The 55,098-nt window shown below is 73.0% G+C and carries 54 protein-coding genes and 1 pseudogene; 31 read left to right on the forward strand and 24 right to left on the reverse strand.

Annotated features, from left to right (window positions below; translation table 11 throughout):
• Nucleotides 1-303: 303 nt before the first annotated feature.
• The 12 genes from AB0G15_RS35335 (at nt 304) to AB0G15_RS35390 (ending at nt 11,313) form a co-directional block, all read left to right on the forward strand.
• On the forward strand, nt 304-666 hold the full coding sequence (locus AB0G15_RS35335) for a spore germination protein GerW family protein (RefSeq protein WP_362848536.1): 363 nt from the start codon (nt 304-306) through the stop codon (nt 664-666).
• A 319-nt stretch (nt 667-985) separates the two neighbouring features.
• A complete protein-coding gene (locus AB0G15_RS35340) occupies nt 986-1,870 on the forward strand; it encodes a helix-turn-helix transcriptional regulator (protein WP_362848538.1) in 885 nt (294 codons plus the stop codon).
• On the forward strand, nt 1,867-2,652 hold the full coding sequence (locus tag AB0G15_RS35345; RefSeq protein ID WP_362848541.1) for an SAM-dependent methyltransferase: 786 nt from the start codon (nt 1,867-1,869) through the stop codon (nt 2,650-2,652). The genes AB0G15_RS35340 and AB0G15_RS35345 overlap by 4 nt, the downstream gene beginning before the upstream one ends.
• Nucleotides 2,653-2,766: 114 nt before the next feature.
• Nucleotides 2,767-2,910, forward strand: a complete 144-nt coding sequence (locus AB0G15_RS35350; RefSeq protein WP_362848544.1) for a hypothetical protein — start codon at nt 2,767-2,769, stop codon at nt 2,908-2,910.
• Entirely contained in the window at nt 2,907-3,689 is a 783-nt protein-coding gene (locus tag AB0G15_RS35355; protein WP_362848546.1) for an SGNH/GDSL hydrolase family protein, read from the forward strand. Before AB0G15_RS35350 ends, AB0G15_RS35355 begins: the two co-directional genes overlap by 4 nt.
• Nucleotides 3,690-4,028: 339 nt before the next feature.
• Nucleotides 4,029-5,708 carry a malonate decarboxylase subunit alpha gene (gene mdcA / locus AB0G15_RS35360; RefSeq protein ID WP_362848549.1) on the forward strand — a complete coding sequence of 560 codons (1,680 nt, stop codon included), beginning with the start codon at nt 4,029-4,031 and terminating at the stop codon, nt 5,706-5,708.
• Between the two features lie 7 nt (nt 5,709-5,715).
• The gene (locus tag AB0G15_RS35365; RefSeq protein WP_362848552.1) at nt 5,716-6,618 is read left to right on the forward strand and encodes a triphosphoribosyl-dephospho-CoA synthase; all 903 of its coding nucleotides are present in this window, start codon (nt 5,716-5,718) and stop codon (nt 6,616-6,618) included.
• Nucleotides 6,606-6,899, forward strand: a complete 294-nt coding sequence (locus AB0G15_RS35370) for a malonate decarboxylase subunit delta (RefSeq protein WP_362691890.1) — start codon at nt 6,606-6,608, stop codon at nt 6,897-6,899. The genes AB0G15_RS35365 and AB0G15_RS35370 overlap by 13 nt, the downstream gene beginning before the upstream one ends.
• Complete coding sequence (locus AB0G15_RS35375) at nt 6,896-8,653, forward strand: biotin-independent malonate decarboxylase subunit beta (RefSeq protein ID WP_362848554.1); 1,758 nt, start codon at nt 6,896-6,898, stop codon at nt 8,651-8,653. Before AB0G15_RS35370 ends, AB0G15_RS35375 begins: the two co-directional genes overlap by 4 nt.
• The gene (locus AB0G15_RS35380; RefSeq protein WP_362848557.1) at nt 8,644-9,258 is read left to right on the forward strand and encodes a malonate decarboxylase holo-ACP synthase; all 615 of its coding nucleotides are present in this window, start codon (nt 8,644-8,646) and stop codon (nt 9,256-9,258) included. The genes AB0G15_RS35375 and AB0G15_RS35380 overlap by 10 nt, the downstream gene beginning before the upstream one ends.
• The gene (locus AB0G15_RS35385) at nt 9,255-10,241 is read left to right on the forward strand and encodes an acyltransferase domain-containing protein (protein WP_362848559.1); all 987 of its coding nucleotides are present in this window, start codon (nt 9,255-9,257) and stop codon (nt 10,239-10,241) included. The genes AB0G15_RS35380 and AB0G15_RS35385 overlap by 4 nt, the downstream gene beginning before the upstream one ends.
• Nucleotides 10,242-10,404: 163 nt before the next feature.
• Entirely contained in the window at nt 10,405-11,313 is a 909-nt protein-coding gene (locus AB0G15_RS35390) for an alpha/beta hydrolase (RefSeq protein ID WP_362848562.1), read from the forward strand.
• Between the two features lie 27 nt (nt 11,314-11,340).
• Here AB0G15_RS35390 and AB0G15_RS35395 read toward each other — a convergent pair whose 3' ends face one another.
• Complete coding sequence (locus tag AB0G15_RS35395) at nt 11,341-12,303, reverse strand: class I SAM-dependent methyltransferase (RefSeq protein ID WP_362848564.1); 963 nt, start codon at nt 12,301-12,303, stop codon at nt 11,341-11,343.
• A gap of 255 nt (nt 12,304-12,558) precedes the next feature.
• Here AB0G15_RS35395 and AB0G15_RS35400 point away from each other — a divergent pair, with 255 nt between their 5' ends.
• Entirely contained in the window at nt 12,559-13,407 is an 849-nt protein-coding gene (locus tag AB0G15_RS35400; protein ID WP_362848567.1) for an alpha/beta fold hydrolase, read from the forward strand.
• A gap of 155 nt (nt 13,408-13,562) precedes the next feature.
• On the opposite strand, the gene AB0G15_RS35405 is transcribed toward AB0G15_RS35400, so the two are convergent.
• Both AB0G15_RS35405 and AB0G15_RS35410 read right to left on the reverse strand, forming a co-directional pair.
• Nucleotides 13,563-14,099: a dihydrofolate reductase family protein gene (locus tag AB0G15_RS35405; RefSeq protein WP_362848570.1), complete on the reverse strand. Its 537-nt coding sequence runs from the start codon at nt 14,097-14,099 to the stop codon at nt 13,563-13,565.
• A gap of 192 nt (nt 14,100-14,291) precedes the next feature.
• Nucleotides 14,292-15,104, reverse strand: coding sequence for an aminoglycoside 3'-phosphotransferase (locus AB0G15_RS35410; RefSeq protein ID WP_362848573.1), 813 nt, complete (start codon nt 15,102-15,104; stop codon nt 14,292-14,294).
• Between the two features lie 281 nt (nt 15,105-15,385).
• On the opposite strand from AB0G15_RS35410, the gene AB0G15_RS35415 reads away from it, so the two are divergent.
• From AB0G15_RS35415 to AB0G15_RS35430, 4 genes are all read left to right on the forward strand, one after another.
• On the forward strand, nt 15,386-15,961 hold the full coding sequence (locus tag AB0G15_RS35415) for a thioredoxin domain-containing protein (RefSeq protein ID WP_362848575.1): 576 nt from the start codon (nt 15,386-15,388) through the stop codon (nt 15,959-15,961).
• Nucleotides 15,962-15,980: 19 nt separating this feature from the next.
• Complete coding sequence (locus AB0G15_RS35420) at nt 15,981-16,172, forward strand: hypothetical protein (RefSeq protein ID WP_362848577.1); 192 nt, start codon at nt 15,981-15,983, stop codon at nt 16,170-16,172.
• A 135-nt stretch (nt 16,173-16,307) separates the two neighbouring features.
• Nucleotides 16,308-17,216 carry a LysR family transcriptional regulator gene (locus AB0G15_RS35425; RefSeq protein ID WP_362848580.1) on the forward strand — a complete coding sequence of 303 codons (909 nt, stop codon included), beginning with the start codon at nt 16,308-16,310 and terminating at the stop codon, nt 17,214-17,216.
• A complete protein-coding gene (locus AB0G15_RS35430) occupies nt 17,198-18,100 on the forward strand; it encodes a serine hydrolase (RefSeq protein ID WP_362848667.1) in 903 nt (300 codons plus the stop codon). Before AB0G15_RS35425 ends, AB0G15_RS35430 begins: the two co-directional genes overlap by 19 nt.
• Before the next feature lie 153 nt (nt 18,101-18,253).
• Here the strand turns inward: AB0G15_RS35430 and AB0G15_RS35435 are convergent, their stop codons facing one another.
• The 3 genes from AB0G15_RS35435 to AB0G15_RS35445 all read right to left on the reverse strand — a co-directional run bounded on the left by AB0G15_RS35435 (nt 18,254) and on the right by AB0G15_RS35445 (nt 21,082).
• Complete coding sequence (locus AB0G15_RS35435) at nt 18,254-18,901, reverse strand: SRPBCC family protein (RefSeq protein WP_362848582.1); 648 nt, start codon at nt 18,899-18,901, stop codon at nt 18,254-18,256.
• A complete protein-coding gene (locus AB0G15_RS35440) occupies nt 18,898-19,287 on the reverse strand; it encodes a metalloregulator ArsR/SmtB family transcription factor (protein WP_362848584.1) in 390 nt (129 codons plus the stop codon). The genes AB0G15_RS35435 and AB0G15_RS35440 overlap by 4 nt, the downstream gene beginning before the upstream one ends.
• A gap of 214 nt (nt 19,288-19,501) precedes the next feature.
• Nucleotides 19,502-21,082, reverse strand: a complete 1,581-nt coding sequence (locus AB0G15_RS35445; protein ID WP_362848587.1) for a condensation domain-containing protein — start codon at nt 21,080-21,082, stop codon at nt 19,502-19,504.
• Between the two features lie 268 nt (nt 21,083-21,350).
• Here AB0G15_RS35445 and cseB point away from each other — a divergent pair, with 268 nt between their 5' ends.
• The 4 genes and pseudogenes from cseB to AB0G15_RS35465 form a co-directional block, all read left to right on the forward strand.
• Nucleotides 21,351-22,073, forward strand: coding sequence for a two-component system response regulator CseB (gene cseB / locus AB0G15_RS35450; RefSeq protein WP_362691843.1), 723 nt, complete (start codon nt 21,351-21,353; stop codon nt 22,071-22,073).
• Between the two features lies 1 nt (nt 22,074).
• The gene (locus AB0G15_RS35455) at nt 22,075-23,343 is read left to right on the forward strand and encodes a HAMP domain-containing sensor histidine kinase (protein ID WP_362848590.1); all 1,269 of its coding nucleotides are present in this window, start codon (nt 22,075-22,077) and stop codon (nt 23,341-23,343) included.
• Between the two features lie 193 nt (nt 23,344-23,536).
• Entirely contained in the window at nt 23,537-24,823 is a 1,287-nt protein-coding gene (locus AB0G15_RS35460; protein ID WP_362848592.1) for an acyltransferase, read from the forward strand.
• A gap of 432 nt (nt 24,824-25,255) precedes the next feature.
• Nucleotides 25,256-25,360: pseudogene (locus AB0G15_RS35465) on the forward strand (zinc-binding dehydrogenase); the annotation flags it as partial.
• A 71-nt stretch (nt 25,361-25,431) separates the two neighbouring features.
• Here the strand turns inward: AB0G15_RS35465 and AB0G15_RS35470 are convergent.
• The 5 genes from AB0G15_RS35470 to AB0G15_RS35490 all read right to left on the reverse strand — a co-directional run bounded on the left by AB0G15_RS35470 (nt 25,432) and on the right by AB0G15_RS35490 (nt 29,787).
• Entirely contained in the window at nt 25,432-25,827 is a 396-nt protein-coding gene (locus tag AB0G15_RS35470) for a hypothetical protein (RefSeq protein ID WP_362848595.1), read from the reverse strand.
• Nucleotides 25,828-25,941: 114 nt separating this feature from the next.
• A complete protein-coding gene (locus AB0G15_RS35475) occupies nt 25,942-27,264 on the reverse strand; it encodes a hypothetical protein (protein WP_362848597.1) in 1,323 nt (440 codons plus the stop codon).
• Nucleotides 27,265-27,461: 197 nt separating this feature from the next.
• Nucleotides 27,462-28,433, reverse strand: coding sequence for an alpha/beta hydrolase (locus AB0G15_RS35480; protein ID WP_362848600.1), 972 nt, complete (start codon nt 28,431-28,433; stop codon nt 27,462-27,464).
• A 110-nt stretch (nt 28,434-28,543) separates the two neighbouring features.
• Nucleotides 28,544-28,978: a helix-turn-helix domain-containing protein gene (locus tag AB0G15_RS35485; protein WP_362848603.1), complete on the reverse strand. Its 435-nt coding sequence runs from the start codon at nt 28,976-28,978 to the stop codon at nt 28,544-28,546.
• 98 nt (nt 28,979-29,076) lie between these two features.
• Nucleotides 29,077-29,787, reverse strand: coding sequence for a TetR/AcrR family transcriptional regulator (locus tag AB0G15_RS35490; RefSeq protein WP_362848605.1), 711 nt, complete (start codon nt 29,785-29,787; stop codon nt 29,077-29,079).
• Between the two features lie 145 nt (nt 29,788-29,932).
• Between AB0G15_RS35490 and AB0G15_RS35495 the strand changes: the two genes are divergently transcribed.
• Both AB0G15_RS35495 and AB0G15_RS35500 read left to right on the forward strand, forming a co-directional pair.
• Nucleotides 29,933-31,591: an ATP-binding cassette domain-containing protein gene (locus AB0G15_RS35495; protein WP_362848607.1), complete on the forward strand. Its 1,659-nt coding sequence runs from the start codon at nt 29,933-29,935 to the stop codon at nt 31,589-31,591.
• A gap of 63 nt (nt 31,592-31,654) precedes the next feature.
• The gene (locus AB0G15_RS35500; protein WP_362848609.1) at nt 31,655-32,530 is read left to right on the forward strand and encodes a hypothetical protein; all 876 of its coding nucleotides are present in this window, start codon (nt 31,655-31,657) and stop codon (nt 32,528-32,530) included.
• Between the two features lie 101 nt (nt 32,531-32,631).
• Here the strand turns inward: AB0G15_RS35500 and AB0G15_RS35505 are convergent, their stop codons facing one another.
• Both AB0G15_RS35505 and AB0G15_RS35510 read right to left on the reverse strand, forming a co-directional pair.
• Nucleotides 32,632-33,159 (reverse strand): hypothetical protein, encoded by a 528-nt coding sequence (locus tag AB0G15_RS35505; protein ID WP_362848612.1) that lies wholly within the window; start codon nt 33,157-33,159, stop codon nt 32,632-32,634.
• A 141-nt stretch (nt 33,160-33,300) separates the two neighbouring features.
• Nucleotides 33,301-33,747, reverse strand: a complete 447-nt coding sequence (locus AB0G15_RS35510; protein ID WP_362848615.1) for a MarR family winged helix-turn-helix transcriptional regulator — start codon at nt 33,745-33,747, stop codon at nt 33,301-33,303.
• A 155-nt stretch (nt 33,748-33,902) separates the two neighbouring features.
• On the opposite strand from AB0G15_RS35510, the gene AB0G15_RS35515 reads away from it, so the two are divergent.
• Complete coding sequence (locus tag AB0G15_RS35515) at nt 33,903-34,454, forward strand: DinB family protein (protein WP_362848618.1); 552 nt, start codon at nt 33,903-33,905, stop codon at nt 34,452-34,454.
• 191 nt (nt 34,455-34,645) lie between these two features.
• Nucleotides 34,646-35,323, forward strand: a complete 678-nt coding sequence (locus AB0G15_RS35520; protein ID WP_362848621.1) for a DUF4328 domain-containing protein — start codon at nt 34,646-34,648, stop codon at nt 35,321-35,323.
• A 98-nt stretch (nt 35,324-35,421) separates the two neighbouring features.
• Here the strand turns inward: AB0G15_RS35520 and AB0G15_RS35525 are convergent, their stop codons facing one another.
• The 4 genes from AB0G15_RS35525 to AB0G15_RS35540 form a co-directional block, all read right to left on the reverse strand.
• Nucleotides 35,422-36,186, reverse strand: coding sequence for an SDR family oxidoreductase (locus AB0G15_RS35525; RefSeq protein WP_362848623.1), 765 nt, complete (start codon nt 36,184-36,186; stop codon nt 35,422-35,424).
• 78 nt (nt 36,187-36,264) lie between these two features.
• Nucleotides 36,265-39,375 carry a BTAD domain-containing putative transcriptional regulator gene (locus AB0G15_RS35530; RefSeq protein WP_362848626.1) on the reverse strand — a complete coding sequence of 1,037 codons (3,111 nt, stop codon included), beginning with the start codon at nt 39,373-39,375 and terminating at the stop codon, nt 36,265-36,267.
• Between the two features lie 293 nt (nt 39,376-39,668).
• Nucleotides 39,669-40,244 carry an Ig-like domain-containing protein gene (locus AB0G15_RS35535; RefSeq protein ID WP_362848628.1) on the reverse strand — a complete coding sequence of 192 codons (576 nt, stop codon included), beginning with the start codon at nt 40,242-40,244 and terminating at the stop codon, nt 39,669-39,671.
• 341 nt (nt 40,245-40,585) lie between these two features.
• Nucleotides 40,586-41,302, reverse strand: coding sequence for a polyprenol monophosphomannose synthase (locus tag AB0G15_RS35540; RefSeq protein WP_362848631.1), 717 nt, complete (start codon nt 41,300-41,302; stop codon nt 40,586-40,588).
• A gap of 320 nt (nt 41,303-41,622) precedes the next feature.
• Between AB0G15_RS35540 and AB0G15_RS35545 the strand changes: the two genes are divergently transcribed.
• A complete protein-coding gene (locus AB0G15_RS35545) occupies nt 41,623-42,648 on the forward strand; it encodes a DUF3800 domain-containing protein (protein WP_362848634.1) in 1,026 nt (341 codons plus the stop codon).
• A 92-nt stretch (nt 42,649-42,740) separates the two neighbouring features.
• Here AB0G15_RS35545 and AB0G15_RS35550 read toward each other — a convergent pair whose 3' ends face one another.
• Nucleotides 42,741-44,237 (reverse strand): aldehyde dehydrogenase family protein, encoded by a 1,497-nt coding sequence (locus tag AB0G15_RS35550; RefSeq protein ID WP_362848637.1) that lies wholly within the window; start codon nt 44,235-44,237, stop codon nt 42,741-42,743.
• A gap of 465 nt (nt 44,238-44,702) precedes the next feature.
• Here AB0G15_RS35550 and AB0G15_RS35555 point away from each other — a divergent pair, with 465 nt between their 5' ends.
• Nucleotides 44,703-45,248 (forward strand): hypothetical protein, encoded by a 546-nt coding sequence (locus tag AB0G15_RS35555; RefSeq protein ID WP_362848640.1) that lies wholly within the window; start codon nt 44,703-44,705, stop codon nt 45,246-45,248.
• 120 nt (nt 45,249-45,368) lie between these two features.
• Here AB0G15_RS35555 and AB0G15_RS35560 read toward each other — a convergent pair whose 3' ends face one another.
• From AB0G15_RS35560 to AB0G15_RS35575, 4 genes are all read right to left on the reverse strand, one after another.
• Complete coding sequence (locus AB0G15_RS35560) at nt 45,369-46,172, reverse strand: (2Fe-2S)-binding protein (RefSeq protein ID WP_362848643.1); 804 nt, start codon at nt 46,170-46,172, stop codon at nt 45,369-45,371.
• 203 nt (nt 46,173-46,375) lie between these two features.
• Nucleotides 46,376-47,740 (reverse strand): FtsX-like permease family protein, encoded by a 1,365-nt coding sequence (locus AB0G15_RS35565; protein WP_362848645.1) that lies wholly within the window; start codon nt 47,738-47,740, stop codon nt 46,376-46,378.
• Entirely contained in the window at nt 47,737-48,399 is a 663-nt protein-coding gene (locus AB0G15_RS35570; protein WP_362848648.1) for an ABC transporter ATP-binding protein, read from the reverse strand. Before AB0G15_RS35570 ends, AB0G15_RS35565 begins: the two co-directional genes overlap by 4 nt.
• Entirely contained in the window at nt 48,392-48,916 is a 525-nt protein-coding gene (locus tag AB0G15_RS35575) for a PadR family transcriptional regulator (RefSeq protein ID WP_362691776.1), read from the reverse strand. The genes AB0G15_RS35570 and AB0G15_RS35575 overlap by 8 nt, the downstream gene beginning before the upstream one ends.
• Nucleotides 48,917-49,514: 598 nt before the next feature.
• On the opposite strand from AB0G15_RS35575, the gene AB0G15_RS35580 reads away from it, so the two are divergent.
• Nucleotides 49,515-50,342: a nitroreductase/quinone reductase family protein gene (locus AB0G15_RS35580; protein ID WP_362848650.1), complete on the forward strand. Its 828-nt coding sequence runs from the start codon at nt 49,515-49,517 to the stop codon at nt 50,340-50,342.
• A 48-nt stretch (nt 50,343-50,390) separates the two neighbouring features.
• Here AB0G15_RS35580 and AB0G15_RS35585 read toward each other — a convergent pair whose 3' ends face one another.
• A complete protein-coding gene (locus tag AB0G15_RS35585; RefSeq protein ID WP_362848653.1) occupies nt 50,391-50,981 on the reverse strand; it encodes a helix-turn-helix transcriptional regulator in 591 nt (196 codons plus the stop codon).
• Nucleotides 50,982-51,064: 83 nt separating this feature from the next.
• On the opposite strand from AB0G15_RS35585, the gene AB0G15_RS35590 reads away from it, so the two are divergent.
• Nucleotides 51,065-52,753, forward strand: coding sequence for an FAD-dependent oxidoreductase (locus tag AB0G15_RS35590; RefSeq protein ID WP_362848656.1), 1,689 nt, complete (start codon nt 51,065-51,067; stop codon nt 52,751-52,753).
• 88 nt (nt 52,754-52,841) lie between these two features.
• Here AB0G15_RS35590 and AB0G15_RS35595 read toward each other — a convergent pair whose 3' ends face one another.
• The gene (locus AB0G15_RS35595; protein ID WP_362848659.1) at nt 52,842-53,594 is read right to left on the reverse strand and encodes a siderophore-interacting protein; all 753 of its coding nucleotides are present in this window, start codon (nt 53,592-53,594) and stop codon (nt 52,842-52,844) included.
• Nucleotides 53,595-53,814: 220 nt separating this feature from the next.
• Between AB0G15_RS35595 and AB0G15_RS35600 the strand changes: the two genes are divergently transcribed.
• Nucleotides 53,815-54,546 (forward strand): TetR/AcrR family transcriptional regulator, encoded by a 732-nt coding sequence (locus AB0G15_RS35600; RefSeq protein ID WP_362848662.1) that lies wholly within the window; start codon nt 53,815-53,817, stop codon nt 54,544-54,546.
• A gap of 229 nt (nt 54,547-54,775) precedes the next feature.
• Nucleotides 54,776-55,098: alpha/beta fold hydrolase (locus AB0G15_RS35605; RefSeq protein ID WP_362848665.1), on the forward strand; the 323-nt coding region annotated here is incomplete at its 3' end.

Genomic DNA, 55,098 nt, shown 5'->3' on the forward strand with positions numbered 1-55,098 from the left:
CCCTGCACACCTGGGCACCGGGCGACCGCGACCACTACATCGTGGTACGCACCGAGCAGATCACCGGCCGCCGCCTCTCCCCCGGACACGACGAGCAGGAGGGCTGACCGCCCGGACCCCGGAGCCGGAGCCGCCCCGGAGCCGCACCGGCCGTCGCGCACGGGCCCTTCCGTCCCGTCCCGGCGGAGCCGGTCGCCCACCGCCGTGGGACCTTCGGCCTCGGGGAACCCTCCTTCGGCCCTTTCCCGCCGCCGTGTCCCGCACGATCATGGGGGGACACCGGCCACCGGAAGGGAAGACGCGATGAGCATCACGGAAATGATCGAGCAGGCGAAGGACACCGTTTCGATCAGGCGGGTCTTCGGCGAGCCCATCGTCCAGGACGGCCTGACGATCATCCCCGTGGCCAGGGTCGTCGGCGGCGGTGGCGGCGGGAGCGGCAGCGGGGAGCGGGAGGGCGACCGCCCGTCGGAGGGGTCGGGAGGCGGGCTCGGCTTCGGCGTCACCCCCACCGGGGTGTTCGTCGTCAAGGACGCCGAGGTGCGCTGGCAGCCCGCGGTGGACGTCAACCGCATCGTCCTCGGCGGCCAGATCGTCGCCATCGCCGCCCTGCTGACGGTGCGTGCCATCGTGCGTGCGCGCGCCAGGACGGCGAGGAGGCGATAGCGGCGAGAGTCCCCGACCGGGAGGGCGAGGCCGGGGAGAGCGCCCGGCCACGGCCGTGCCGGTCGCGGGAGGGCACCTCGGAGGGCGCGCCGGGAGGCGTCCACTCCCGGCGGGCCGGGGGCGGGCAGGACTTGACCGGACGCGCCTTCCGCAAGTTTTGTGATCTTGAAATTCCGCGGAACGGTATCCGGAATTCCTGGACAGCAGGAGAAAACAAGCAATAGCCTCATTTCCACTTTCCAGGTGATCTTGCCATGGCAAGTCGACGGGACGGGGGTTCCCACTGATCGTCCGGCGGACGGAGACACTCGGAGGGGATGTGGGCGCTCAGGCGGAGGCCGGCGACATGGCGCGCCAGATCGTCGGCGCCCGGCTCCGGCAGCTCCGGCTCCAGCGCAACCTGACCGCCGCCGAAGCGGGAAAGGCCATCCGTGCCAGCGAGTCGAAGATCAGCCGTATGGAGACCGGGCAGCGGGGCTTCCGCCGGGACGATCTGCGTGACCTCTTCACCCTGTACGGGGTCACCGACCCGTACCAGCGGGAGATGCTGCTGTCGGTGGCGTTCGGCGAGCGCAGGCCGGGCTGGTGGGACAGCAAGGAGCTTCCGCTGGACGCGGCGGTGGTGATGCGCCTGGAGCAGACCGCGGACCTCATCCGCACCTACCAGCCGTTCGTCGTCCCGCCGCTCCTGCAGACCCCGGAGTACGCGGCGGCCGCCTACCGGATGAGCCGGTACCCGGCCCCGCCCCGCCACGTCGAGAGAAGCGTGGAGCAGCTGCTGCGCCGCCAGAAGGTGCTCGCCGGCGCCGACCGGCCCGTGCTGTGGGCCGTGATCGAGGAGCCCGTGCTCTGGCGGCCGATCGCGGGAGTGGACGCGCACATCCGCCAGCTCATCGCGCTGACCGCCTCGGCCCAGATGAAGGGCATCAGCATCCAGGTGAATCCGATGGGCTCACGGTTCGTCCCCGGGTACGGGCCTTTCACGATCTTTCGCCGCGGTTACGGCCGGCCCCAGGTGATCGCCGTCCACGGCGAGAGGGACGAGGTCGCCGAACGGTCCTTCCGGGAGGAGCACGCCATCACGTTCGACCGGCTCTCGGTCGCGGCCTGCGAGAGCGGCGACACGACAGCGCTCCTGATGAGGATCTGTGACCGCATTCACGTAATGGACGATCACCCACCTCCACCGAAAGGCGCCCAGTGACCCATCCCAGTGACGCATCGCAGGCGAGTGCGGCCCGCATGTACGACGTCATGCTCGGCGGCCAGGAGAACTTCGCGGCGGACCGGGAAGCCGTCAAGATGCTGGTGGCCCATTTCCCGACGGTCCCCGACGCGTGCCGGGCCAACCGCGGGTTCCTGCTGCGAGCCGCCAGGGCCATGGCCGACGCCGGCGTCGACCAGTTCCTGGACATCGGCTGCGGCCTGCCCACTCCCCCGAACCTCCACCAGGTCGTGCGGAGCGTCCACCCGGACGCCCGCGTGGTGTACGTCGACAACGACCAGACGGTCGTCACGCACAACCAGTCGACGGTCGACCACTCCGGCGTGCTGACGATCCACGGGGACCTGCGCCGGCCGCAGGAGATCCTGGACCACCCCCGGGTGCGGGCCACGCTCGACTTCACCCGGCCGATCGGCGTGTTCACCGTCGCGGTATGGCATTTCGTCACCGACGACACCGCGCACGACCTCATGGCCCGGTTGCGTGACGCCCTCGCGCCGGGCAGCTACCTGGGGCTGACCCATGCCTGTTCCGACACGATGCCGGAGGACGAGGCGTCCGCCGGGCTGGCGGTGTACGGGCAGACCCGCAACCCGGTCCGGCTCCGCACCATGCGCGAGGTCGGCGAGCTGTTCGAGGGGTTCGAGCTCCTCGAACCGGGACTGGTCCTGGCGGCGGACTGGCGTCCCGTCGACGGCGACCCGTTCCCCGAGCACGCGTTCGAGGTCGTCGCCGGTCTCGGCAGGATCCCGCCGCGCTGAACCACCCGTGGGCGGGCGCCGGGTCCCGCCACGGCGGGGCCCTGCCGATCGGGCGATCGGTCCGGCCGTTCCCCGCCCCGAGACGAGATCGCCGCCACTCCTAGGATGAGCCGCATGCACATTCTCGAACTCGACCGGCGGGCCGGCGACGCCTCGGGGAAGACCACCGCCGCCACTGACGCCACCGCCACCGGCGGCGCGCCGGTCCTCCGGCCGCCGGCCGCCCACCTCGGACGTGACCCGCGGCGGACCGCATGACGGACTTCGGCTTCGTCGCGCTCGGCGACAGCTTCACCGAGGGGGTCGGCGACCCTCTTCCCGACGGCACGTTGCGCGGGTGGGCGGATCTCGTGGCGGCGGATCTCGACGCGCCCGGCTTCGGCTACGCGAACCTGGCCATCCGGGGGCGCAGGTTCGACGACGTCATCGCGCAGCAGGTCGACGTGGCGATCGCGATGAGCCCGTCGCTCGTCAGCATCGCCGCGGGCGGCAACGACGCGCTGTGGCGCGGCTTCGACCTGACCACGATGCGCGACCGCTTCGACCGGGTGGTCGCCCGCCTGCGCGCGTCGGGCGCGGACGTGCTGCTCTTCACCTTCCCCGACCTGAGCGTCCGGCTCCCGCTGCCCGGCGTGCTGCGGCCCCGCATCGTCGCGATGAACGACCTGGTCACAGAGGTGGCCGAGCGGCACGGGGCCCACCTGGTCGACCTGTTCGGCGACCGGGCGTTCGACGACCACGGACTGTGGAGCGACGATCGCCTGCACCTCAACCCGCTGGGCCACCGCCGGGTCGCCGACCAGGTCCTGGCCGCGCTCGGCCGCGCCGCCGCCCCTCCCCCGCCCCCTCCCGGCCCGCCCGCAGCCAGACCGGCGCTGCTCGCCGACCTCCGCTGGGCCTCGGCGCACCTCACCCCCTGGCTGCGCCGCCGCCTGACGGGCCGCTCCTCGGGCGACGGGATCCTGCCCAAGCGTCCCGTCCTGACGGGCGGATTCGAGTCGCCGTCCGGCCCGTCCCCGGACCTGCGGTCCGGCTGAGCGGCCCGCCGGGGGCCGCGCGTGATCAGGCGGGGGCCGCGTGACCCGGTGGGATCCGGAGTCCCGGGCCCGCTTTCCGCATGGGGCGCCGGCGGGCGCCCCATGCGGATCCCCGGCCGGGGATCCCTGGCTGCGGATTCCCGGCGGATTCCCGGCGGATTCCCGGCGGATTCCCGGCGGATTCCCGGCGGGCTCCCTCACGTCGGCTCCCCCGCGGCGACGAAGACTGCCGGCCCGATACCTAAACCCAATCACTGACTGTACCGTTTTAACATTATTTGAGTTAATTCTTAGCTTTCGTGAGGTATTAGCCCCAGAGACCTTAATTGGGGGCAGGCGATGGCACTCACGAAGGTGGCAACCCGGGACTGGACGCGACGGCGGACCGCGAAACGCGAGCGGCTGGAGGCGGTGAGGCCCTTCATCTCGGGCAGCTCGGGCAGCTCGGGCACCTCGGGCCGGATCCTGGACACCGGGCGGACGCGTGACGCCCTGCAGGCGTTGCTGCGGCCGGGCGACCGGGTGGCTCTGGAGGGCGACAACCAGAAGCAGGCGGACTTCCTCGCCGAGGCGCTGGCCGGGTGCGACCCGAAGGTGGTGCACGACCTCCATCTGCTGATCTCCTCGATCAGCCTGCGTGAGCATCTGGACGTCTTCGAGCGCGGGGTGGCCCGCCGTCTCGACTTCTCCTACGCCGGCCCGCAGAGCGTGCGCATGGCGCAGCTGCTCGCCGACGGCACGGTCGAGGTCGGGGCGATCCACACCTATGTCGAGCTGTACGCGCGGATGTTCGTCGACCTCACCCCGGACGTCGCGCTGCTCTGCGCCGAGCAGGCCGACCGCGAGGGAAACCTCTACACCGGACCCGGCACCGAGGACACCCCGACCATCGCCGAGGCGACGGCGTTCCACGACGGCGTGGTCCTGGTCCAGGTCAACGAGCTGGTGGACAGGGTCACCCGGGTGGACATCCCCGGCGACTGGGTGGACCTGGTCGTGGAGAGCCCCCGGCCGTTCGCGCTGGAGCCGCTGTTCACCCGGGACCCCCGCCAGATCGGCCAGGTGGAGATCCTGATGGCCATGCTGGCGCTGCGCGGGATCTACGAGCGGCACGGCGTGACCACGCTGAACCACGGGATCGGCTTCGACACCGCGGCGATCGAGCTCATCCTGCCCACGTACGGCGAGGAGCTGGGACTGCGCGGGAAGATCTGCAAGCACTGGACGCTCAATCCGCACCCGACGCTCATCCCCGCCATCGAGAGCGGCTGGGTCGAGTCGGTGCACTGCTTCGGCGGGGAGCCCGGCACGGAGCGCTACGTCGCCGCCCGCCCGGACGTGTTCTTCACCGGCAGGGACGGATCACTCCGGTCGAACCGGGTGCTGTGCCAGCTCGCGGGCCAGTACGCCGTGGACATGTTCATCGGGTCGTCGCTGCAGATCGACGCCCGCGCCAACTCCTCGACGGTCACCGAGAGCCGGCTCACCGGTTTCGGCGGAGCGCCCAACATGGGACACGACCCGCACGGCCGCAGGCACGCCTCCCCCGCCTGGCTGAGCCTGCTGACCGGCCAGGCGTCCTCGCCCCGGGGGCGCAAGCTCGTCGTGCAGATCACGCAGACCTTCCGTTCCGGCGGCGTCCCGGCGTTCGTGGAGTCGCTGGACGCCGTCCAGGTGGGCAGGGACGCCGGAATGCCCATCCCGCCGGTCATGATCTACGGCGACGACGTCAGCCACGTGGTGACCGAGGAGGGGGTGGCCTACCTCTACCGGGCCGTCTGCCTGGCCGAGCGGCGCGAGGCGGTGGCCGCGGTCGCGGGGGCCACCCCGGTCGGCCGCGACATCGCCGAGCGGCGCGTGGACGAGCTGCGCCGCGACGGCCTGGTCGCGCTGCCGGAGGACCTCAAGGTCGACGTCCGCAAGGCGGACCGGTCCCTGCTGGCGGCCCGCAGCATCGAGGATCTCGTCGCCTGGTCCGGGGGCCTGTACGATCCGCCCGCGCGGTTCCGGACCTGGTGACCGGCCGATGACCGTCACCGGCGGCGCGCTCGCGGCGGGGGAACGGACGGCGAGGCCCTCCGCGGACCTGCTCGCCGACCTGGCCGTCCGGGCGCTGTGCCAGGAGGCGTGCCTGAGCCCCAAGCCGGGCCTGGCCGACCGCCGCGGGCGCGGCGCGCACGACGACATGGACCTGCCGCTCCTGCTGGCCTCCGCCCGGTCGCTGCGCCCCGTGTTCCGCTCCCTCGCCGAGGCGGCGGAGCGGACGTCCACCGGGATCGAACGCCGGGAGGAGCTGGGCCGGCTCGGCCGCGCGGGCGAGGCGGTCATGCTGCGGGCCACCCGGGGAGTGAACACGCACCGCGGGGCGGTGTGGGCGCTCGGGCTGCTCGTCGCCGCCGCCGCGGGCGCCGCCGGCGAGCGGGAGGCCGCCGGCCGGGCGGCCAGGCTCGCCGCCCTCCCCGACCGGCACCTCCCCGCGAGGGCGCCCTCCCACGGCGAGCGGGCCCGGCGGCGGTACGGGGTGCGCGGCGCCCGCGGCGAGGCAGAGGCCGCCTTCCCCCACGTCGTCGAGATCGCCCTGCCGCGGCTGCGCCGGGCCAGGGCGGCCGGGCTTTCCGAGGAGACGGCCCGGCTGGACGCGTTGCTGGCGGTGATGAGCCGCCTGGACGACACCTGCGTCCTGCACCGCGGCGGCCCCGAGGGCCTGCGCGTCGTACGGTCCGGTGCCGGGCGCGTCCTGGCCGAGGGGGGCGCGGGCACGGCCCGCGGCCAGGCCGCCCTCGCCGAGCTGGACGAGCGGTGCGTCGCCCGGCGGCTGTCGCCGGGCGGGAGCGCCGACCTGCTGGCCGCCGCGCTCTTCCTCGACATGGTGCCGTGGCCGGAGCCCGTCACCCGAGCCGAACGGAAGGTGCTCACGTGCAGACGCTGAACTACGAGTTCCCCGCCGACCGGCCGCCCGCCCGGCGGGCGCACGTCGGGGTGGTCGGTTCGGGGGATCTGGAGGTCCTGATGACCCCGGAGCGGGCCGCCGTCGCCCGGGTGCGCGTACGCACCAGCGTCGACGGGTTCGACACGGTGTGGCGGACCGTGCTGGAGCGCTTCTTCGCCCGCCACGGGGTCGCCGGGAGCTTCGAGCTCAACGACTTCGGGGCGACGCCCGGCGTGGTCACCCTGCGCCTGCGGCAGGCCATCGAGGAGGGCCGGGCATGACGTCACAGGACACACGAACGGACCGGACGGACTGGAACGCGCTGCTCGCCCGTACCGGCTTCATAGAGCTGGGTGCCCGGGCGCGCGCCGTCGCGCTGCTCGACACCGGCACCGCCCGCGAGCTGTGCGGCCCCTTCGACCGGATCGAGTCACCCTGGCTGGAACCCCAGGGCGTCGTCCCGGAGGCCGACGACGGCGTCGTCGTGGTCAAGGGGAGGCTCGGCGGGCGGCCCGCGGTCGTGATCGGCGTCGAGCAGGCCTTCCAGGGCGGCGGCATCGGCGAGGTCTCCGGCGCGAAGATCGCCGCCACGCTGTCCCTGGCCGCCGCCGACAACCGCGACGGCACCCCGACGGCCGCGATCCTGCTGCTGGAGACCGGGGGCGTACGCCTGCAGGAGGCCAATCTGGGCCTGGCCACGACCGCGGAGGTGTGCTCCGCGCTGCTGGAGCTGCGCGCCCTCCAGCCCGTCGTCGGCGTCATCGCCGGAGCGCTGGGCTGCTTCGGCGGCATGAGCATCGCCGCCGGGCTGTGCACCTCCCTGATCATGACCAGGGAGGGCCGTCTCGGGCTCGACGGTCCCGAGGTGATCGAGTCCGAGGCCGGCGTCGCCGAGTTCGACGCCTCCGACCACACGCTGATCTGGTCGATCGACGGCGGCACGCAGCGCACCGGGACCGCGCTGGCCGACATGCTCGTCCTCGACGACGTCACCGCCGTGCGAACCGCCGTGATCGACGCGGTGGGGCGCGGCGTGCCCGGCGAGCACCGCTCCCGGCGAATCGGCGAGCTGCGGGCCCGTCTCCAGGCCGTCGACCCGGCCGATCCGCCGGAGCCGGCCGAGCTCGCGGCCGTCTGGGCGGAGGTCGTACCGCGGGAGGCCCTACCGCCGGAAGGCCGCGCCACAGCCGCCCGTACCGCGACAGCCCGCGCCGAGGGGAGACAGGTGACGAGCCGGGGCCGGAACTGGACGCGGGCGCTCGCCGACGGCGACGTGAGCGACGTGGTCCCGTCGGTGATCACGGCGGACGCCACCCTAGGTGGTGACGTCGCCCGCCTGATCGCCGTCGTGCCGGACCCGCGGAGCCCGTACCACCGGGCCCGCCGGGGCGAGGTCGGCCTCCGCGAGGGGCTCGCCCTCGCCGAGGCGGTGACCGAGGTCGTCACCGGGGACGCGCACCTGCCCGACGACCGCCGCCGCCCGATCGTCGCCGTCGTCGACGTGCCCAGCCAGGCCTACGGGCGCGTCGAGGAGGTGCTCGGCATCCACCACGCCCTGGCCGTCGCGGTGGACGCCTACGCCCGCGCCCGCACCGCGGGCCACCCGCTGATCACCCTCGTCGTCGGAACGGCGCTGTCCGGCGGATTCCTGGCGCACGGCGCGCAGGCCGGCCAGATCCTGGCGCTCGACGACCCCGGCGTGGTGGTGCACGCCATGCACAAGAAGGCCGCCGCGAGAGTGACCCGCCGGACCGTCGACGAGCTCGACGAGCTGGCCCGGCGCATCCCTCCGCTGTCCTACGACGTCACCGACTGGGCGAAGCTCGGCCTGTGCGACGAGCTCCTGGACGTCGAGAACGCCGGCGACCCGACCGGCGGGGACGCCGGGAAGGTGAGGGACGCGCTCACCGCCGCCGTCGAACGGGCCCGCCGCGGCCCCCGCGACCTGAGCAACCGGCTCACCTCGCCCGCCGCCCGGCGAACCCGGGCCGCCTCCCGGCGCGTCCACGAGGCGCTCGCCGCCCAATGGCGGTGACCGCGCGCCCGCACGACCTGCTGCGGCTCTCCGGAGCCGCGGCGCTCGGCGACACGCCCCCGGGGTGGGTGCCCGCGTCGATCGCCGCCTGCCCCTGGTGTGTCGTACGGCGGGCACCGCACCCGCCCGGCCTCGTCCCGGTCGGCATCCGCGGGCCCGAGCGATGGCAGCGCCACGCCGCCCTGGTTCCCCGCGACGCGGTCATCCGCTCCGTACCGCCCGAGGAGCTGAGGGAGCGGCGGCCCTGGCTCCCCCTGCTCGCCGTCACCCTCTCCGCCGTCACCCTCCTGCTCGCCGGCGAGCTGGAGGGCGACACCACCTGGGGCCCGATCGGCGGGGTCGGCTTCGAACTGGCCACCGGGCAGCCGGTCACCCACCCCGGAAGTGACCTGGACCTGCTGATCCGGGCGCCGCGCAGGCTGGACCGCGCCCTGACCACCCGGCTGGCGGCCGTTTTCACCGCCCTCCCCGGTAAGGTCGACTGCCAGCTGGAGACACCCGGCGGCGGGATCGCCCTCGCCGAGTGGGCCCGCGCCGACGGCCCCGTCATGGCCCGTACCGACCACGGCCCGCGCCTGGTGGACGACCCGTGGGCCCCCGCATGAGCGTCGCGTTCCTCTACCCCGGCCAGGGCACCCAGCGGCCCGGGATGCTCCACGACCTGCCCGACCATCCGGCCGTCACCGCGACCCGCGCCGAGGCCGAGCGGATCCTGCCCGGCTCGTCCCTGCGGGACACCGCCGAGGCGCTGGAGTCCACCGTCACCGCGCAGGTCGCGCTCTGCGTCGCCGGAGTCGCCGCGACCCGCGCCCTCGCCGGCGAGGGCGCCGTTCCCGACGCCGTGGCCGGGCACTCCGCCGGAGCGTTCCCGGCCGCCGTCGCGGCCGGCGCCCTGACCTTCGCCGAGGCCCTCGTGGCCGTACGCCACCGCGGCGAGCTGATGCGCGACGCCTATCCTCGCGGGTACGGCATGGCCGCCGTTCTCGGGCTGAGCGTGTCCCAGGTCCGGCGGGCGGTCGAGTCGACCGGCACCGGCGACGACCCGGTCTACCTGGCCGTCGTCGACACCGACCATCAGGTCGTGGTCGCCGGCAGCGACCGCGCCCTGGAACGCCTCGCCGCGACGGCCGCCCGGGCCGGCGCCCGGCGCGTGCGGCGCCTGGACGTCGCCGTCCCCTCGCACTGCCCGCTGCTCGGCCATGTCGCCGACGCCATGGCCGACCACCTCGCCGCGATCCCCCGGCGTCCCCTCGGCGTTCCCTGTCTCGGCGACGCCACGGGCCGCCTCCTGCGCGACTCCGCCGCCGTCCTCGACGACCTCGCCCGCGGCATCGCCACCACGGTGAGATGGCGCGACGGCATCGCCCTGCTCGGTGAGCTCGGCACGACCCTGTTCGTCCAGACACCCCCCGGGGACGTCCTGGCCAGGATCGCCCGGGCCGCGCACCCCCGCACCCGGGTCATCACCCTCGCCGGCACCGGCGTCGCCGACGCGGCGCTGCTCACCCGCCGCGCCCGGGGGGACGGGGCCGATCGGCACGCGACCGCCCGGGGAACGGACGCCTCGGCGAGACCGGCTCCCCGATGAGACCGGCTTTCCCTCGAGACCGGCTCCCCGGCAGGGCCAGCTCCTCGACGAGACCGGCTCCTCGACGAGACCGGCTCCCCGGCGAGACCGGCGACCGCCGCGGAGACGCCGGACACCGCTCGCCGGAACCCGAAGATCACCCATCGCGCCAAGGAGGAGAAAGATGAGATCCGCACGCACCTGCCGGCGGCTCCGGGGGGTCGCACCCGCGGTGGCACTCGCCGCGGCCGCCGCCTTCGCGGTGGCGTCGCCGGCGACCGGCGCCCAGACGGCCACCGCGGCCGGGGCGGCCTCGAAGGCACACTGGTCGCCGGCGCTCACGGCCGAGCCGTTGCCCTGCCGGTCGCCGGGCCGCGTCAAGCCCACGGTCGTCCTGGTGCACGGCGCCTGGGCCGACACCTCCAGCTGGAACGGCGAGGTGAGCTCCCTGCGACGAGCGGGTTACGTCGCACGGGCCATCGCCAACCCGCTCCGGAACCTCACCGACGACGCCGCGTCCGTCGCCGACTTCCTGAGAACCGTCTCCGGCCCGATCGTTCTCGTCGGGCACTCGTACGGAGGCTCGGTGATCACGAACGCCGCCGCGGGCGTCCCGAACGTCAAGGCCCTGGTGTACGTCGACGCGGCGGCGCCCGACGTCGGGGAGACCACCGGCGGGCTCAGCGGCCGCCGCTCCGCCCTCTCCGCCGATCCCGCCTCCCTCTACGACATGGTGTCCTACCCGGGCGCGCCCCGGGGAGCGACGGACCTGTACCTCAAGCAGGACGTCTTCGTCCGCTCGTTCGCCTCGGACCTGCCCCGGGACACCGCCCTGCGCCTGTGGGCCACCCAGCGCCCCGCCTCCACCAGCGCGTTCACGACGCCGTCGAAGGCCGCGGCGTGGAAGACGATCCCCTCCTGGTACTTCATCAGCACCGGCGACCGGATCATCACCCCGTCCTCGGAGCGGTTCATGGCCCACCGGGCGCGTTCGAAGGTCACCGAGTTCCCCGGCGGCTCGCACCTGACCCTGGTGTCGCACCCGGACGCGGTGACGACGGTGATCGGATCCGCGATCTGCTCCGTCCGCTGAGCGGCCGGAGGCCCGGGCGGGACGCCGTCAGCCGCGCGGACGGCGGGCGGCCACGAGCACCGGTCCTCCCGTGACCGTGGGGAAGCGCTGGACCTCCTGGAGTCCCGACGACGTCAGGGCCTCGGCCATGCGGTCCGTGTCGTAGGCGTTGCCGCCGTTACGGACGGCGGTCCACCGGCCGACCGCCTGCCGCAGGGGGTCCCGGGAGGCCGGGTTGGTTCCCACGACGATCCATCCCCCCGGGCGGAGGGCGTCGGCCATTCGGGGCAGAGCGGCGTTCAGCACCGCTTCCGGCAGGAAGGGCGCGGGCAGCCAGATGAGGTCGTAGGCGGAGTGCTCGGTCACCTCGGCGACGTCCAGCCGGCGTAGCGACACGCGCTCGCCCGCCTCTCCGGCCTTGGCCGTCTCGATGCGGGCGAGATCCAGGACACGGTCCAGGATGTCGATGCCGAGGACGTGGGCGCGGGGGAACTCCCTGGCCAGGGCCACGGCGATCGCCGCCACCCCGGTCCCGACGTCGAGGATGCGGCTTCCCGCGGCGTCCAGGCGGTCGGCCAGCCCGGCGAGGCGGGGAACGACCCTCGTGGCGAGCGCGTGGCCGGTCGCGGCGGAAGCCCTTCCCTGGTTCAGCAGGACCTCGTCGTCCTGGTCGGCCCAGCCGCCGCCCGCGACGTCGTTCCCCTCGTGCGCCGCGGCGGCGACGGCCTGGCGCAGCGAGCTCAGCTTCGCCTCCCCGGCGCTTCGAGCCGTCGGGCCCTCGACGGGGCGGAGCGACGGATGCGGGATGAGCTCGTCCCCGTTCCGCTCCACCAGCCCGGCCGCCTCCAGCACGGCGGTCCGTTGCGGGGCGGCGGCCAGCACGTCGGCCAGCGGGGCCGTCAACGCGTCGCGCATCGTCCCGATCACGGCGGCCAGAGCCCAGGAGGCGGCCTCCAGAGCGGCCACCGGATCGTCATCGAAGACCGGGTCGGCCTTACCGTCGACGGACATAAAACCCCCAATAGAGTGCACACCTGCACTAACAGGGAGGAATAGTACAAGCATTTCTTGGCGCGTCCGGGCGGGCGCTCCATCTGCCGGCGGAACACGGGTGGGCGGCTGGAACGGATCGCCCGTGTGTGACAGGCTCACCTGGCCCGCACCGGTCGAGCGAGTCGCCGACCCGTGAATCTCGCCGGCGGCGGCGGTGGTGCCGCCGCTCCTTCGAGGCCGGACCGGGGCGCGCGGCGCGGGAAGGGGCTCACCATGACCGAACGCATGATCACGGTGCGAGGAGTGCGGCTGTGCGCCGAATCCTTCGGCGACCCGGGCCGGCCACCGGTACTGCTGATCATGGGGACCGGCGCGTCGATGCTGTGGTGGGAGGACGACTTCTGCCTCGAGCTCTCCGAGGGTGGAAGGTTCGTCATCCGTTACGACCATCGCGACACCGGCCGGTCCGTCACCTACCGGCCCGGGCATCCGGGCTACGACTCAGGAGACCTCGTGGAGGACGCGGTCGGTGTGCTCGACGCCTTCGAGATCCAGGCGGCGCACCTCGTGGGGGCTTCCGCGGGAGGTGCCCTGGCGCAACTGGTGGCACTCGATCATCCCGGCCGGACCAGCACCCTTACCCTGATCAGCACCACGTTCGCCCTGCCCACCCCTCGCGGCCGCGATCTGCCCGGGCCGGCCCGCGAGTTCATCGGGTTCCTGCGGGCGGCGCACCCCGGCTGGACCGACCGCGAGTCAGTGGTCGACTATCTGGTGAACTACGCGAGGATGCTCACCGGTGGCCGCCGGCCGTTCCCGGAACGGGAGGTCCGGGAGCTGGTGCGAGCCGACATCGACCGTGCGCACGACCCCGCCTCGGCGCGGAACCACGACCTCCTCCAAAACGCGCCGCGGGACCGTCCGCCACTCGCGAGCATCCGGGTGCCGACGCTGGTGGTGCACGGCGCCGCGGATCCGATGTTCCCGCTTCCGCACGGGCACGCACTGGCCGAGGAAATACCGGGCGGACGGTTGCTGGTCCTGCCGGACTCCGGGCATGGCGTGGAACGCGCCGACCGGGCCGTGCTCGCTTCGGCGATCCGCGAGCACACCGCCGGTTAGTTCGTGTGTTTCCGCGGGGTTCTCGCATGCGCGCCGACCGGCTGGTCTCGCCGGTGCTGCTGCTGCGGCGGCACGGCCACGGTCCCGTCGGTCCGGTGTCGCGTGGAGGAGCGGAGAGGTGGGAGACGGCCCGGTCCCGCGCCCGGAAGCGGCGGTCACTCGGCCGGGCGGTAGTCCAGGACGATGGCGCCGGAGCTGAAGGCCGCGGTGCCGGCCAGCTTCCAGGAGGAGGTGGCGACGCCGTCGGGGAACAGCCGCTTGCCGGAGCCGACCACGACCGGGTGCAGGAAGAGCTTCAGCTCGTCGATGAGGTTGTGCTCGATCAGGTAGGCGACCAGCTCGCCGCTGCCGTAGATCAGCAGGTCCTGGCCCTGCTCGGCCTTGAGCTTGGCGACCTCCTCGGCGACGTCCCCCTCGATCACGGTGGCGTTCCACTCGGGGTCGCGCAGGGTGGTCGAGGCGACGTACTTGGGCAGGTTGTTCATCTGCTCGGCCCCCGGCGTGCCCTCCATCTTCGGCCAGGCCTGCGACATGCCGTCGTAGGTCTTGCGTCCCAGCAGCAGCGCCCGGCTGGCGTGCAGCTGGCCGCTCTGGAACCTGGCGTGCTCGTCGTTCCAGTACGGGCCGGTCCAGGCGGGCTGCTCCACGACGCCGTCCATCGAGATGTAGATGACTGCGACGACCTTGCTCATGTTCTGCTCCTCGGGGGTGGCGGCCCGTCCGGCCCGCTGTTTCGATGTGCCCTCAGCGTGGCGGAACCCGTTTACGGATTGTTTACGGCTTCCGCTCCATCGGTTGCGCGGAGCCTGCGGTCGCGGTCCGCCCCGGGCGGCGGGGCCCGCACGGGCGTGGCCGCCGTGCCGGACGCCTGCCGGGGCGACCGGTCAGGCCATGTCCCAGAGCAGGCGGTAGTAGGCGAGGCGCTCCGGATCCGGGGCGATCCCGTACGCGTCGTACACGACGCCGTCGTATCCCGGGCCGAAGTTCCACTCCATGCTCCACGCCGCGACCGCGAGGTCCGCCCACCGGTCGGCCACCCCGAGCGAGCCCAGGTCGACGTGCGCGGCGAACGTGCCGTCGTCGTGCAGCAGGGTGTTGGGGACGCACGCGTCCCCGTGACAGACGACGAGGCGGTCGACGGCGGGCGGCTCGCCGATGCGGGCCCGGGCCTCCGCGAGGTCCAGGTGCCGGTGCTCGGGGAACCGGTCGGCCGGCCCCTCGCCGTCGGCGATGCGCTCGTCGGCGCGGGCGAGCCGTCGGTCGACGCTCCAGTCGTACGGGCACAGGTCGACGGGCAGCGCGTCGTGGAGCAGGCGCAGCCCTCGGCCGATCGCGGCCGCCGCGGTCACCGGGTCGGTGCTCCACCGGGGATCCACCGCCGAGAGGCCGGGAACCGCCTCCGTGACCAGCCACGCGCCGTCGGCGTCCGTACCGTGCTCGACGACCCGCGGGACCGTCACCCACCGCCGCGCCCAGGTCAGCCGCTCCGCCTCGCCGGGGAGGTCGATCTCCGGGGTGCCGGCGGGGACCCACTTGGCGTATCTGGTGGCACCGCGCCCGTCTTCGAGACGGAACGTCAGGCCGCCGAGCTCGTTGCGCCACACCGGGGTGACGGTGTCGCCGCCGGCGAGCGCCGCGACGACGCCGGGGACGGCCACGGGGCCGGTCGGGATCTCTGAGATGACAGGACGGCTCATGAGAACCCGATCCTCCCGGCAGAACGCTGCCGGTGACAAATGGGTTTCCGGGCCGGAGAGGACCCGCCGGAGAGGGCCGGCCCCGTACGGGACGTCGAAGCCGACGGAGAAGCCGGTGGAGAAGCCCGCGTGGAAGCCGGTTCCGGGAGCGGCGCGAAGCCCGATCCATGATTCCGGCTTTGACCGTTCTTAAGCTGCGGCGCCCCGGGGGTGGGTAGGAACAGGGAAGTTCTCGGGCGCTCGGGTCCGGGTCTCTCCCCGAACATCGCGAGGAGGACCTCATGAGCACGCGACCACAGCGGGCGACGGCGCCCGTCCGGGTGCCGTCCGGTGCCTCCGCCGACGGGGACGGCATCGTCGTGGGCGCGGGCCCGGTCACCGTTGACGTCTACATCGACTTCCTGTGCCCGTTCTGCAAGACGTTCGAGCAGACGTCCGGGCCGGCGCTGAACGGGATGGTGAGGGATCGGGCGATCAGCCTGGTGTGTCACCCGATGGGCTTTCTGGACAGGCTGTCGACCACCCGGTACTCCTCCCGCGCGTCGGCGGCCTCCGGTTGCGCCTCGGACGGCGGGAGATTCGTCGAGTACACTCGCGCGCTCTTCGCCGGCCAGCCCCCCGAGGAAGGACCGGGACTCACCGACGACGAGCTGATCGAACTCGGCGGTCCGGCCGGGCTCACCGGCCCGGCGTTCGGCGAGTGCGTGCGCGAGGGCGCCTACCTCGACTGGACCGCCTACGTGACGCGGAAGGCCATCGAGCGGGGGGTGGGCGCCACGCCGACCGTCCTCGTCGAGGGCACACCCGTGCCGGCGACCCCCGAGGCGATCGTGGCCGCGGTGGCCGCCGCCCGCTGACCCCCAGCCCGCCTGGAACGTGTTCGCGGGTGACGGCCGCCTGCGCTTCCGGGCCGAGCTCCGCGTCGACGACGCGTCATGGGTGCGTGGCCGCGGCCGGGCGCTCTACCAGGCCGTGACAGGGCCGGCGTACTACTGGGACACCAACCCCGGGATGGTCCGCCAGACCGCGCACGCGCTGGAGCAGGTTCTCGCCGATGGTTCCCCGTGAGGTGCCCGGGGCCCGCTGACGACTCCGTCCGCACCGCCACGGGCGGCGGGGCCGCCGCGTCCCCGGATCACCGAGATGTGATGCCACGAAGGATGGAAAAGGCGATTTCATGCTGAAATAGCATAAACTTGCCTGGTGGACGTCCTTGGAGCCTGGAGAGCGTTCGTCAACGTGAGCGATCGAGGAAGCTTCACGGAGGGTGCGGCGGCCACGCGCGTGCCGCAGTCGGTCGCGAGCCGCCGGATCGCCGCCCTGGAGAAGCACCTCGGGGAGCGGTTGTTCGATCGGTCGTCGCGCGGGGCGATACTCACGCAGTTCGGCCGCGACATGCTTCCGTCGGCGAAGCGCCTCCTCCGCCTGGCCGACGACATGGAGCACGAGGCGGAGCGGGCCAGGCTCAATCCCCTGCGTCTCGCCGTTCCCGACACCTGCGCCGTCCGCGACCTCGCGCACCTCGGGGCGGAGGCCCGCAGCAACGACATCCACCTCGACCTCCATGCCGCCGCCCCGGCCGAACGGGCGGAACTCGTCCGATCTCGCGAGGTTCGCGCCGCCCTCACGGTGACACCGCCCGGCGACGCGACCTGGTCCGTACGGCTCGGCCTCGCCGGCACCACGGACCTTCCGGTGGCGGCCGTCTACGTCGAGACCCTCCGGGCCGGCCGCGCCGCGCGGTCGTCGCGAAGGAGCCGGATCTGGATCCAGCCCGAGGACGACGTCCCCCACATCCGCGACCGGATGTTCCGGATCCGGGACTCCGTCGGTCTCCAGCCCGCGCAGGTCGTCGTCGCGGCCACGCTCACCGCCGCCGCGGCGGAGGTCTTCGGCTCGGCGGATCTCCTCCTGTGCTCGGTCCGGCAGGCCGAGGAGCTCGGGCTACACTGGCGCCCGATCGGCGAGGTCCGCCTCGCCCGCGGCTTCGAGGTGTCGGCCGCCGTCGGGGACGACGCGGAGCGCATCAGGACCCGGCTGTGGCACGCGATCGCCCGCTGTCTCGGCGCGCGCGAACAGGACGGAGGGACACCATCAGGGTCGAGAGCCTGATGCGCGAACTCCGGCGAACGCTCGACGACGCCGGGTTGCGCGGATCGTTCCTGGTCCGGGACCTGCACTCCGGTGAAGAGGTCGGCATCGAGCCGGACCTCGAGTTCCCGATCGCCTCGCTCGTCAAGGTTCCGCTCGCCATCGCGACGCTCGAACGCGTCCGGAAGGGCGAGCTCGACGGCTCCACGCAGATCCTCGTGCGGCCGGGCGGGATCACCACTCCGGGTCCGACCGGGCTGAGCAGGTTCCGGCATCCGGCCAGGATCGCCGTCGACGACCTGCTCTACCTCAGTACCTCCCTGAGCGACAACACCGCGGCGGACGCGCTGTTCGCCCTCACCCCGCCCGCCGAGGTCTCGGCGGTGATGCACGGGCTGGGGCTGCGCGGCATCACGGTCCGCCACACCATCCAGGAACTCGTCGAGAACCCGGTGGAACGCCTCGACCCGGCCGACGCCCACCTCGCCCACTTCCTCGCCATCGAGGCGGGGACGGCCGGGCGGGGACATCGGATCCCGCAGCTCGACGTGACGCGCGCGAACTCGGGGTCCGCGCGAGCGTTCATCGACCTCCTGCGGGCACTGTGGACGCCGTCCGCGATCGACCAGGCCGTCGCCGAGCGCGTGCGGGGCCTCATGGCCGACAACATCCTGCGGCACCGGCTGGCACCCGATTTCACCTCCGACGCGTCGAAGTGGTCCTCCAAGACCGGGACGCTTCTCAACCTCCGCCACGAGGTCGGCGTCGTCGAGCACGCCGACGGCCAGGTCTTCGGCGTCGCCGTGCTCACCGAGTCCCGCGTGCCGGCCGCCAGCCAGCCCGGGGCCGAGGCGCTCATGGCGGAGGTCGCACGCGCACTCCGCGATCGGCTACGCCACATGTGAACCGCCCCGTCAACCGCGCCACAGGGTCGAGGACGTCCCGGACGCCGATCTCCGGCGATCCCGGCTCGGGCCGGTTCCCGCGGGATCCCCCGGCTCCCGGCCCACAGGACGGTGCGCGCCCCCGTCACGGTGCGCGCGGTGGCCGCTGTCCGATCAGGCGTTCCCCTTCCCATCGGGCGCGGAGTCGACGTCCGGGGCGAACTGCGCCATCGAGACCTCCGCCGCCGCCGCGATCTCGGCCGCGCCGGCGGTGCCCGAGGCCTCGACCGCCGCGATCCACGCGTGGACCGACTGCCGGGAGAACTCCTGGCCCTCCGGAGAGTTCGCCGCCGCGACCGGGTCGCCACCGGCCTCGCCGACGACGAACAGGCCCAGCGACATGAGGGCCCCGTCCCATCCGGGCCCGACGTAGAGCGCGCCCGCGCCGCTGCCGGCCATCTCCAGGGGGACGGTGTGCTCGAGTTCGAAGGTGGTCGCGTCCTCCCCGTCGGGGGACAGCCGCAGCTCGACCAGGCTGGTCTCGGCTCCGAACGTCACCTTCAGCAGGCGGGGCGGCTCGCAGCGCAGGATCCGGCCGCCCGCGTTGCCCTCCAGCTGGAAGTCGCCGCCGACGCGCAGATCGCCGCTGACCGGCAGGAACCAGCGCTTCATGCGGTCGGGGTCCGTCAGGGCCTCCCACACGTCCTCGATCGGCGCGTCGTAGCGGCGTCGCAGCAGCACGCCGATGCCCTCGCCGTCGCCGGCCGATCGGCTGCCGACCTCACGGTTGACGGCGTTGATCTGGTCGATGATGTCGATCATGGCTCTTTCCTCTCCTTGGTATCGGGGCCGCTGCCGGTTGCCGCGCCCGAGTCGTCGGCCGGGCGGCGGTCGTGCCCGCCTCGGGTGAGTTCGGTGGCCAGCCCGTCCAGATGCCGGCTCCAGAACCGGCGGAAGCGTTCCAGCCACGTGTCGATCTCCCGCAGGGGCGCGGGGTCCATGGCGTACAGGCGATGGACGCCTTCGGCCCGGACCGTCGCGAACCCGTTGTCCCGCAGCACCCTCAGGTGCTGCGAAACCGCCGAGGGGGAGATCCCGAACTCCTCCCGGATGATCGCGGTGATCGCACCGGAAGGCCGCTCGCCGCCGACGAGCAGTTCCAGGATCCGGCGCCGGACCGGGTCACCGAGAACATCGAAGGCGTGCACGGATGAGACTATTTCAGTATGAGCTTATATAAGTCAATGCTGCTATATAGAACGGCCGGGCCCGCGCTCCCCCGTCCACCGCACCGGCCGGCGCCCATGGCCGATCCGCCGGCGGCCGAAGGCCGCACGGGCACCCCGGCAACGCGAGACCGCCCCGGCGGACCCCGCCGGGGCGGTTCCGTCCCGGCCCTTCAGGCTCGGAAGGATCCTCGGTTCATCCACCGGTCCCGACGGCACCGGACGCTTCCGGCGTCTCCTCGGCGACGTCGGATCGGGAACGTTCCCGGCCGGGAAGACGCTCGACCGGGACGATGCCGCACAGCTCGGCGACGGTGTCGAGGGGGACCTCGGCGGCGACCGCGCGGACCAGCAGGGTCTCCATCCCGCGCAGCAGCGCGTGCACGGTGGCGCGGGGCAGGTAGGCGGTGTCGGCCAGCAGGTGGAGCTCGCAGGCGTCCCTGGCCTGACCGGTGATGAACTGGACCGTGGTGGCGTCCACGTGCTCCCAGGAGCCGGCCTGGGCGAAGGTGGTCCGCGCGGTGAGGGCGGCGATCGCGGCGGGATCTCCCGGCGGCTCCACCGCGGGCAGGTCGGGCCAGTCGCCGCCGCCCCGCGTGTCGTTGAAGTAGGCCGACAGGTCGACGGGCCCGCCCCGCTCGCGGCCGAGCTCCTCGCGCATCGCCATCAGCCTCAGCGGTTCGTAGAGCGCGTGGCGATAGGCGGCCAGCGCCTGCCGGTGCCCGGCCCGGGTGGCCTCGGCCAGGGTGCCGCCGGGCGGCAGATCCAGCAGGAAGACACCGTCCTGCGCGGCCGGCCCCACCAGCACGCCGATCCGCGGATCATGCCGATTGGCCGCGATCAACTGCATCACCACCCGCCGATGCCCGGTCAACACCGACAACAACACCGCGCTCGCCGTGGTCAGCACACTGGCCGAACTCACCCGCCAGCGTGCCGCCAGCACCTGCGCCGCCACCCCCAGCGCCACCGACTCCATCCGCACCCGGACGAACCGCGGCTCCTCCGCCACCCCCGGCGGGTAGTCGAACATCGAGCGCGGCGCCCCCTCCAGCACCCCCCGCCAATGCCGGAACGCCCGCTCCCCCCGCCCGGCCCCCGCCCCCTCCCGCTCGAAGAACGCCTGATCCATCGGCTGCCACCCCGGATCCGGCCCCTCGACCCCGGCCAGCAACGCCCGCCAATCGGCCGCCAGCAGATCCAGCGCACCCCCGTCGACCGCCAGATGCGACACCCCGAACGCCACCGCCCGAGGCCGTCCTTCCACCACCACCACCGCACACCGCACCGGCCACTCAGCGGCGTAATCGAACACCCGCGCCGCCAGCCCCTCGGCCACCTGCCTGGCCAGGGTCATCGGCCTGGCGTCCCCGCCCTCGACCACCTCGACCACCAGCCGCCCCGAACGCGCCACGTGCTGCACCACGCCATCGGCACCCGGCCGGAAATTCGTCCGCAACGTCTCGTGCCGCTCCAACAACCGCCGCACCGCCCCCAGCACCCCACCAAGATCACGCCTGCCGTACACCGGCAACACCCAGGAGATGTTGAAATAGGGATCGTCAGCACCCCGCCACGTGGTCAACCGCCAGATCGACGCCTGACCCCAGCTCAACGGAGCCACCCCACCCCGCGTACCGGCGAACTCCACCACCGCACGCCGCGGCAGGTCGGCCACCGCCACCCCCGGCCCGGCCGGCGGCCGCACCCGTGCCGCCGGGGCCGGATCGTCGATCCCGGCCAGGGCCGGTTCGAGATCAGGTCGCGGAGAAATCACACCGTCGGAATCCACGCCACAAGGCTGATCTTCCCGAACCCCGGTGTCAACGGGTGTTTCGGCAGCTGGACCGCCGTTTTTCCCTTGCGGGATCCGGGCCTTCGCGCGAGCCCGAGGATGCCCGGACATCGGGCACGAGAGGCGATCGACCCGTCCCGCACGGCATTCCCGCGGCCGGCGCGAGAGGCGATCGACCCGTTTCGCACGGCGCTGCCGCGCGGAGAGATTATGGTGTCCCAGGTGAGCCATCCGCCGCTTTTGGGGAGATATGTCCGATTTTAAGGTTGACAGCGCACCGGCGACTCCTGTCACCGTGCTGCTCGTCGAGGACGACGCGGTGATCCGCAGGACGGTCTCGATGGCACTGGAGCGCTACGGCTACGAGGTGTCCGCGGCCGGCGACGGCCTGACCGGCCTGGAGCTCTTCCGGGACGGGCGGCACGATCTCCTGCTGCTGGACGTGATGCTGCCGAGCCTGGACGGCATCGGGCTGTGCCGCAGGGTCAGGGAGTCCAGCACGGTCCCGATCCTGATGATGTCCGCGCGGGGTGACGCGCTGGACGTGGTGTCGGGTCTGGAGGCCGGGGCCGACGACTACGTCGTCAAGCCGGTCGACACGTCCGTGCTGGTGGCCAGGATCCGCTCGCTGCTGCGCCGGGCCACCTTCGCCCCGGCTCCCGGGCACGCGCCCGAACCCGTCTCAGGCGGCGACCTGGTCTTCGGCGATCTGACCATCGACACCGGCGGCCTGGAGGTGCTCCTGGCCGGTGAGCCGGTCACGCTGGCCCCCACCGAGCTGCGGCTGCTGCTGGAGTTCGCGGCGAATCCGGGAATCGTGCTGGACCGGCACACGCTGTTGCGCGACGTCTGGGACTACGGGTGGGACGGCGACAGCCGCGTGGTCGACCTGTGCGTGCAGCGGCTGCGCAAGAAGATCGGCGCCGATCGGATCGAGACGGTCCGCGGGTTCGGCTACAAGCTGCGGCGCTGAGATGGGACACGCCGTCGCCCGGCCGGCACCCGGGCCGCCGAACTGGAGGTCGCTGCGCTGGAAGATCGCCGCGCTGGTGACCGTGGCGTCCTGCGCGGTGGCGCTGGCCGTCGGGGTGCTGGTGCATCGGAGCACCCTTGAGCGTTCCATGGAGCTGGGCAGGAATCAGGCCCTGACCGCGCTGGTGTCCGCGGTGGAGAACCACCGGCGCCCAGGCGGCACGTGGATCGGCGAATCCGACCCCGAACGCATCCCGCCCACGCTGCTCCAGCAGGTCAGGAGCACCGGGCAGGCCGGTACCTGGTACGACGACCGCAAACCGGACATCCCCTGGATGTGGGCGGCCGAGCCCGTCGGCGACCAGGTGGTGGCCGTACAGATCGACATGGGCGTCGAACTGCGCAGCCGGCAGGCGCTCGACCGGCACATCGTGATGGCCGCGCTGGCCACGCTCGGGGTCGTCATACCCTCCGCGGCGCTGGCCGCCGAGCTGCCCAGCCGGAGGCTGAGGCGGGTGGCCAGGACCGCGCGGCGCATCGCGGACGGCGACCTGGACGCCCGGACCGCGGAGGGCGGCCGGGGCGGTGACGAGATCGCCGAGATCTCGGCCACCGTCGACTCGATGGCGGACAGCCTGCGGGAGCGGCTGCTGAGCGAGCAGCGCTTCACCGCCGACGTCGCCCACGAGCTGCGCACCCCGCTGATGGGCCTGGTCACCTCCGCCGAGCTGCTGCCGGAGAGCGAGGCCACCGAACTGGTCAGGGACCGGGTGCGGGTACTGCGGGCCCTGGTGGAGGACCTGCTGGAGATATCCCGCCTCGACGCGGGCGCGGAACACGCCGATCCCAGGCCCGTGGCGCTGGGCGACGTCGTCGAGGAATCCCTGGCCAGGACCGGGCTCCAGGCACGGCTCACGGTCACCGGGGCCGCCGGGAACACAGAGGCCGAGACCGACCCGCGCCGCCTCGACCGGATCCTCGCCAACCTCGTCGCCAACGCCCACCGCCACGGCCGCGCGCCGGTCGAGGTCACCGTGGACGGCACGACGATCGTCGTGCGCGACCACGGTCCCGGATTCCCCGGCGTCCTCCTGGCGGAGGGGCCGCAGCGCTTTCGCACCGGCACGGCCGAACGCGGTCGCGGTCACGGCCTGGGACTCACCATCGCCCTGGGCCAGGCCCGGGTGATCGGCGCCACCCTCACCCTGGCCAACGCCGCGGACGGCGGCGCGGTCGCCACGCTCCGCCTTCGAGACCCCGAAGGCCCCTGAAGCTTCCGCGGCTCCTGCGGCTTCCACGGCTCCCCCGGCTTCCGAGGCGACGGGCGGCCTCCGGGCTGATACACACCCGATGCACAGCTGAGCGGCCACGGATACGCGGTCCCGGCGGCACGGACATCCGCACCGCACAGGGTGGCCGGTGCGCGCGACCGTCGCGCGCCCGTCCCCCGGAGGTGCCCGCCCCATGCACTCTGCCCGTACCCGCGGTGTCCCGGAAGAAGCCGGCGGTGGATCGGAGGAAGGGCGGCCGCACCCGGATGAGCCGGCCTCGGCGCACCGGGCCGGCGGATCGCACGGCGGGCGGCCGCCCGCCTGCGCGCCGGAGCGGCCCGCCGGCGCCGGAGACCCGGGCAGGACCCCGCGGCAGCCGAGGTCCGCGGGCGGCGAGGGTCCGCGGCGCGCGCTCTGGGCCGACGTGGCCAAGGGCGTGTGCATCCTGCTCGTGGTGCTCTGGCACGTCGTCGTGAAGCACTACCTGCGGATCGACTGGGGGGTGTCGCCGCCGATCCCGGGGGCCTGGGGCGCCCTGACCGAGCAGCTGCTGCCGCTGCGCATGCCGCTCTTCTTCACCATCTCCGGCATGTTCGCCGCCGGAGCGGTGGCCCGGCCGTGGCGGGTCGTACGCCGCTCGAAGGTGGGCCGCTTCCTCTACCTCTACGCGGTGTGGCTGCTGATCCACACCGCGGTCCTGGCGCTCGTGCCGTCCTTCGACACCGCCCGCGCCGACGACGTCGCCGGTCTGCTGGCCCAGCTGACGATCACGCCGTCCAACCTGTGGTACCTCTACGCGCTCGCCCTGTACTTCGTCCTCGCCAAAGCCACGCGCCGCGTCCCGGTCGTCCTGGTGCTGGGAGGAGCGCTGGTGCTGTCGGCCCTGGCGTCGGCCGGGCTGCTGGAGGCACCGGGCAACCGTGCCGGCCTGTACCAGAACCTCGTCTTCTTCCTCGCCGGGCTGTACTTCCGGTCGTACGTCGAACGGCTGGCCGCCACCGCGGGCTGGGGACGACTGGCCCTGACCGGCGCCTGCTACGCCGGGTGCCTGGCGGTGGTCGCGATGACCGGCTCCCGGGCCTGGCCCGGTGTCTGGCCGGTGGTCTGCGCCGTCGCGACGGTCTTCGGCGTGACGGCCGCGGCGCTGCTCGGCCGCCGCGCCACGCTCGGGAACGCGCTGGCGAGGCTGGGGCGCCGCACCCTGCCCGTCTACGTCATCCACATGCCCCTGCTCGCGCTGCTGCACCTGGCTCTCGTGCCGCCGCTGTCGGCCGGCATGGACGGCGGGCTGCGGATCGTACTCGCCGTCGTCGAGCCGGTCGCCCTGACCGCCCTCGTGGTGTGGCTGTGCCTGACCCTCCACCGGCTGCTGCTGGGGCTGGGCGCCACCTGGCTGTTCGATCTCCCCGGCCGCGGCTCGCGAGCGGCGGGGTCGGCAGCGTCGCCGTCCAGCTCGGACGGGCGTACGGCGCGCACGTGACCGCACTCGCGGCGCCGGGAACCTCGACTTCGTGAGAGACCTCGGCGCCCACGAGATCTTCGACTACGCAACCACCAGCCCGGCCGACCTCGGCTCCTTCGACGTCGTTCTCGACACCGCGATCGGCACCGAACTCAGCGCCTTCCACCGGCTCCTGGCGCCGAGAGAACGGATGGTGACGATCACCTTCGATTCCCGGCACATGCTCTCGTCACTGTCGTACATCCTCACGTCCACCGTGTTCGGCTCGCGGCGCGTGAGGCTCAGCGTTGTCCAGCGAGGAACCCCGGGCGTTCACGCCCGGGAGGAATCGCCTCCCGGTCCCGGGGTCGTGAACGTCTGGTCGTTGGTCCGGGCGTTTCTGGTTTTCGATGTACTTCTTGATGATGCTCAAGGGTGCACCGCCACAAGGGGGGCGGCGCAGGAGGACGGCGACCGGTCGTCGACACGATCCATCCCCTCGCCGACATCGCCGAGGCCCACCGGGCGCTGGAGGCCGGCGGCGTGCGCGGCAAACACGTCATCCGCATCGGGTGAGCGGAAGGTCCCCGCCGCCGGTGCCGGGCGCGGCGGGGACCTTCGACGACGGGACCTCCGGCGACGTGCGGTCAGGCGCGGCGCAACCCGACGTACTGGAACTCGGCGAAGGCGCCGACCAGGAGAGCCTGGGCGAGGACGAAGGCGACGCCCAGCGGGTTGGGGTCCACCCAGCCGGTGAACAGCAGCAGGACGCTGTCCACGGCCCACAGCACGTTGACGGCGATCAGCGTCCAGACGCCCGCCCTGGGCGGGACCGGACGGCAGGCGAGGTAGGCGACGAACGCGGTGAACGGCAGCAGCCCGATCCCGGCCCAGCGGATCAACGGCTCGGGGAGGGCGAGCAGATCGGCGAGCGGGGTCGCCGCGACGGCCAGGACGAGCGCGAACCCTCCGGTGAGGAGGGCGTCCGTCCACAGCACGCGGGTGAGCAGGGGGGTACGGGAGATGAGGGTGGCGGTGCTCATAGATGTCTCCTTCGCCGAGGGCGCGGGCTTCCGGCTTCGCGGAAGGCGTCGGGGTTTCCGACGCGCTCAGCACACCGCCTCAACCGCTGCCATCTGCAGACATGGCACTGCCATTCACTGCCAGTTCTCCCGGCGAAGATCATCCGCGACGAGTTTGGCCGCCGCGTTCTGCCAGTTGTAGAGCGTGCGTTCGGGAACCTCGCGGACGAACCAGTCGAACGCCTGCCGCTCGGCGGCGGCGAGCCCGCCGCGGCCGGCCCCGCGCCGGTAGGGACGCAGCCCCCGGACGTACGGAAAGTACAGGACGTTGTAGAACCGCCACTCCTCGCTGGTGCCGAACTCCCCGTCGCGGGGCTTGAGGCGCTGGATGCCCTCCAGCAGCAACTGCTTCAGCTCGGCGGCCCGCTCCAGCGGGCTGTCACCGGTGACCCGCGCGTCGATCACCGGCAGGTTCGCGAGCGGGCTGCTGGCGAGCTTGCCCAGATCCCCGTAACTGGCCAGGGCGCGCCGCGTCAGCCGGACGAACTCGGCCTCGTCCGGCGGCGGCGGACCCTGCTCGCGACGCGGCAGCGCCTCGGACGTCTCGCGCAGCTCGGCCCGCTCGCGGCGGATCCGCGGATCACCCGGAAAGGCGATCCGGTCCAGCGCCCGGTGCACCGGACCGGCCAGCGTCTGCACGGCGACGGCCACCGCGATCACACCGAACAGCAGCGCCGAGAGGGCGGGCGCGGGCCCGCCGAGCGCGACGGCCAGCGCGACCTGGCCGCCGGACGCGACGGCCACGACCGCCGCCCCCAGCAGGGACCGCAGCATGTCGCGCCAGAGCGCCTCGCCCGCCTGGAACGCGCTGGACATCGCGATGGCCACGCCCAGCAGGACCATGTCCACGTCGACGGCGACGACGGACAGCAGGCCGGGCGGGCCGAACAGCGGGAACATGAGCAATGCGGCCCCCAGCCCGAAGAACAGCGTGGCGACCGCCGCCAGCCACCCGGCCCGCGGCGGCCTGGCCCGCACGAGCAGCACCAGCACCCCGGCCAGCGGCCCCAGCAGCAACACCCCGACCACCACCCGCGCCGCGAGGTTCACCCCCGATCCCAGGCCGGACGCCGCCGGCCACGCGAACGCCACGAGCGTGAGCGGGACGAGCCCCCTGGACCAGACCCGGTCCAGCCGTTCGCTTCCGGGAACGAGGGTCAGCACGGCCCCCGTCCAGAGCAACGCCGGCAGGTGGACCAGCGTGGTCTCGACCGCGCCCAGTACCTTCGCCGCGGGTTCCGGTACGGCGGTGAGAACCTGGGCGACCGCGAGCGCGGCGCCGTAGGCCAGCAGCCCCAGCCCGGCCCTCCGCGGTCCGCGCTCCCGGGGATCCCGCGCGATCACGTAACACCCGAGCCACCAGGTGAGCCCGAACACGGCCGCGACGGCGAAGAGCATCCCGCCTCCTTTCCGGCCGCGAGCGTATCGGCCGCGCGCTCCGGCCCCGCCGCCAGGTCTGGTCACCAGGCGCTGTCATCAGGCCCTGCCTCAGGTGAACGGGAATCCGTGCGGGCTCGCCGACGAGGGGCGGCGGGGGCAGGCGTTCCACCCGCTCGAACCGTTTCGAACCCGGGCGGACGCCTTTACGTTGTAGATTAACGGCTTTCCCGAACGGCGGGCCCTTCCTCCCGGGAGCTCAGGAAGTCCAGGATCGGCAGGGTCTGCCCTCGCAGGAGGTGCCCGGCGTCGGGCAGCAGCCGGACCGTCGCGTGCGGCACGGCGGCCTCCAGCCGCCGCCGGGTTTCGTGGGAGTCCAGGAGCGCGTCGCGCCCGCCGACCGTCACCAGCACCGGCATGCTCAGGCGGCGCAGGGTGTCGTCGTCGAACACCGGGATTCTCTCGCGGCGGGGCCGGAAGTGCTCATGCACGAGCATCACGTGCTCGCCGTACGCCCGCATCGGCTCCGCCGAGGGCGGCGGAGGTTCCGGGGACGCCGAAGACGCCGAAGACGCCGCCGCCGCAGCAGACGCAGAGGACGCATCAGGAGCCGGGGACGCCGAGGACGCCGCCGGGCCCAGGACCAGTCTCATCGTCCTGTCCCTCCCCCACCGGCCGAACGGCATCAGCAGCAGCGCCAGGAGAAGCACCCCGTACTTCTGCCCGCCGATGCCGCTGGGGCACAGCAGCGCCAGGCGGGCGACCCGTCCGGGGCGCCGCGTCGCGTAGTCCACCGCCAACCGGCCGCCGAGCGAGGTTCCCACGATGGAGACGCGCCGGACGGCGAGGGCGGCCAGCACGTCGTCGAGCCACAGCGCGTGGGCGTCGGAGTCCAGGGCGGGCCGCGAGGGGGCGCTCAGGCCGGGCTCTCCGATCGTGTCGACGGCGTACAGGCGCAGATGCCGCGACCAGGCGGCCACGTCCTCCATCCACATCGCGCTGCTGGCGCCGGAACCGTGCAGCAACAGCACCGGCGGGGCGTCCCGGGGCCCGCAGGCCACGACGAAGGTCTCGCCCTGCCGGGTCGGCACGCGCAGGTGCTCGGCGGGCACCGGCCAGCGCTCCAGCAGCGCGCGGCAGCTCCGCTCGACGGCACGGGCGCCTTCGGCGGAGGTGTAGATGCCGTTCACGATCCCTCCTTGGCGAGCGCGGTGTGGATGCCGTTCACGGCCTCTCCTTGGCGAGCGCGGTGTAGATGCCGTTCACGGCCTCTCCTTGGCGAGCGCGGTGTGGACGCCGTTCACGATCTCTCCTTGGCGAGAGTGTCGATGACCTTGAGCAGCTCCGCGGTGCCGTCCAGACCACCCAGCACGATGATCTTCATGCTGGCCCTCTCCTCGTCGTAGACGACCTCCACGCGCAGGCGTCCCTCGTCGGGGGCGCCGCCCGCGGCGAGGGCCATGAGCGTGTTGCTCAGCCGGCTCATCGCCTCGAAGCCGATCGCGTCGATCTGCACGATGCTGGACACCTCGACGTGGCGCCGGCGCCCGGCCGTCTCACCGGCGGGCGGTGTCACCGGATGGCCGGTGAAGGCCTCCAGGTCCTCGCGCGCGATCCGGTACTGCTTGCCGATGCGGACGGCCTTCAGCCGCCCGTCGCGCACGTAGGCGCGCACCGTCTTGGCGTGCAGGCCCAGCAGGTTCGCCACCTGCTCGACCGAGTAGGGCTGAGACACCGATCCCCCCCGAAAAGTCCTCTAATTTTCCCTAAAATACCTTAACAATGGACAGAATAGGGAGCGATGGGGAACAAAAGGGAAGTTCGCGACTCGTCTCACCGGATCCGCGACTCGATGCCGTCCAGCAGGTAGTCCAGCCCGGTGGCGAACACCGGGTCCCAGTCGTTGCCGATCGGGGACCCGTGCGCCGCGAGAGTCGGATACAGCTCCCGGCGGGCCAGCACGTGCAGGTCGGCGGCCCGCTTCCACCCGGCCTCGCCGTACCCGGCACCGGCGGCCTGCATCGTCGCGGAACCGATGACGTAGTTGGCCAGGGCGTACGCGGCGGCGGTCAGACGCGGGCCGGTGAGACCCGCCCCCGCCAGCACGGCGTGCAGGTGTTCGGTGCGGGCCAGGACGTTGGGGCCCAGCAGGGGGCGGTCCAGCACCCTCACCGACCACGGGTGGCGCAGCATGGTGGCGCGCCACTCGGCGATCAGGGCGGTGACGTCGTCGCGCCACGCGCCCCGCGGCCCCGGCGGGACGGGCACCTCGCCGAACACGGCGTCGAGCGCGAGGTCCAGCACGTCGTCCTTGGTCTCGACGTGCAGGTAGAGCGTGGTGGCGGCGGTTCCCAGCCGCTCGGCGAGGCGGCGCATGGTCAGCCGGTCCGCCCCCTCCTCGTCCAGCAGCTCCACGGCCGCCGCCACGATCCGCCCGAGGGTGACCACCGGCTCGGCCCGGCCCGCGCGCGGGGGACGCAGCCACACCCCCGGCGCCGCCTCACCGCTCCGGCGCCGCGTTCTCCTGCCCGGCGTAGCGCTCACGCTCCTCCGATCCCCGCCTCGTCCACTCCGGAGATCTTAATGGCTTGAGAAGCGGGCCAATCAATGTTCATAGTGTATGACCAATGTTCTAACTGCGGTTTCTCTCCACCACGATGGAGGCCGCCGCCTTCGAGAGGACGCGCCCGTGGGACATGTCGAGGCCGACGAGCTGACCTACGTGCTGCCGGACGGGCGGCTGCTGCTCAACGAGGTGTCCTTCCGCGTCGGCGACGGCGTCACCGCGGCCCTGATCGGTCCCAACGGCGCGGGCAAGACCACCCTGATACGGCTGATCGCCGGCGACCTCTCCCCCTCCGCCGGGCGGATCACCGCGTCCGGCGGGCTCGGCGTGATGCGCCAGTTCATCGGAGGCCTCCGCGGCGGCCTGACGGTACGCGAGCTGCTGCTGGCGGTGGCCCCGGAACGCGTGCGCGCCGCGACCGCCGAGCTGGAGCGGGCCGAGCGCGCGCTGGGGGAACGCGACCTGGAGGAGACCCAGCTCGCCTACGCCCGCGCCCTCGGCGACTACGCCGACGCCGGCGGCTACGACATCGAGGTCACCTGGAGCGCCTGCACCACCTCGGCCATGGGCGCTCCCTACGAGCGGGTGGCGGACCGCGACGTCGGCACGCTGTCGGGCGGCGAGCAGAAGAGGCTCGCGCTGGAGGCGCTCCTGCGTGGCCCCGACCAGGTCCTGCTGCTCGACGAACCCGACAACTACCTGGACGTCTCCGGCAAGCAGTGGCTGGAGGAACAGCTGGGGGCCACCCGGAAAACCGTCCTGCTCGTCTCCCACGACCGCCGGCTGATCGCCAACACGGCCACCCGCGTCATCACCGTGGAGTCACGCGGGGTGTGGACCCACGGCGGGAACTTCGCCACCTACGCCCAGGCCCGCCTCGACCGCAACGAGCGCCTGCACGAGCGCCGCCGCCGCTGGGACGAGGAGCACGCCCGCCTCAGGAAACTGGTCCACACCCTGCGCCAGAAGGCGACCAACAACGACTCCGTCGCCTCCGCCTACCGGGCCGCCCAGACCCGGCTGGGCAGGTTCGAGGAGGCGGGCCCGCCCGAGAGCGCGCCCAAGGAGCAGAACGTCCAGATGCGCCTGAGCGGCGGCCGTACCGGCAAGCGCGCGCTCACCTGCACCCGCCTGGAGCTGACCGGCCTGACGGAGCCGTTCGACGTCGAGATCCACTACGGGGAGCGGGTGGCGATCCTCGGCCCGAACGGCTCCGGCAAGTCCCACTTCCTGCGGCTGCTGGCCGAGACGGGGAGCGGCGCGCTCCCCCGGGTGCCGGCGTCGCCCGCCCCGGCACCTGCGCCGGTACGCCACCGGGGCACCGTGGAGCTCGGGGCCAGGGTCGTGCCCGGCCACTTCGTCCAGACGCACACCCGGCCCGACCTCGCCGGGCGGACTCCCGCCGACATCATCACGGCCGCCGGGTCGCTGACGCTCAACGACGCCATGGCCGCCCTCGCCCGCTACGAGCTCGCCCCCGCCGGCCGGCAGCCCTTCGAGACCCTCTCCGGCGGCCAGCAGGCACGCCTGCAGATCCTGCTGCTCGAGCTGTCGGGAGCCACCCTGCTGCTGCTCGACGAGCCGACCGACAACCTCGATCTGGCCAGCGCGCAGGCACTCCAGGACGGCCTCGCCTCCTTCTCCGGCACCGTTCTCGCCGTCACCCACGACCGGTGGTTCGCCGACGACTTCGACCGGTTCCTGATCTTCGGCGCCGGCGGGGACGTCCAGGAGTCCGCCGAGCCCCTCTGGCAGCCGGACCGGACCCGCCGCGCACGGTGACGGACGGGCGGTGTCCGATTCCTACAAGACGGCCGGGCCGGTCACCCGGCAGCATGGAGCACCATGAGTGACAGCATCCTCGACACCGCCCGGGCCTTCGTCCTCCGCGAGGGGCGCCTGCTCGAACGCCGCCTGTTCGCCACCCTCTTCCAGGGGGCACCCGCCACCGGCGTGGTGGACGCCCTGCGCGGCTACCGGAACGCGGACGGCGGCTTCGGCCACGGACTCGAACCGGACAAGCGCTGCCCCGACAGCCTGCCCATCGATGTGGAGATCGCGTTCCAGACGCTGCTGGCGGCCGGCGTGCCGGCGACCGGCCCGCTGGTGCCGGAGGCGTGCGACTGGCTGGCGACGGTCGCCGCGCCCGACGGGGCGGTGCCCCTGTCCCTGCCGGTCATGGAGGCCTATCCCAGGGCCGTGCACTGGTCGGAGTGGACCTACGCGCCGGGGCTGAACCCCACCGCCGGGCTGGCCGGGCTGCTGCACCGGATGGGCGTGGAGCATCCGTGGCTCACCCGGGCCACCGACTGGTGCTGGTCGGCGCTGGAGAAGGGCTTCCCCGAGGACGCGCACGCCATGTCCGAGACGCTCGTCTTCCTCGAACACGTCCCGGATCGCGATCGGGCCGAACGCCTCGCCGAGCGGGTGCCCGAGTGGCTCCCCCAGCTGAAGTGGTACCGGAGCGACCCCGCGGACCCGGAGTACGGGGTCACTCCCCTGCACCTCGCCCCCCACCCCGACAGCCCCTGGCGCCGGCTGTTCACCGACGAGGTGATCGAGGGCCACCTCGACCGGCTGGCGGCCGACCAGCAGCCCGACGGAGGATGGGCCATCACCTGGGAGCCTCCCGGCGCGGCCGCCACCCTGGAGTACCGGGGGGTCGAGACCCTGCGGGCCCTCCAGGTGCTCGGCGCCTACCGGAGAGTGCCGTCGAGCTGACGGGGCGGCGAGCGGTGGCGGGACGACGGGCCGGCGGGACATCCCAGCGGCCCGTCACCCGGGGACGTGCTCACGAACCGGCCCGCCACCCGAGGGCATGCTCACGGATAGGCTCCCGGGCGGACGATCATCAGGACGACGACGACCGCCCACAGCAGGTTGTAGATCCCGGCGACCATGGACAGCGCGCGCAGGCGCCTGCCGTCGTCGGGCGCGGCGAGCGCGTCGCGTTGCTCCGGATAGATCCGCAGGGCCAGCAGGCCGCCCGCGAGCCCGGTGAGGGCGATGGAGACGAAGATCCACCCCTCGCCCATCCGGCCCTGGACGAGGGCCAGGACGATCCCGAAGACGGGCACGACGATCCCGAAGACGCCGTAGACCCGGGTGATGCGGTGCAGCGCGACGGCCACGGCCCGGTTCCGCTCCCCGGAGACCTCCGGGGCCGCCAGGGCTTCCGGGGCTCGCGGGGCTCCGGAGGGGGAGCCTGCCGGGCCGGTCCCCGCGGCCGGACCCGCGGGAACGCCGGCGGCGACCGGCGCGTAGCGGGGGAACAGGCTCGTCGCGACGGCCGAGCCCCCGACGAACACGATGCCGGCGAGCACATGGATCGACAGCAGAAAGGCTTCCACGGGTTCTCCCTTCCTCGCGACCTTCAGGCAGGCTGAAGCCTAACACGAAAGCTTCAGGCGGACTGAAGCTGAAGGAAGACCAAGGGAGGAGACGTGACGCGCGGGCGCCGGGAGGACGGACCAGAGGGCCGGGCGGACGGATCAGGGGGTGGCGAACCCTCCGAACGCGGCGCGTACGGCACCGGCGACCTGCTGCTGGATCGGGTCCGCGGCGGGGCCGAACAGCAGGTCGTCGACCTCGGCTATCGCGCCCGTCGCCGCGTCGAGGAGGCGCGCCCCGTCGGGCGTGATCTCGATGGCCGACGCGGAGCCCGCGCGGGCGGTGTTGTCGCGCACCAGCCCGGCTCCGGCGAGCACCTTCACCGCGCTGTGGACACTCTGGACCGTCGTGCCGGACATACGTGCCAGATCGCTGAACGACACTCCGGGCACGCCGGCGATGTGACCGAGCAGGCCGAGCCTGCTGACCGTGAGATCGAGCGGCGCGAGGACGGTGTTGAGCTCGGTCTCGATCCGGCGCGCCAGCGTGAGCAACACGATGGAGACGCTGGTCACGGGCGGGCCGGGACGGCGGTTCTCGATGGTCACCTCCCCAGTCTCCCGCACGGTGGGAGTACCGGGCCGTCACCGGCGGCGCGCGGCGCGCGGCGGACGGGCGCCGTCCGGGTCGCACCCCGGTCCCGTCCTTCCGGCCGGCGAAAAACCGGTGGCAGGGCGGCCGGGAACGGTGCCAGAGTGCCCGGGTGACCGTACCTCGCGTCGATCTACTGATCCGGCAGCTCGACATCGCATGGGCGCTGTTCGAGTACCACCTGAAGGACCTCGACGACCAGGCCTGCCTCTGGGAGCCCGCGGCGGGCTGCTGGACCGTCCGGCCTGACGATCGGGGCCGCTGGGTGGCCGACTGGGAGGTGCCGGAGCCGGATCCCGCGCCGGTCGTCTCGATCGGGTGGCTGACCTGGCACATCGGCTTCTGGTGGACCACCACCCTCGGACACTGCTTCGGATCCGGGGCACCCGCGCGCGAGGAGATCACCTGGCCGGGCACCGCCGCGACCGCGGCCGGCTGGCTGCGCGGGCTGAGGGACGGCTGGCGGGCGGCCCTGCTGCCGCTCACCGACGCCGACCTCGACTCCACCGACAGGACCGCCGGCCTGCCGTGGGGACAGGAACAGAGGCTGGTGGACATAGCGGGCTGGGTCACCGTCGAGCTGACCAAGAACGTTTCCGAGATCGGCCTCGTCCGCCACCTTCACGAAGCACGGAAACCCGAACCCGGCGATCCCCGGGTGTGATCACGCGACACGACGAGGACGACGAGGTCACGGCCGCACCCCGTCGTGACCCGCCCGGTACGCCCCGCCGGCCCCTCGGCCGCGTCCCGGTTGTCAGGCGTCGTGACGCGTCGGGATACTGACCGCCTCTTCGCATGATCACACAGAGGACGAGAATGCACCCCTTTCCCGCACCCCCCTTTCCGAGGCCCGTGCAACCGATCCGCGCCCTGGCTGTCGCGACCACGGTGCTGCTGGGTGTCACGACGCTGGTCGACCTTCTCGCGCTCGTGGTCACCGTGGAGCGCATCTCGCTGCTCTCCGGACTGGTGGACGCCCCGTACGCGATCGACGCCGGCGCGCTGGAGGTCAACGACGACGCGTACGCGTTCTTCGGGGTGGCGCAGAGCGGCGTCTACATCCTGACCGGGATCACGTTCCTGATCTGGCTGACCAGGGCCCGCTCGAACGCCGAGGCCCTCACCGCGATCGAACACCGCAGGGATTCCCAGTGGGTCGTGCTGGGCTGGCTGCTCCCGGTCGTGAACCTGTGGTTTCCCAAGCAGATCGTCGACGACATCTGGGCGACGTCCAAACCCGGCCACCTGCCGGTGAACCCGCCGCACCCCGGCGCGCTGCGGAGCGCTCCCCGGTCGTGGCTGGTACGGACCTGGTGGCTGACATGGCTGATCGCCACCTTCGTCTCCCTCATCGTCTACCGGGTCGTGGCCCGGGGCGAAAGCCCGATCTCCGACCTCATGACGGCCCGGACCGAGCTCCTCTTCGCCGCCCCGAGCGCGATCTCCGCCGTCCTGGCCGCCCTGATCGTCATGAGGATCACCCGATTTCAGGAGGACCGGTCCCCGTCGTCCCTCGCATCGGCGGCCTGAGCGGTCCCGGGATCACGGCGGCTCGTCCACGGTGACCGGGACGCGCATGACCGGGACGCCCATGCCCGGGACGCGCATGACCGGCACGGGAGGGATGCTCAGGCGCGAGGGCCGAGGTGCATCCCGCCGCTGACGTCGAGCACGTGGCCGGTGACCCAGCGGCCGTCGTGGGAGGCCAGGAACGCGACCGCGTCGGCGATGTCGGCGGGCAGGCCGATCCGGCCCAGCGCCGTCAGGCCGCTCATGAACTCCTCGACGCCGGGATCCTCCAGCAGCGAGGCGTTCAGGTCGGTGAGGGTGGCGCCCGGCGTGACGGTGTTCACCGTGATCCCCCGCGCCCCCAGCGCGTTCGCCAGGGTGAAGCCCATGGTCTCGACGGCTCCCTTGGTCATGGAGTAGGAGGTCTGGAAGGGTGTGGCGACCCGGGTGCTGGCGGAGGAGACGGTGATGACGCGCCCGCCGTCGCGCATCAGCGGGAGGGCCCGCTGGATGATGAAGAACGGCGCCTTCACGTTGACGGCGAACAGATGGTCGAACCCCTCGGGGGTGGTCTCCTCGATCGGCCCGGCCGGAGGTCCGGCCGCGTTGTTGACCAGGATGTCGAGCGGCTGTCCCGCCAGGCCCTCGCCCAGCCCGGCGAACAGGGTGTCCACGTCGCCGTCGACGCCGAGTTCGGCCCGGACCGGGAAGGCCCGCCCACCGGCCTTCCCGATCGCGGCCACCGTGTCGTTCGCCGCGCTCTCGTTGCTGCCGTAGTGCACGGCGGTCAGCGCGCCGTCGGCGGCGAGCCGCTGGGCGATGGCCCGGCCGATGCCGCGTGAGGCTCCCGTCACCAGTGCCGTCTTGCCCGTCAGGCTTCCCATGCGAAGGCTCCCTCATCGGTGGTTGGTGCGGCCAGCCTCTCCGACGGCGCTGACCGTCCGCGCACCGAACACCGGCCGTCACGCACCGGGCGGTGCGGGCCGGAGCAGGGCGAGGGCGTCCTCACAGGTCATCGCCGCCCCCCGTTCGAAGGCTGCGGCGTACCTCTGCGATCCGATCCGGTCCCGGGCTCCGGCCGCCACCTCGGGTCTCGCAACGTCGCCGGCGCCGCGTACCGCCACGGCCCGGGCGCCGCGTACCGCCACGGCCGCGCCCAGCAGCAACGCGGCGCGCTCGGCATCGCCTTCGAGCAGGGCGAGACCGGCGGCGCCCGCGACCGCCTCGGCCGCCACCGGGCGGTCGCGGTGGCGGATCGCGATCTCCATCGCCCGGGACAACCGGGCTCGCGCCTCGGTGACGTCCCCCTCGGCCTCGGCGATCCGTCCCAGCCCGATCAGGGCTCGCGATCGCGCCCGCCCGGCGCCCGCCGTCGCGGCGGCGTCTCCGGCCAGTGCCAGCTCGAAGAGACGCCGGGCGCCGGGCAGGTCGCCACGCAGCCGCGCGACCTCGCCGAGCCCGCAGCGCGCCCCGGCCACCGCTTCCGCGGTGCCCGCCGTACGGGCCAGTTCGGCGGCGCGTTCGTAGTCGAGGTACGCGGCGGCGAGGTCGCCGCCCACGCGGATCGCCCCGTACGCGCGCCGGCACAGCAGGTCCGCGGCGGCCTCGGCGGCGCCGAGCTCGCCGAGCAGCGCGAGCGCCTCGTCGCTCAGGGCCGACGCCCCGGCCCGGTCCCCCCGCCAGCCGGCGATCTCGGCCAGCCGGTCCAGCGCGTTGGCGGCCCCCCACCGGTCGCCGATCGACCGGAAGCCGTCGAGTGCGAGCAGGAAGGCCCTCTCGGCCTCGGCCGGCTCACCGCCGAACAGCCGTCGGTGCCCCTCGCTCAGCCGTCCCAGCGCCTGCGACCACGGGTCGGGGCCGAGCAGCTCCGGCGGGATGGGGACGGGCGCGTCCGCGGGCACCATGGCCATGGAGTACAGGAGGAGAAGGTGCGGACGCCGGAGCGGGCACCCGCGGGAGAGGATGATCGACTGCGCTCGTTCCAGGCCGGGGGAGCCGGTCGGCGCGGTGTGCACGACGCACAGGACGTACTCCTCCACCAGCTCGGGCAGCACCGAGGTGCCGGGCGTCTCGACGAGCGCGGCGGCCGACGGGGCGCCCTCGTCACGCAGGCCGCTGAGCCACCAGTGCCACGACAGCGCGGCGACCAGCCGCACCCCCAGAACGGGGTCGGCGCGGACCGCCCAGCGCAGCGCGGCGTGGAGGTTGCCGTGCTCGGCGGTCAGCGTGACCGTCCACTCCAGCTGCGAGGCGCCGCGCAGGTGGGCGTCGGCGGTCTCGGCGAGGTCGCGGAAGTAGGTGGCGTGCGCCCGCCGCATCGCGTCCCGCTCACCGGCCTCGGCCAGCCGTTCGGCGCAGAACTCCCGTACGGTGTCCAGCATGTGGTAGCGACCGCCGTGGGCCTCCACCAGGGACTTGTCCACCAGGCTGGTCATCACGCCGGTGGTGTCGGGCACGCCGCAGACGCCGGCGGCCGTCTCCAGGGTCGCGCCCCCGGCGAAGACCGTGAGGCGCCTGGCCAGCAGCCGCTCCCGGGCGTCGAGCAGGTCCCAGCTCCACTCGATCACCGCGCGCAGCGTCCGGTGTCGCGGCGCGGCCGTGCGGTCGCCCCGCGACAGCAGCCGGAACCGGTCGTCCAGCCGGTCGGCGACCTCCTCCACCGTGAGCGAGCGCAGCCGCGCGGCGGCCAGCTCGATGGCCAGGGGCAGGCCGTCGAGAGCCGCGCAGATCCGCGACACCGTCCCGACGTTGCCCGCGTCCACCACGAACCCCGGACGCACCGCGGCGACCCGGTCGGCGAACAGCCGCACGGCGGCGTGACCGAGTGCCTCCTCGGGTCCCGCCGCGGGCCCGGGGAGCGCGAGTGGCGAGACCGGGCACAGGGACTCGCCCGTGATGCCCAGCGCCTCCCTGCCGGTGACCAGCACCCGCAGTTCCGGGCACGCGGCCAGCAGCCGGTGGACCAGCCGGGCCACCTCGTCGAGGAGATGTTCGCAGTTGTCGGCGACGAGCAGCATCCGGCGGCCCTCGAGCTCCGCGACCAGGCGGCCGAAGGGGTCGGCCGAGCCGGGAAGCAGCCCGTACTCACGCAGTCCCAGCGCCAGGCCCACCGCCTGCGGGACCTGCGTGCCGTCGTCGAGCGGGGCCAGGTCCACGAAGCACACCTCGCCCGGCTGCCGCCGGGCCGCCTCGACGGCCAGCCGGGTCTTGCCCACCCCGCCGGGCCCGGTGAGGGTGACCAGGCGCGCCGTCCCCAGGAGCTCGCCGATCGTGGCGCGCTCCCGCTCGCGTCCCACGAAGCCGGTGAGCTGGGCGGGCAGGCTCGTGAGGGGCGGGCGGGCGTCTCGCAGCACGGTCAGGTGGATGTTCCCGAGCTCGGTGGACGGGTCCGCGCCCAGTTCCTCGGCCAGGGTGCGCCGGGCGTCCTCGAACACCACGAGCGCCTCGGCCTGCCGGCCCGAGCCGTGCAGCGCCCGCATGAGCTGGCCGCGCAGCCGTTCCCGCAGCGGGTGCGCGTCCACCATCCTCCGCAGCTCCGCCACCATCCCGCGATGTTCGCCCAGGGCGAGCTCGGCCTCGGCCCTGTCCTCGAAGGCGGTGACCCGCGTCTCCTCCAGGCGAGCCGCCTGGTCCCCGGCGAACGGCGCGCCGGACACATCCGCCAGGGCCGTGCCCCGCCACAGCCCCAGGCCCTCCCGCAGCAGGGCGGCCGCGCGGGGATGGTCACCGGCGGTCAGCGCGCGACGGCCCTCGCGGGCGAGCCGCTCGAACCGGTGCGCGTCGACGCTCTCGGGATCGGCGACGAGGCGGTAGCCCGCCGGGTGGAACTCGACCCGCGCGCCGACGGCCCGCAGCCCGCGGCGCAGCCGCGACACCTGGGACTGCAGGGCGTTCGCCGCGCCGGGCGGTGGCGCCTTCCCGTACAGACCGTCGATCATCCGCTCCACGCTGACCACCCGGTCCGCGTCCATCAGCAGCAGGGCGAGCAGCGCGCGCAGGCTCGGCCCGCCGACGGAGACCAGGTCTCCCGCGTCGGACCGCACTTCCACCGGGCCGAGGACACCGAACAGCACATCGCAGATTATCTCCCACGGAGGCCGGCCGGACCGTGGCCTCAACGCCACGGCGGCCGTGGGCAAGGGACCCGCGCCGCCCTGAACCGACGCGCTCTGAACCGGCGCATTCTGGGCCGACGCGCCCTGAACCGGCACACCCTGAACCGACGCGCCCTGAACCGACGCGCTCTGGGCCGATCAGGAGAAAAGGCCGACCAGAAGGAGAGGCCGACCAGGGCGGGAGACCGATCGGCGGCGAGCCCGGGGGTCGCCGCCGATCGGTGTACGGGCCGCAGGTGCCGGTCGCCCGGCTACGCGCTCCTGCCGAACACGATCCGGGTGCGAACCCTCTCCCCCGGGGCCGGGCTCCTGGTCTCCCCGTTGACCCGCACCCGGATCTGGCCCACCTGGCTCCCCGGCGTACACGGGCAGTCGAGGCCGACACGCTGGATCAGCAGCGGCGTGTTGCTGGGATCGAACTGGGCCGTACCCGGGTAGTAGGCGACGACGCGGTACACGCCCGTGGGGAGGCTCGACATCGTCAGGGTGGCGACGCCGTCCACGAGCAGGGCCCTGCCCAGGGTCACCCCGTCGGTGGCGAAGGTGACCCTGCCCGTGGGGACGCTCCCGTCCGCCGCCGTCACCGTCGCGGTGAAGGTGATCGGGCCGCTGTCGTTCCCCTCGCCGCACGTCGAGACCAGCCCGCTCGTGGTGACCGTTCCGCACACCGCGGACGCGGGCGAGACGGCCGTGCCGGGGTCGGGACTCGGGCCGGCGTCGTTGTGGGCGGCGGTCGCGGCGGTCGCAGCGGCCGCGGTGCCGGGGACGGCGGCGACCCCCATCGCGATCAGGGCCGCGAGAATCCCGGCCAGCCCCGAACGCGCCATGTTCCGCACCGTCACACGAGATCGATTGGTATATATCATAATATCGTTCTTTTCTTTGGTTATTGTGCCGTCCAGACGCATTGGGATGATGCGCCACGCCTTTCGACATTACTGATCCGCGGCGCGACACTCGCCATATGACATACCGATGGATCCCGGCGGAGCGAATTTGTCCATGACGAATGACAGCCCGCCCGACGGAGCAGGATGATCGTGAATGAAGACGACATCCAATGCGTTCCCCGACCCGGGGGCGCGTTCTTCGCGACCGCCGCGGGAACCCTCGCGCCCGGCCCCCGGGCGCGGGACGGGCGCGGAGCCGGTGCCCCGCGCGGGCTCCCTCAACGCTTGAAGATCAACCGCCACGGCATCAGGGCCGACTCCAGCTGCACCCGAAGGCTCATCTTCGAACTGCCCGCCCGGCGGTCGGAGAAATGGATCGGGATCTCGATGATCGTCATTCCCGCCCTGACCGCCCGGTAGTGCATCTCCACCTGGAAGCTGTAGCCCCCCGAGGAGATCGCGCCGAGGTCCAGAGCGGCGAGGCTCTCCGCCCGCCAGATCTTGAACCCGGCGGTCACGTCCCGCAACCCGACGCGCAGGATGGTGCGCACGTAGAGGTTCGCCCACCTCGACAGGGCCCGCCGCCTCAGGCTCCACTCGGCCGCCAGCGTCCCGCCCGGTACGTACCGGCTGCCGATCACGCACGCCGCCCCCGTGGCCAGCGCGGTGTCGAGCAGGCGCGGCACGGCGTCGACGGGATGCGAGAAGTCGGCGTCCATCTGCACCACGAAGTCCGTCCCGGCCGCGAGGGCGGTCTCCATGCCGTCGACATAGGCGCGCCCGAGCCCTTCCCTGACCCGCCGGTGCACCACGCCGACCCGGCCGGGATGCGCGGCGGCCAGTTCGTCGGCCACCTTCCCCGTGCCGTCCGGGGAGTCGTCGTCGACGACCAGGACGCGCAGGCCGTCAAGCGGCAACGCGAGCAGCGCCTCCGCGATCGGCGGAAGGTTGCCCACCTCGTTGAACGTCGGGATCACGACGGTGACGGTGGCCATGTTCGAGGTCAGGGCCTTCCGGGCTCGGCGGTCGGATGTTCTCACCGCGGAACGGCGCGGCGTCCGCGTCCGGTGATCTCGAACACCGGAAGCGGCAAAGATCACCCCATGCTAGCGGCCGGTAGGGGCCGTGCCGGTCTCCTCAGAGATGGAGGCCACCGGCGCGGCACGGCGCACCACCGGCGATGCGGACCGGAAAATCCGTTGCGCGGATATCAAGGTGACGTATCCTAAAGAATCGTCCATTGGGCATGGAACCGGGCAGTTACCAATATCGCAAGGACATCATGCGGGCACAATTCGTATCGGCCGATCAACCCGTGGAAATCAGCTGCGATGAGTCCGGCTCGGAGGGCGAGAAACTCATCGGCGGAAACACCGACGTCTTCACCCACGCCAGCCTGTGCATGGACGTCGAGTCGGCGGCGAGCTGTATTCAGGGAATACGGGCCAGGGGCCCCTCCCCGGCAGAGGAATACAAGGCGAACGTCCTGCTCCGCGAGAAGAACAGGTCCGCCCTCACGTGGCTGCTCGGGCCGTCGGGGCCGATCCACGGGAAAGCCCACGTGCATCTGACCGACAAGACCTTCCTCGTCGTCGGCAGGCTCGCCGGACTGGTCGCCGGGGAGACCGCTCACGTGCCGGACACGGGCCCGCAACGGGACCGGCAGGCCGGCGACATGGCCGCCGTCCTGTACCGCGAGGGCCGGCGCACGTTCGGGCACGAACGGTGGCAGCCCTTCCTGGCCTCGTTCAACGACCTGATGCGCGCCGGGAACGGCCGGGGCGCGGGGACGTCCGCCGAAGCGTTCTTCGACATGGTCGACGTCCTGTGCCTCGCCGGCGCGGGGAGCGAGGTCGGCGAGATCATGGGGCTGCTCCGGCGGGCCAGGCCCCGGGTGGAATCGTTCCTGACGCAGCTTCTCGACGATCCGCGGGTGATTCCGACGCTCGATCCCCTGATCCCGGCCATCGTCCGGGCCGTCGACTTCTGGGGTGAGGGCACCAGGCCCGTCTCGATCGTTCACGACCGGCAGACCACGCTGACGGAGGAGCGCGTCGCGCGGATCAGGGAGATGCTGGGCGAGCCACGGCCCGACGGTCTCCCCCGGCCGCCGGGGAGCCGGCTGGCGGGCCTGAGGTTCGTCGCCTCGCACTCGGACGCGCGGATCCAGGTCGCCGACCTCCTCGCCGGAGCGGCGAGGAAGATAGCGTCGGACGAGCTCAACGGCCGGGGCGACGCGGAGCTCACCGCCCTGCTGCGACCGTACGTGGACGTGTTCTCGGTCTGGGGAGACGACCGGAGCCGGTCCCTGCTGGAGTCCGCGTCCTGCACCCGGCCATGAGGCCTCCGCGGCCGCCCCGCGCCGCCCCTCGCGAACCGGCGTCACCCGGCGCGCGGGGCACGGCGCGGGCACCTGCCCGGTGTGTGGCGTGGTCAGGTCTGCAGCTGGGTGCAGACGGACTTCACCTCGGTGTAGGCGTCGAGTGCCTGGTGGCCCATCTCGCGACCCCAGCCCGACTGCTTGTAGCCGCCGAAGGGCAGGGCGGCGTCGAAGACGTTGTAGCAGTTGATCCAGACGGTGCCCGCGCGGATCTTGCCGGCGAGCGCGTGCGCCTTGGAGATGTCCCGGGTCCAGATGCCGGCCCCCAGCCCGAAGTCGGTGGCGTTGGCCTGCGCGGCGATCTCGTCCAGGTCGGAGAACGGTGAGGCGACCACCACCGGCCCGAAGATCTCCTCCCGGACGACCTTCATCTCCGGGCGTACGTCGGTGAGCACGGTGGGCTGGACGAAGTAGCCCCGGTCTCCGTGCCGGTTGCCGCCGGCCAGCGTCCGGACGCCGTCCTCGCGTCCCGAGTCCAGGTAGCCGGTCACCCGGCGCAGCTGCTCGTCGGAGACCAGGGGCCCCATCTGCGTGTCGGGTTCCATGCCCGGACCGAGCCTGATGCCCCGGGCGATCTCGGCGACGCCTTCCACCACCTGGTCGAACCGGTCGCGCTGGACGAACAGCCGGGATCCGGCCACGCAGCACTGGCCGTGGTTGAAGAAGATCGCGTTCGCCGCGCCCTGGATGGCGATGTCGGGGTCGGCGTCGTCGAAGACGATGTTGGGGCTCTTGCCGCCGAGCTCCAGGGTGACCTTCTTCAGGTTGCCCGCCGCGGCGTGCACGATCAGCTTGCCGACCTCGGTGGAGCCGGTGAAGGCGATCTTGTCCACGCCGTCGTGCGCGGCGAGCGCCGCACCGGCGGTCTCGCCGTACCCGGGCAGGACGTTGACCACGCCGTCGGGCACCCCGGCCTCGGCGATCAGCTCCGCCAGCCGCAGGGCGGACAGCGGGGTCTGCTCGGCGGGCTTGAGGATCACGACGTTCCCGGTCGCCAGCGCGGGCCCGAGTTTCCAGGCGGCCATCAGCAGCGGGAAGTTCCACGGGATGATCTGGCCGACCACACCGACCGGCTCGCGCAGGGTGTAGGCGTGGAACGCGGCGCCCGGCATGTACGGCACCGACAGCGCGATCGTGTTGCCCTCGATCTTGGTCGCCCAGCCCGCCATGTAGTGGAACAGGTCGGCCGCCAGCGGAACGTCCGCGACCCGTGCCACGGCCACCGGCTTGCCGTTGTCCAGCGATTCGAGCTGGGCCAGTTCATCGACGTGCTCCAGGATCAGGTCACCGATCCTCCAGATGATCCGGCCCCGCTCGGAGGCGGTCATCCGTGACCAGGGCCCCTGCTCGAAGGCCTTGCGAGCGGCACGCACCGCCCGGTCGACGTCCTCGGCGTCGGCTTCGGCGACGTGCGCCAGGGTCTGCCCGGTAGCGGGGTCGGGAGTCGCGAAGGTCTTTCCGGACGCCGCGTCCACCCATTGCCCGCCGATGAACAACTTGTGGGGGGTGGTGATGAAGTCCTCGACGCTCTTTTCCAGGGTCACCGTCATCAGCGTCGGCTCCCTTCCTGTTCAGAGACGCTGTGCCGGACCGCGCACCGCCCTGCACCGCGAAACCGTCCGGGGTACGCCGGCGCTCGGCCCGATGAACAATTCCTCTCAATCAGACTACGGACGAAGTGAGAGCACAAGGACTGTCCTTCGCCCGGCCTCGGTCGCGTGGAATCCCCCGTGACGTCGTCGTCCGCGGGTGCGTCTGACGGAAGTTCGGCGTGGTGCGCGCGGATGCTCCCCGCGGCGTCCACACCCGCCCCGGCGCCGGGTCCGGACGCCCGGGCCGCGGCGAAGGCCGACTCCCCGCGCGTCGCCGTCCGCCGCGCCCCCGATATGGCCGTCCTCGACGCGGTGCGGCACACCCTCCTCCACGCCGGCCTCGATCTCACGCGGGCGGCACTATTGGATAGCGGTAGTATCCAACAATAGGATAGTGTCACTATCCAAAGAAGGGATACGCCGATGTCCGCATTCGTCGTTGAAATCGTTCTCGTGGTCGCCACGTTGGGCTTTCGCGCCCTGGGCGCGCTCGGCATCCGCCGGTTCGCCACCTGGCCCGCGAGCGCGGCACACGGGATGGCCGTCATGCTCGTCGTCACCGCCGCCGCGCATTTCGTCCCGGCGGGGGTGACCGTCATGCCCAACCACGCCGACCTGGTGCGCATGGTGCCGCCGGTCGTGCCGTTCCCCGGCGCCGTGGTCTACGCGACCGGCGTGCTGGAACTCCTCGGCGCCGTGGGACTCGTGGTCGCCGCGACGCGCCGGGCCGCCGGGATCAGCCTGGCCGCCCTCTACGTGCTGCTGCTTCCGGCCAACGTCTACGCGGCCGTCGCCGACGTCCCCTTCGGGGGCGGCGAGGCGACGCCCCTGTGGATCAGGATCCCGGAGCAGATCCTGTACATCACGGTCGCGCTCTGGGCGGCCGGCTCGGCCGACACGATCCTGGCGCGCCGCGCCCGGACCTCGCCGCGCTCCCGCGCCGGGAGTTCGGAGCCTGCGCTCCGCTGAGAATCCGGCGTCCCATCCGGGCACCGGGGCCGGGTGAGGGTCATACCGGGGCGGGAAGCGGGTCGCCCCCGACGGGAATCCGGGCCGGGCCCGAACGGGCGGGGGCCGGGAGCGACACGGTCATCGGCCGGACTCCCGTGCGGCTCGCGCCCACCGCTCGCGGCGGATCCCGGGATCGACCAGAACGCAGTCGCCGCACATGCCGCCGCCGGGCAGGCGGTAGAACAGGCAGCAGCTGCGCCGGGTGAAGACGGGATGGCCGGGGGCGGGTTCGGCCAGCTCGCCGGTACCGCGCAGCAGACCCGTGTCCAGCAGTTCGCGGCCCAGCGCCACGGCCCTGGCGGCGAGCCCGGGGCGGCGGCGGCCCAGTTCGAGGAGGGTGCCCGCCAGGGCGGAGGCCGCGTTGCCCCACAGCAGGCCGGGGGCCGTCGGCACGATCCGCCTGACCGTCTCGGCGAGTGGCTCCAGCAACCCGGTCACCACGGTGCGGTACAGCGGCCCGGCGATCCGCGCGGGGCCGCGGACCTCCCACCCTTCCAGGTGGGCGGCCCGCAGCGGCAGCGGGCCCTCGGCCACCGCCCGCCAGTGCACGTGCCGGGGAGCCAGGTCGATGAGCAGGTCGTGGGCGACCGCGGCGCCGAGGGACGGCGACCAGAGACGGGCGGCCAGCCCCTGGAAGAGGATGGAGGCGGCCACCCGTGTCTCCGCGGTGCCGAGCCGCCCGGCCGTGTCCGCGATCCGGGCCTCCACGGTGGCGGGGTCGGCGAGCAGGTCGGCGAGCGGCCGCCAGCCGGGTTCACGGGGAACCGGCCCGAGATCGAGGCCGAAGTAGCCCCCGGCGGCGGCCACGTCCGCGACCGCCGCGGCGACGACGGCCGGGGAGGCGGGAAACGGTCCCGGTGCTCCGGGCCGGACGGACGGCACGGCGACCACGTCCTCTCTGGAAGAGCCCGGGGAGACTCGTGAACCCAAGGCTCAGGAAGCCGAACCCCATGAAGCCCGGTCCCAGGAAGCCAAGACTCGTGAAATCAGGGCTCGTGAAATCAGGGCTCGTGAAGTCAGGGAAGAGCCGGGGAGACTCGGGGAGAGCCTCCAACCCCATGTTCACACAACGACCCCGCTCCCCCTCACTCGTCCCGGAGTTCCTCCGGCCGCAGCGTCCGGCGCAGGATCGGCCGGGCGGCCCGCGCCACCAGCACCGCGGCCAGCACCCCGATCCCCACCATGAGCACCGCCCGGGCGGCGGCGACGGCGAGCGCCCCCGGCGCCTCGAGGTAGCTGTCCCACAACGTCGAGACGACCACTGCCACCCCCGCGGCGGCGGCCACGACGCACACCGGCAGCGCCGCGATGAGCGCCTGCCGGGTGAGGACCCGGCCCAGCGCGGGACCGGGCGCGCCCGAGGCGGCCAGGGCGGCGAACGAGTGCCGGTGATCCAGCAGGTCCTCCGCCTGGTGCACCACGAGGGCGGCGGCCGAGGTGACCAGCGCGACCAGCAGGGCGAGGTCCACCAGCAGATAGGCCACGGCCCAGGAGGAGTCGAGGCCGCCCCGGACAAGAATGGACCCCTGCTGGGCGCCGACCGCGGAGCCGAAGAACACGGTCAGCCCCACCACCGACAGCGCGCGGGCCCACCCCCGCGGGTCGGCCCCGACCATCCGGGCGGCGAGCAGGGTCTCCGCCGCCCCGGCTCGGTCACCGATCCGCCGGGCGGCCACCCTGATCAGCCACGCGGCGCCGAGGACCAGGCCGAACAGCAGGAGCACCATGCCAGCCGTCATGGACAGCACCGCGGCGTACGGACCACCGGGGAACCTTCCCAGGCCGGCGAGCCCGGCGACGAGCAGCCCGGCACCCACCGCGACCAGCGCCAGATCGAGCGCCCGGGGACCGGCAGGGGGCGTCCGCCGGACCACGCCCAGCGGTGAGGTCACCACGTGCCGCCCCGCCATCAGCCCGGACAGCGTCCCTGCGAGCAGCACCGCGCCGAGGATCGCCAGGATCTGCACCGGCGGGACCAGGGGCACCGCGCCCTCCAGCGCCCCCGCCAGCGCCAGGTTCGCCGCCAGGTACAGCGCGACGCCGCACACCCCGCCCAGCAGGGTCCGCGACCCGCTCTCGTACGCCCCGAGCAGGCGCACCTCGCGCGGCGTGGCACCGGCCAGCCGGAGCGCGGCCAGCCGCCGCTCCCGCGTCGCGGTGGCCAGGCGGCTCACCTGGTGGACGAAGGCCATCGTGGGCACGACCAGCAGGGTCAGCGCCAGCGCGGTGAGCAGCCGCGCGTCCCGGCCGGAGAAGAAGCCCAGATACTCGAGCCGCGTCTCGACGAGGAAGCCCTCGGGGTGAACCGAGAAACCGAGCCCGAACGCCAGCAGGTTCGCCGCCACGCACAGCAGGAAGGTCGCGAGCGCCGCCCCCGCGGTCATGAGACGCCCCCGTACCCGCTCGCGCCGCGATCCGCCCCTGGCGAGCATCCGCATCACGGTGATCACACGGTCACCCCGGCAAGCCTGCCGTCGCGCAGCGCGATCTCCCGGTCGGCGTAGGCGGCCACCCGGTTGTCGTGGGTGACGATCACCAGCGTGGTGCCGTCCGCGCGGGCCGCGCCGGTGAGCTCGTCCATCACCCGCTCGCCGGCCAGCGAGTCGAGCGCGCCGGTCGGCTCGTCGGCGAAGACCACCCGCGGACCGGTGACCAGCGCGCGGGCCACGGCGACCCTCTGCAGCTGGCCGCCGGACAGCTCGCCGGGCCGCAGGTCCGCGCAGTCGGCCACGTCCAGCCTCTCCAGCCGGGACCTGGCGGCCAGCATCGACTCCTGGCGCCCGTGCCGGTTGAACAGCAGCGGCAGCGCCACGTTCTCCTCGGCGGTCAGCTCGGGGACCAGCCCGCCCGACTGGAAGACGACGCCGAAGCTCTGCCTGCGCAGCTTCGTGCGGTCGGCGTCGCCGAGGGCGTCGACGCGCCGCCCGTCGAAGTGGACCTCCCCCGACTCGGGACGGATGATCCCGGCCAGGCAGTGCAACAGCGTCGACTTGCCCGAACCGCTCGGACCGGTGATCGCGACGATCTCCCCGTCGCCGATCTCCGCGGACACGCCGTCCAGCGCGACGGTCCTGGCGAAGGTCTTGCGCAGCGCGCGTGCCTCAAGCATCCATCTCCTCCTTAAGATCCGCGAGTCGTTCCATGGCCGTCTCGATCCAGCGCAGGTCGGCGTCGAGGTGCTGGAGCGCGTAGTCGGCGGCGAGCACCTGCGCGGGGGAGCCCGAGGCCCGTTCCGCGGTGAGCTCGCGCATCCGCGCCAGATGGGCGGCGCGCTGCCCGGCCAGGTAGCCGTCGGCGGCGCCCCCGGCGACGATCGCCACCACCACGCGCGAGACGAGCGCGCTGGAGACGTGCGGCGCGGGCGTCTCCACCTGTTCCAGCCATCGGGCCAGCTCGGCCAGCCCCTCCTCGGTGATGGCGTACACCGTGCGCTCGGGACCGCCTTCCCGCACGGTCTCCGCCACCTCGGCGAACCCGTCCCGCTGCAGGCGCTGCAACGTCGCGTAGACCTGTCCGTACGCGAGCGGCCTGGCACCCGGCAGGCGCTGGTCGTGCTCGCGCTTGAGCTCGTACCCATGTTTGGGCCGCTCGGAGAGCAGCCCGAGCATGACGTGTCCGGTAGACATGATCGTGACTATACATCCGGTATATACATCAAGCGAATAGTCGGATGCCGATCATCCCGGCATCGCGGGGCATGACCGGGCGCGGCAGGGGCGAGTCCGGCGGCTCGCCCTGGCGTCGCGACGTTGCCCTGGCGCGTTCGTGGCACTACGGTTGAGTTCGTGACTGCCGGGTCGGCCTTGGGCCAACAGCGAGTAGGGCACCCGGCCGAGGCGTGAGCCCCGGGCGGGCCAGAGGCCCCCCTTTTCTTTTCCCTTCCGCGCGTTCGGCGCGACGTCTCTCCGTGGATCTCCCCTCCGTGGCCTCCACGTCTCATGTGACTTCCGCGCGTGGTCTCCACGTTCCCGTGGCTTCCACGCCCGCGTGACGCCCGCATGCCTTCGCGGTGCCGGTCGTCGCCGGTCACCGCGTGTTTCGCGCCTTTCACGAACCGGCCCCGGCGGTAGGTCGCCGGCCCGGCCGGTCGTCCGGCGTACCTTTCCCCGTTTCCCGCACCACGGCCGCGGTCGCCCCGTGGTGATTTCGTCCTGCCCTCAGGCGGCCCTTCGTCATGCCCGCGAACAATCGCGGGACCATCGATTTCGGAGAAGAAAACAGAGAATGCCCAATGAATTCAACCAGCAGATCATCGAGGAGTTCCGCGCCAACGGCGGGAAGGTCGGCGGCCCCTTCGAGGGAGCCCGGCTGCTCCTGCTGACCACCGTCGGGGCGCGTTCCGGCACCCGGCACACGACCCCGCTCGGCTACCTTCCCGACGGAGGCGGGCGGGTCCTGGTCATCGCCTCGGCCGGCGGCGCGCCGAACCACCCCGCCTGGTTCCACAACCTGGTGGCCAACCCTCTCGTCACGGTCGAGGACGGCCTCTTCACCTACGAGGCACGAGCCGTCGTCCTGGAGGGCGCCGAACGCGACCGCGTCTTCGCCCGAGCGGTCGAGGCCGACCCCGGGTGGGCCGACTACCAGGCCAGGACGGCGCGCGTCATCCCCGTGGTCGCCCTCCAGGGGGTCGACGGCGGGCCGCCGAAAGCGTCGTCGGCGGGCGAGACCCTCAAGCTGGTCCACGACGTGTTCCGGCGGGAGCTCGCCCTGATCCGCAAGGAGGTCACCGGGTCGGGTGCCGGCCTGGGCGCCCAGCTGCGGGTGAACTGCCTCACCCTCTGCCAGGGGCTGCACAACCACCACACCGGCGAGGACATCGCGATGTTCCCCTTCCTCGCCGGGCACCATCCCGAACTCGCCCCGGTCCTGGAGCGGCTGGGCCGGGAGCACGAGAGAATCGCGGTCCTCATCGAGGAGCTGCGGGAGGTCGTCTCCGCCGAGGGCACGGATCCCCCGCTCGTGCTCGCCGAGGTCGAGCGGCTCACCGACGAGCTCGAAAGGCACCTGACCTACGAGGAGGAGCAGCTGCTCCCGGTCCTCGGCACGTAGGCCCCGCCGCCCGCGTACCGGTGACGGCCACCGCCACCGGTACGCGGGTCACCTGCCGGCGATGCCGGCCCGCACGCGGATTCGCTCGCCCTGCAGCCCGAACAGGCCGAGGAGCTCGACCGGCTCCGGACCGGCGGCGGCCCACCCGTGCGGAGTGCGGGTGTCGAACTCGGCCACCTCACCGACTCTGAGGACGAGGTCGTGCTCGCCCAGGCGCAGCCGCAGCCGGCCGGACAGGGTGTAGAGCCACCCGTAGCCCTCGTGCGTCCGCTGTTCCAGCGGCGCGTCCCCGTCCGGCCTGCCGGGGATTATCTGCTTGTAGGAGCGCAGGCCGCCGAGATGGCGGGCGAGCGGCACGAAGGTCATGCCGTACCGGGTGAAGGGACGCATGTGCACGCGGGGGTCACCGGTCGCCGGCGCGCCGACCAGCTCGTCCAGCTGCACGCCGTACGCCTTCGCCAGGGGCAGCAGGAGTTCCAGGGTCGGTTTGCGCTGCCCGCCCTCCAGGCGCGAGAGGGTGCTGAGCGAGATCCCGGTCGTCTCGCTCAGCTGGGCGAGGGTGGTGCCGCGGGTGCGGCGCAGCGCCCGCAGCCGCGGGCCCACGGCGGTCAGCACGCTCTCGAAGGTGTCGTCTGCCATGCCTCTATTTGCCGTTCCGGCAAGGAACTTTGTCAAATTCGAGGGCGAGGGCGGACCATTTGCGGTGAACGGAGGTATCCCACATGACCGAACGAACGGAACAGACGGTGGCCGCCACCCCCTCGGCATCCTCAGCCTCCCCGGACGGGGAACGGCGTTACGAGGTGGTGGTCGTCGGCGGTGGCGCCGCCGGGTTGAGCGGGGCGCTGACCCTGGCACGGGCACGGCGCTCGGTGCTGGTGATCGACGCGGGCCGGCCGCGCAACGCTCCGGCGGCCCACGTGCGTTCCTACCTGACGCGCGACGGCGTGCCCCCTGCGGAGCTGCTGGCCACGGGGCGCGCGGAGGTGACCGGCTACGGCGGCGAGATCGTGCGGGGCGACGTCGTGGCGGCCGAGCGGCTGGAGGCCGGGGACTTCCGCGTCGTCCTCGAGGACGGTTCCTCGGTCGTGGCGGACCGGCTGCTGGTGACCACCGGCCTGGTCGACGAGCTGCCCCGTGTGGCGGGGCTCGAGGAACGGTGGGGGCTCGACGTCCTGCACTGCCCGTACTGCCACGGCTGGGAGGTGCGCGACCAGGCGATCGGCGTCCTGGCCACCGGACCGCTCGCGGTCCACCAGGCCCTGCTGTGGCGGCAGTGGAGCGAGGACGTCACCCTCTTCCTGCACACCGCGCCCGGGTTCGGCGCCGAGGAGTACGAGCAGCTGGCCGCCCGCGGCATCACCGTGGTGGAGGGGCGGGTGGCGGCGCTGGAGGCGGCGGACGACCGGCTCACCGGCGTACGCCTGGCCGACGGCCGGGTGATCTCCCGCCAGGCCCTCGTGGTGACGCCGCGCTTCACCGCCCGCTCCGGCCTCCTCGCCGGCCTGGGCCTTGAGGCGACCGACCAGGAGATGGGCGGGCACGTGGTCGGCAGCCACATCGCCGCCGACCCGTCCGGGGCGACGGCGCTGCCCGGGGTGTGGGTGGCCGGAAACGTCACCGCCCTCACCGAGCAGGTCATCGGCGCCGCCGCCGCGGGCGTGCGCGCCGGCGCGGCGATCAACGCCGACCTGGTCGCCGAGGAGACCCGCCGGGCCGTGGACGCCCGCCGCTCCGGCCGGCACGAGCACGAACACGCCCGGGGCGGTACCTCCACGAAGGACGGCGCCCTCCCGGAGGAGGAGTTCTGGGACCTCCGCTACGGCGAGAGCGACCAGATCTGGAGCGGGAACCCCAACGTCATCCTGGTCCGCGAGATCACCGGCGTGGAGCCGGGCAGCGCCCTGGACCTGGGATGCGGCGAGGGAGCCGACGCGATCTGGCTCGCGCGGCAGGGATGGCGCGTCACCGCCACCGACATCTCCGGCGTCGCCCTGGAGCGCGCCGCCCGGCACGCCGCGGCCGCGGACGTCGCCGGCCGCGTCGACTGGCAACGGCACGACCTGGGAGCCTCCTTCCCCGACGGCGTCTTCGATCTCGTCTCCGCCCACTTCCTGCACTCCCCCGGCGACATGCCGCGCGAGAAGATCCTGCGGACCGCCGCCGCGGCGGTCGCGCCCGGCGGGACGCTCCTCGTCGTCGGGCACGCGGGGTTCCCCGCCTGGGAGCACAACCCCCACCCCGACGTGCACCTCCCCACGCCGGAGGAGGTCCTGGAAAGCCTGGAGCTCCCGGAAGGGGAGTGGGAGGTGCTGCTCTGCGAGGAACACGACCGGATCCAGAACGACCCCGACGGGCGGCCCACCACCCGCAGGGACAACGTCCTCAAGGTCCGGCGGTCGAGCGGGTGAACGGCTGAGCCCGCCGGGCCCGGGTTCCGTACGGTGACGTGGCGGGGGCGGCCTCCGGCAGGCCGGAGGCCGCCGCCGGTGCGGCGCGTCAGTGCAGCCCTCGCTTGCCCGGTGTCCAGAACGGCTTGACCTTGATCGAGGTACGCGGCCAGTTGCGCTCGCGCACGAGGTGGTCGCGGACCATCTGGCAGGTCCTGGCCTCCCCCGCCACGTAGGCCGCCCCCGTGCCGCCGGGAAGGTCAAGGTCGGCCACCGCCGCGAGCAGCGTCCGGGAGGCGGCGGCCGGCGCCCCGTCACGGTGTACGCGGCGCAGCCGGTGGGGGCCGGGCACCGGCACGTCGTGCTCGGCGGAGTCGCTTTCCAGCACACCGTGGACCCGCGCCGAAGGCCCCAGTTGCCTGATCATCGGCCCGAAGGCGGCGCTCGCGGTCTCCTCTCCGACGAACAGGTGGAAGGGGGCGTCGCGGACGAAGAAGTCTCCCTGGGGCCACCAGAACGTCACCGGCTCGCCCGGACGCACCTCACGAGCCCACTTCAGGCCGATGCCCTCGCCCTCGTACAGGTGCACGCGGAGCTCCAGCGCCCGCTCCTCGGGAACGAACTCCCAGATCGTGTAGGTGCGCAGCGTCTCCGCCGGGCGCAGGATCCCGTACACCGACAGCGGGTCGTTGATCTGGATCCTGATGTGCTGGCCGGGGGCGTAGGGGAAGGTGATCGGCCCGTCGGCGACGAGACGGATGCGGCGCATCGTGGGGGTGACCGGTTCGGCCTCGGTGACGGTCGCCTCCGCGACGTACTTGGCGAAGGCGCTCGCCAGCGGGTTACGCGTTCGCCGGCTCATGTCAGGGCCTCCCCGCACCCGCCGCGCCGCACGCCGGCGAACCTGGCGACTCCCCGCCACGCGCGTCCCGCGATCGGGATCGACGACGCGAGGACGATCCTCCGTTGACGCTCCATCACCATCTCCCTTGATTCTCTAGTTTGATTTAGAGGCTCTAAGGAAACATAGATGGCCTAGAGTGTCAACGTCGCCGAGTCACCGGGAAGAACGAGGGGGAACGATGGCCGCGCGGACCACCGATCGACGGGACAGGCTCAGGCGGGCCACCGTGGCGGAGATCCACTCGGCCGCGCGCACGTTGCTGATCACGCACGGGGCCGCGGCCGTGACGATCAACGCCGTCGCCCGCGAGATGGGGATGAGCGGCCCCGCCCTCTACCACTACTACTCCAGCCGCGACGAGCTGGTCGGAGCGGTGACCGCCGACTTCTTCCGGGAACTGACGGCGACGTTGCAGGCCACGCGTGACGCCCACGCCTCGTCGTCTCCCGCCCGCCGGCTGCTCGCCACGAGCCGGGCCATGCGGAGCTGGGCGATCACCCATCCCGCGGAGTTCGGCTGGGTGTTCGCCAGCCCGATCCCGGCCCCGAAGGAGCGGCGCCCCGGCTCACCCCGGTATCTGGCCGGGCGGGACTTCGAGGAGGTCTTCCTGGAGCAGGTCGTCGACCTGTGGGAGACCGCGCCGTTCCCGGTACCGCGGCCGGAGGACCTGGCGCCCTCCCTGCGCGCGCAGGCGCGCGACTACGCGGCCGAGATCGGCGGGCGCCTGCCCCCCGAGGCCGTGCACGTCTTCCTGTCCTGCTGGATCAGGCTGTACGGGCTGCTGTGCATGGAGGTCCTGAAGCAGCTGGACTTCGTCTACTCCGACCTCGAACCGGTCTTCGAGGAGTGCCTGCGGGACATCTGCCCCACGCTGGGCCTGGAGTACGAGCCCCCGGCACCCGCCCGGTGATCCGGCGGCGGATCGTGATCCGCCCGTTCCCCGCGGACCGGCTGCCGCCGGCGAGCCGCGAACCAGACATGACGATCACGACCTACCGCCGGAGTACCGGACCGTGGCCTGTGAGGGCACACGGGATCTCCCGGGAAATTCTGCGCGAGGATGTCGAGAACGCGGCCGCGACTCCGACTCCTCGGTGACCGGCCGAACCGAGACCGGCGATTTTCGAGGAGACACGAGCATGCGGCCCACGAGGACGAGCACCCTGAAGGTGCCCGGCGCGACCCTTCACCACGAGATCCGCGGCTCGGGCCCGATCCTGCTGCTGATCTGCGGCGGGGTCTACGACGCCGCCGGATACGCCGAACTGGCCCGGCGGCTCGCCGACCGCTACACGGTGGTGACCTACGACCGGCGCGGCAACTCGCGCAGCCCCCTGGACGGGCCGCCGGAGCCGCAGAGCATCGAAACGCACGCCGACGACGCGCACCGCGTGCTGGTGGAGGCGGGCGTCACCGCCGACGAGCCGGCGTACGTCTTCGGCAACAGCTCCGGTGCGATCAT

It is taken from the genome of Streptosporangium sp. NPDC023825, from assembly GCF_040639575.1.
GTDB lineage: Bacteria > Actinomycetota > Actinomycetes > Streptosporangiales > Streptosporangiaceae > Streptosporangium.

What these genes read in the sequence shown, in the direction of transcription:
- AB0G15_RS35435 (WP_362848582.1), bottom strand. Translation starts at nt 18,901, where the DNA reads ATGATCGACATCATCGACCAGATCAACGCCGTCAACCGTGAGGTCGGC.
- AB0G15_RS35460 (WP_362848592.1), top strand. Translation starts at nt 23,537, where the DNA reads ATGCACTCTGCCCGTACCCGCGGTGTCCCGGAAGAAGCCGGCGGTGGA.
- AB0G15_RS35600 (WP_362848662.1), top strand. Translation starts at nt 53,815, where the DNA reads ATGGCCGCGCGGACCACCGATCGACGGGACAGGCTCAGGCGGGCCACC.
- AB0G15_RS35355 (WP_362848546.1), top strand. Translation starts at nt 2,907, where the DNA reads ATGACGGACTTCGGCTTCGTCGCGCTCGGCGACAGCTTCACCGAGGGG.
- AB0G15_RS35380 (WP_362848557.1), top strand. Translation starts at nt 8,644, where the DNA reads ATGGCGGTGACCGCGCGCCCGCACGACCTGCTGCGGCTCTCCGGAGCC.
- AB0G15_RS35455 (WP_362848590.1), top strand. Translation starts at nt 22,075, where the DNA reads ATGGGACACGCCGTCGCCCGGCCGGCACCCGGGCCGCCGAACTGGAGG.
- AB0G15_RS35410 (WP_362848573.1), bottom strand. Translation starts at nt 15,104, where the DNA reads ATGAGCCGTCCTGTCATCTCAGAGATCCCGACCGGCCCCGTGGCCGTC.
- AB0G15_RS35470 (WP_362848595.1), bottom strand. Translation starts at nt 25,827, where the DNA reads ATGAGCACCGCCACCCTCATCTCCCGTACCCCCCTGCTCACCCGCGTG.
- AB0G15_RS35540 (WP_362848631.1), bottom strand. Translation starts at nt 41,302, where the DNA reads ATGGCCACCGTCACCGTCGTGATCCCGACGTTCAACGAGGTGGGCAAC.
- AB0G15_RS35350 (WP_362848544.1), top strand. Translation starts at nt 2,767, where the DNA reads ATGCACATTCTCGAACTCGACCGGCGGGCCGGCGACGCCTCGGGGAAG.
- AB0G15_RS35475 (WP_362848597.1), bottom strand. Translation starts at nt 27,264, where the DNA reads ATGCTCTTCGCCGTCGCGGCCGTGTTCGGGCTCACCTGGTGGCTCGGG.
- AB0G15_RS35405 (WP_362848570.1), bottom strand. Translation starts at nt 14,099, where the DNA reads ATGAGCAAGGTCGTCGCAGTCATCTACATCTCGATGGACGGCGTCGTG.
- AB0G15_RS35375 (WP_362848554.1), top strand. Translation starts at nt 6,896, where the DNA reads ATGACGTCACAGGACACACGAACGGACCGGACGGACTGGAACGCGCTG.
- AB0G15_RS35365 (WP_362848552.1), top strand. Translation starts at nt 5,716, where the DNA reads ATGACCGTCACCGGCGGCGCGCTCGCGGCGGGGGAACGGACGGCGAGG.
- AB0G15_RS35590 (WP_362848656.1), top strand. Translation starts at nt 51,065, where the DNA reads ATGACCGAACGAACGGAACAGACGGTGGCCGCCACCCCCTCGGCATCC.
- AB0G15_RS35335 (WP_362848536.1), top strand. Translation starts at nt 304, where the DNA reads ATGAGCATCACGGAAATGATCGAGCAGGCGAAGGACACCGTTTCGATC.
- AB0G15_RS35385 (WP_362848559.1), top strand. Translation starts at nt 9,255, where the DNA reads ATGAGCGTCGCGTTCCTCTACCCCGGCCAGGGCACCCAGCGGCCCGGG.
- AB0G15_RS35525 (WP_362848623.1), bottom strand. Translation starts at nt 36,186, where the DNA reads ATGGGAAGCCTGACGGGCAAGACGGCACTGGTGACGGGAGCCTCACGC.
- AB0G15_RS35390 (WP_362848562.1), top strand. Translation starts at nt 10,405, where the DNA reads ATGAGATCCGCACGCACCTGCCGGCGGCTCCGGGGGGTCGCACCCGCG.
- AB0G15_RS35500 (WP_362848609.1), top strand. Translation starts at nt 31,655, where the DNA reads ATGAGTGACAGCATCCTCGACACCGCCCGGGCCTTCGTCCTCCGCGAG.
- AB0G15_RS35575 (WP_362691776.1), bottom strand. Translation starts at nt 48,916, where the DNA reads ATGTCTACCGGACACGTCATGCTCGGGCTGCTCTCCGAGCGGCCCAAA.
- AB0G15_RS35585 (WP_362848653.1), bottom strand. Translation starts at nt 50,981, where the DNA reads ATGGCAGACGACACCTTCGAGAGCGTGCTGACCGCCGTGGGCCCGCGG.
- mdcA (WP_362848549.1), top strand. Translation starts at nt 4,029, where the DNA reads ATGGCACTCACGAAGGTGGCAACCCGGGACTGGACGCGACGGCGGACC.
- AB0G15_RS35400 (WP_362848567.1), top strand. Translation starts at nt 12,559, where the DNA reads ATGACCGAACGCATGATCACGGTGCGAGGAGTGCGGCTGTGCGCCGAA.
- AB0G15_RS35415 (WP_362848575.1), top strand. Translation starts at nt 15,386, where the DNA reads ATGAGCACGCGACCACAGCGGGCGACGGCGCCCGTCCGGGTGCCGTCC.
- AB0G15_RS35550 (WP_362848637.1), bottom strand. Translation starts at nt 44,237, where the DNA reads ATGACGGTGACCCTGGAAAAGAGCGTCGAGGACTTCATCACCACCCCC.
- AB0G15_RS35570 (WP_362848648.1), bottom strand. Translation starts at nt 48,399, where the DNA reads ATGCTTGAGGCACGCGCGCTGCGCAAGACCTTCGCCAGGACCGTCGCG.
- AB0G15_RS35395 (WP_362848564.1), bottom strand. Translation starts at nt 12,303, where the DNA reads ATGTCCGTCGACGGTAAGGCCGACCCGGTCTTCGATGACGATCCGGTG.
- AB0G15_RS35580 (WP_362848650.1), top strand. Translation starts at nt 49,515, where the DNA reads ATGCCCAATGAATTCAACCAGCAGATCATCGAGGAGTTCCGCGCCAAC.
- AB0G15_RS35555 (WP_362848640.1), top strand. Translation starts at nt 44,703, where the DNA reads ATGTCCGCATTCGTCGTTGAAATCGTTCTCGTGGTCGCCACGTTGGGC.
- AB0G15_RS35595 (WP_362848659.1), bottom strand. Translation starts at nt 53,594, where the DNA reads ATGAGCCGGCGAACGCGTAACCCGCTGGCGAGCGCCTTCGCCAAGTAC.
- AB0G15_RS35535 (WP_362848628.1), bottom strand. Translation starts at nt 40,244, where the DNA reads ATGGCGCGTTCGGGGCTGGCCGGGATTCTCGCGGCCCTGATCGCGATG.
- cseB (WP_362691843.1), top strand. Translation starts at nt 21,351, where the DNA reads ATGTCCGATTTTAAGGTTGACAGCGCACCGGCGACTCCTGTCACCGTG.